Raw genomic sequence first — 55,620 nt, 5'->3', positions numbered from 1 at the left:
CTCTTGGATTAAGTCCAGAGAAAGTTCAAAAAGAGGTAGAAGCGTTAATTGGACGCGGAACAGAAGCTTCTCAAACTGTACATTATACACCGCGTGCTAAAAAGGTTATTGAATTGTCTATGGATGAAGCCCGTAAATTAGGTCATTCTTACGTTGGAACAGAACATATCTTACTTGGTTTAATCCGTGAAGGTGAAGGGGTAGCAGCACGTGTTTTAAATAACTTAGGTGTTAGCCTAAATAAGGCAAGACAACAAGTATTGCAACTTCTTGGAAGTAATGAAGCAAGTTCAGGTCACCAAGGTGGTTCTTCAACAAATGCCAATACACCGACACTGGATAGCTTAGCACGCGATTTAACAGTTGTTGCACGTGAAAATCGTCTAGATCCTGTTATAGGGCGTGGCAAGGAAATTCAACGTGTAATTGAAGTTTTAAGCCGTAGAACAAAAAATAATCCTGTATTAATTGGAGAGCCTGGTGTGGGTAAAACGGCAATTGCAGAAGGATTAGCACAACAAATTGTAAATAATGAAGTACCTGAAACATTAAGAGATAAGCGCGTTATGACACTAGATATGGGTACAGTTGTAGCTGGAACGAAATATCGTGGTGAATTTGAAGATCGCTTAAAGAAAGTTATGGATGAAATTCGTCAAGCTGGCAACATTATTCTATTTATTGATGAACTTCATACATTAATTGGTGCAGGTGGGGCAGAAGGTGCTATTGATGCATCGAACATTTTAAAACCATCTTTAGCACGCGGAGAGTTACAATGTATTGGGGCGACAACTTTAGATGAATATCGTAAATATATTGAAAAAGACGCGGCTTTAGAGAGACGTTTCCAACCAATTCACGTTGATGAGCCAAGTCTAGACGAATCAACTCAAATTTTGAAAGGTTTACGTGATCGTTACGAAGCACATCACCGTGTATCTATTACAGATGATGCAATTGATGCAGCTGTAAAACTTTCAGACCGTTATATTACAGATCGTTTCTTACCAGATAAAGCAATTGACTTAATTGATGAAGCTGCTTCAAAGGTTCGCTTACGTTCTTATACAACACCACCAAATCTAAAAGAGCTTGAAGTGAAGCTTGAGGAAATTAGAAAAGAAAAAGATGCAGCTGTACAAAGTCAAGAATTTGAAAAAGCTGCTTCCTTACGTGATATGGAACAACGCTTACGTGAGAAGTTAGAAGATACGAAGCGTCAATGGAAAGAGCAACAAGGAAAAGAAAACTCAGAAGTGACAGTAGAAGATATTGCAAATGTCGTTTCTACGTGGACTCGTATACCGGTTTCTAAACTTGCACAAACAGAGACTGATAAATTATTAAACTTAGAATCCATTCTTCACGATCGTGTTATTGGTCAAGATGAAGCGGTAGTAGCTGTAGCAAAAGCTGTTCGTCGTGCTAGAGCGGGATTGAAAGATCCGAAACGTCCGATTGGTTCATTTATTTTCTTAGGACCAACAGGTGTAGGTAAAACGGAGCTAGCAAGAGCACTAGCGGAATCTATGTTCGGTGATGAGGATGCAATGATTCGCATTGATATGTCTGAGTACATGGAGAAACATTCTACTTCTCGTTTAGTTGGATCTCCTCCAGGATATGTTGGATATGAAGAAGGTGGACAATTAACAGAAAAGGTTCGCCGTAAGCCATATTCAGTTGTCCTATTAGATGAAGTAGAGAAAGCTCACCCTGATGTGTTTAACATTTTACTACAAGTATTAGAAGATGGTCGCTTAACGGATTCTAAAGGGCGTACAGTTGATTTCCGTAATACAATTGTTATTATGACATCTAACGTTGGTGCAGACGCGTTAAAACGTAATAAACATCTTGGATTTAACGTACAAGATGAGAGCCGCGATTATTCAGATATGAAAGGTAAAGTAATGGATGAACTGAAAAAGGCATTTCGTCCAGAATTCTTAAACCGTATTGATGAAATTATCGTGTTCCATATGCTTGAGAAAAAACATATTCAAGAGATTGTAACACTTATGGTAAATCAGTTAGTGAATCGCTTAAAAGAGCAAGAAATTGAATTGCATTTAACAGAAGGAGCAATTTCAGCCATTGCTGATAAAGGATTTGACCGAGAATACGGTGCTCGTCCGCTTCGTAGAGCAATTCAGAAACATGTAGAAGATAGACTATCGGAAGAACTTTTAAAAGGTGCTATTGAGAAAGGACAAAAAGTTATCTTTGATGTTGAAGGGGAATCATTTGTCATTCATAGTGCTGAAAAGGTAAAATAAGTATAGACAAACTAAGAGGGCTACGAGATAGCCCTCTTTCTTGTACGAGAGGGATAAACTGTTTATAGATGAAAGTGAAGTGAAATATAAAACGATATGGCTAAAAAGAAAACAAAATTCACATGTCAAGAGTGTGGTTATCAGTCACCAAAATATATGGGGAAATGCCCTGGTTGTGGTCAATGGAATACGCTTGTTGAAGAGATGGAACCGGTTGTATCATCAAGACGCCTTAATTATGCCAATGCAATTCAATCGGAAGTAACAAAACCAAGACGCCTAACAGAAGTAGAAACAAAGTCTGAGGCACGTATTGAAACGAAATTCCAAGAGTTTAACCGTGTACTTGGTGGTGGGATTGTAGATGGATCCTTAGTACTTATTGGTGGAGACCCCGGGATTGGAAAATCAACATTGCTGTTACAGATTTCATCGCAATTAGCAGATTCTTCATATGATGTACTATATATATCGGGTGAAGAATCGGCAAAACAGATTAAACTTCGTGCAGATCGTTTACACGTAAATGGTAGTAATCTATTTGTTGTATCGGAGACGGATTTGCAGCGAATTGCAGCACATATTGAAGAGATGAATCCAGCTTTTGTTGTTATTGATTCCATTCAAACGATACATTTACCTGAAGTGACGTCAGCCCCAGGAAGTGTAGCGCAAGTACGTGAATGTACAGCGGAATTAATGAAACTTGCAAAAACGAAAGGAATCCCTATTTTTATCGTCGGACATGTAACAAAAGAGGGGGCAATTGCAGGACCTCGTATGTTAGAACATATGGTCGATGCAGTTCTTTACTTTGAAGGAGATCGTCATCATACATATCGTATTTTGCGAGCTGTGAAGAATCGTTTTGGTTCCACGAATGAAATGGGTATTTTTGAAATGAAAGAGCTTGGTCTTGCGGAAGTCTTAAACCCTTCTGAAATTTTTCTTGAGGAAAGGCCAGTTGGAGTCGCAGGATCAACAGTAGTTGCCTCAATGGAAGGAACAAGACCGGTTTTAGTAGAAATACAAGCATTAATCTCCCCTACTAGTTTTGGAAACCCTCGAAGAATGGCGACGGGAATTGATCATAACCGTGTATCGCTTATTATGGCAGTGTTAGAAAAAAGAACAGGTTTATTATTGCAAAATCAAGACGCATATTTAAAAGTAGCAGGTGGTTTGAAATTAGATGAACCCGCAATTGATTTAGCTGTGGCTTTAAGTATCGCTTCAAGTTTTAGAGATAAATCTACGGCACCAACTGATGCGGTAATAGGAGAAGTAGGACTAACTGGAGAAATAAGAAGAGTATCAAGAATCGAACAACGTGTACAAGAAGCAGCTAAATTAGGATTTCAACGTGCTATTATTCCTAGAAAAAATTTGGGGGGATGGACAGTTCCGGATGGGATTGAGGTAGTAGGTGTATCTAATTTAGGGGAAGCGCTTCGTTTGACATTAGGAGGCTAGGCTATGGAAGAAAACAAGCAACGTGTCAAAAGTATGATTAATATTTTACAGCTTGTGGCCCCAGGAACACCACTGCGCGAAGGGATAGATAATGTGCTTCGCGCACAAACAGGGGGACTAATTGTTCTTGGATATAATGAACAAATTAAAAGTATTGTTGATGGGGGATTTCACATTAATTGTGCATTCTCTCCTGCTAGTTTATACGAATTAGCAAAAATGGATGGGGCACTTATTTTAAATGAAACTGGAAGTAAAATTTTAATTGCAAATGCACAATTAGTTCCAGAGGCATCTATTGATTCTATTGAAACAGGTATGCGCCACCGGACGGCAGAGCGTGTAGCAAAGCAGACGGGTAGTCTCGTTGTGGCTATTTCACAAAGACGTAACGTAATTACGCTATATCAAGGGAATTTACGTTATACACTAAAGGATATAGGTGTTATTTTAACAAAGGCAAACCAAGCTATTCAAACGTTAGAAAAATATAAGGCTGTATGGAATGATGGTATTACGAATTTGGGCATTCTAGAATTTGAAGAAGTCGTTACAATGTCCGAGGTGGTTCATGTGTTACATAGTGTTGAGATGGTGCTGCGTATTAAAAATGAAATATTGAGCTATATTCATGAGCTAGGAACGGAAGGTAGGTTAATTCGTTTACAACTTACAGAACTACTAGCTGATTTAGAGGCAGAGGCAGCGTTATTAATTAAAGATTATTATCAAGAAAAAACACAAGACCATCATCAAATTTTGAAAAAGTTACAAGATCTTGCGAATACACAACTTCTAGAGGATAGCGATTTAGTTAAATTGCTTGGCTACCCAGGACAAATGAGTTTAGAAGAAAGTGTGACGCCGAGAGGATACCGAATTACAAGCAAAATTTCGCGCGTTCCGCCACTTATCATTGAAAATTTAATTAATCGATTTAAGACCTTGCAAGGTGTTTGTCGAGCAACTATTAATGAATTGGATGATGTGGAAGGAATTGGAGAAGTCAGGGCGAAGAAAATACGAGAAGGCCTAAAAAGAATCCAAGAGCATCTCTATATGAGTAGACACAATTAAGAATATTACATTGATTCCATAATATAACGACACTAGAACATTTTTGGTATATGATATGGTATATTGGTAAATAAAACTATTTATAAAAAAACACGTCCGCTTTTGCATTCGGCGTTTTGATTAGCGAAACAATGGTTAATAATGAGTAGGAGGTGGTTGGATGTTAAAACGGATTGTACAGCTCTTCTTTCTAGTAATTGGCGGAGCGTTAGGGATTTACTTAATCCCAAAAGTTATTAATGTATTAGACATGGGTGCTGTTCCTTTATTGGAAGGATCGTATGTTCGTGCAATTATTGGTGCAATTATTTTATTTTTAACAACATTTTGGCTTGTAGATTATATTGTTCAACTTATTAAGCATATTGAAGAGGCTCTTGTAAAGGCGCCAGTAGCGGATGTTTTATTTGGTACATTAGGATTAATCTCGGGTCTTATTGTTGCGTATTTAATTTTAATACCAATTCGTGAATTTACAATTCCAGTTATTAGTACAGTGTTGCAAGTGTTCTTTACTCTTTTACTTGGATATTTAGGGTTCCAAGTAGGGTTTAAAAAGAGGAATGAATTGCTAGGATTATTTACATTACCACAACGTGGGAAGAAGAAAAATAATAATAGTGAGAATGAAGAAACTGAGGTAGAAGAATCTACAACTCATTGGAAAATTCTCGATACGAGTGTAATTATCGATGGGCGTATTGCTGATATTTGCCAAACAAAGTTTTTAGAAGGAACAATTGTGATTCCACAATTCGTGTTAGAAGAACTTCAGCACATTGCCGATTCTTCTGATGCTTTAAAGCGTAATCGTGGTCGCAGAGGATTAGATATTTTAAATCGTATTCAAAAAGAGATGCCGATTCCGGTAGAAATTTATGAAGGCGATTTCGATGATATTCAAGAAGTGGATAGCAAACTTGTAAAGTTGGCGAAAATCACTGGTGGAACGGTAGTAACGAATGATTTCAACTTAAACAAAGTTTCTGAATTACAAGGGGTAACGGTGTTAAATATTAACGATTTAGCTAATGCAATTAAACCTGTCGTACTCCCAGGTGAAGAACTGAGTGTTTATGTTGTCAAAGATGGAAAAGAACAAAATCAAGGTGTTGCATATTTAGATGATGGCACGATGATTGTAGTAGAAGATGGTAGAGAATATGTAGGTTCACAACTCAATGTGCTTGTTACGAGTGTGTTACAAACATCGGCTGGGCGTATGATTTTCGCTAAACGTAAATTATTAGAAAAAGCATTATAAGTAGAGGATTATTAATATGTATACATTAATTATTCCAGCAGCTGGTCAAGGTAAGCGGATGGGTGCTGGTAAAAACAAGTTGTTCTTACTTATTAATGAAGTACCGATTATTGTGCATACGTTACGTGCTTTTGAAAAAGATAAAGCATGCAAAAGTATTATTATGGCAATTAACGAAGAAGAACGTCCGTATTTTGAAGAATTAATGCAGAAGTATCCGATTGAAAAGCCAGTCCGATTTATTCAGGGCGGAGCCGAAAGACAAGATAGTGTATATAACGCCATTCAGTATACGAGTGATGTTGAGTATGTTCTTGTACATGACGGCGCGCGTCCATTTGTAACGAATAAAGTGATTCAAGATGTATTAACTGCAGCGGAAAAATATGGAGCGTCCATTTGTGCGGTACCAGTGAAAGATACAGTTAAGAAAGTAGAGCAGGGTATCGTTGTCGAAACGGTAGAAAGATCTCAGCTTAAAGCTGTACAAACACCACAAGGGTTCGCTGTTTCTCTTTTGTTAGAAGCTCACAGAAGTGCAAAACAGGGTTGTTTCCTTGGTACAGATGATGCAAGCCTCGTAGAACGTATCGGGAAGCAAGTAGGTGTAGTAGAGGGGAGTTACTATAATATTAAAGTGACGACTCCAGAGGATTTGTTAATTGCTGAAAGTTTCCTTCATGTTCAAAAGAAATGACAGTGATGATTATAGCGAAGAAAAGCTCGGCAACAGCCGGGCTTTTCTTTATAAGGATAGCGATATAATATAGAATCATAAAGCTCTGTAGTTTAGCTTGAGGAGGATGTAAAAAATGTTTCGAATTGGACAAGGTTTTGATGTGCATGAATTTGCGGAAGGTAGACCGTTAATTATTGGTGGAATTACAATTCCTCATGAGAAAGGATTAATTGGTCATTCAGATGCAGACGTATTGTTACATACGATTGCGGACGCATGTTTAGGTGCAATTGCAGCTGGGGATATTGGAAAGCATTTCCCTGATACAGATCCTGCCTTTAAAGATGCTGATTCAGCTGTATTGCTGCAAAAGGTTTGGGGATTTGTACGTGAACAAGGTTACGAGTTAGGGAATCTAGATTGTACAATTATTGCTCAAAAGCCAAAGATGGCACCACATATTGAAAGTATGCGTAAACGTATTAGTGAACTATTAGAAACGTCTATTGATAATATCAATGTAAAGGCAACAACAACAGAAAGATTAGGATTTACAGGTAGAGAAGAAGGAATTGCTTCTCAAGCAGTTGTTTTATTACAGAAAAAATAATGGTTTTTAATTCGTAAGATGGATAATCACATTTTTTTGGTGTACAATTATAGAATGTGTTGACATTAAGAATGGAAGGTGTACCAATTATGGAAAAGCAAGTGAGAGTGCGCTATGCGCCAAGTCCAACAGGACACTTACATATCGGAAATGCGCGTACGGCATTATTTAATTATTTATTTGCTCGTCATCAAGATGGTAAGTTTATTATTCGTATTGAAGATACTGATGTGAAACGTAATGTTGCTGGTGGAGAAGAAAGCCAATTAAAATACTTGAAATGGCTCGGTATGGACTGGGATGAAGGTGTTGATGTTGGTGGTGAATTTGGACCATATCGTCAAACAGAGCGTTTAGATATTTATAAAAAATTATATGAAGATTTATTAGAGCGTGGTTTAGCTTACAAATGTTATATGACAGAAGAAGAGCTAGAAGCAGAGCGTGAAGGTCAAATCGCTCGTGGTGAAACACCGCGTTATGCTGGAAATCACCGTGATTTAACTGAGGAGCAAATGAAGGGATTTGAGGCTGAAGGCCGCATTCCGAGTATTCGTTTCCGTGTACCGGTTGATCGCGATTACACGTTTAAAGATATCGTAAAAGATGAGGTTGCATTCCATTCAAATGATTTCGGTGATTTCGTTATCGTGAAAAAAGATGGAATTCCAACTTATAACTTTGCGGTAGCAGTAGATGATCACTTAATGGAGATTACACATGTACTTCGTGGTGATGATCATATTTCAAATACGCCAAAACAAATGATGATTTACGAAGCTTTCGGTTGGGATATTCCGCAATTTGGTCATATGACTTTAATTGTAAACGAAAGCCGTAAAAAGTTAAGTAAGCGTGATGAATCTATTATTCAATTTATTGAGCAATATAAAGAGCTTGGATATCTTCCAGAAGCAATCTTTAACTTTATTGCACTATTGGGTTGGTCGCCAGTAGGAGAAGAGGAAATCTTCTCTCAAGATGAGTTTATCAAAATGTTCGATGCAGCTCGTTTATCAAAATCGCCTGCATTATTTGATTCTCAAAAACTAAAATGGATGAACAACCAATATATGAAAAAGCAAGACTTAGATACGGTGGTAGAGTTAAGTTTACCGCATCTAGTGAAAGCTGGACGTATAGGTGAAACTTTAAGTGAACAAGAACAAGCTTGGATTCGTGATGTAATTGCGTTATATCATGAACAAATGAGTTTTGGAGCTGAAATTGTAGAGCTTTCTGAAATGTTCTTCAAAGATCATGTTGATTATGAAGAAGAAGGACAAGAAGTATTAAAAGGTGAACAAGTACCAGAAGTACTTCGTGCATTTGCTAGCCAAGTAGAAGCGCTAGAAGCGATGGAACCAGCAGCAATTAAAGCGGCTATTAAAGCAGTCCAAAAGGAAACAGGTCATAAAGGTAAAAACTTATTTATGCCAATCCGTGTTGCAACTACTGGTCAAACACATGGCCCAGAGCTTCCTAATGCTATTGTACTTCTTGGAAAAGAAAAAGTTTTAAATCGTCTTCAAAAAGTAATTGGTTAACATTTTCTAGGTTTAGAAATATAATAAGTATACTTAAAACCTAATAAGGAAAAGCGACGAGAAGGAGAAGTAGAAAATCAGGCTTTTTACAGAGAGAACCACCTTTAGGCTGGAAGTGGTTTATAAGCGGATTTTTGAAATGCCCCTTCGAGTCTTCTGCTGAACAGCGAATTGTTTTGTGAAACGTCTTAGGGCGTAAAGTAAGCAGAAGCGGTGTACACCGTTATCAGAGATGAGTTTGAGGCTTTTTTAGCCTAAACAGAGTGGAACCGCGCTTATAAGGCGTCTCTGTCAATATGACAGAGGCGTCTTTTTTATACCGTAAAAATGGGTATGAGTATAAGTTTTATCTCTGTGTATAAAGATTTAGGGGGATAAGTAGGGAGTTAAGGGAGTTAGTTCACTCGAAAAAGCAGCCCATAAAGGGGAGGGAACGTCGATGTTTAGGAGGCTTCGGGAAGATATTGAAGTCGTTTTTGAACAGGATCCAGCGGCAAGAAGTTATTTCGAAGTCATTTTGACTTACTCTGGATTACATGCAGTTTGGGCCCATCGAATTGCACATGCTTTTTATAAAAAGAATTTCTTCTTTATTGCACGTTGGATCTCACAAGTTAGTCGTTTCTTTACTGGTATTGAGATTCATCCAGGAGCAACAATTGGTCGTCGTTTTTTCATAGACCATGGAATGGGAGTTGTAATTGGAGAAACGTGCGAAATTGGTGATAATGTAACGATCTATCAAGGTGTTACATTAGGTGGTACGGGTAAAGAAAAGGGGAAGAGGCACCCTACAATTCAGGATAATGTATTAATTGCAACAGGTGCTAAAGTACTAGGTTCTATTACAGTCGGAGAGAATTCTAAAATTGGAGCAGGGTCTGTCGTATTAAAAGAAGTGCCTGCACATTCTACAGTTGTAGGTATACCTGGCCGAGTCGTTATTCAAAATGGAGTGAAGATCGGTCAAGAATTAAATCATTCTGACCTTCCAGACCCAATTTTTGATAAGTTAAAGATCATGGAAGTAGAACTTGATAAATTAAAAAAACAACTTGAAGTAAAGGTAGAAAGGAAGGATAAAAATGACTATTCACATTTATAATACGTTAACGCGTCAAAAGGAAGAGTTTACTCCATTAGAAGAAAAAAAGGTAAAGATGTATGTGTGTGGACCTACAGTTTATAACTATATTCACATTGGGAATGCAAGACCACCTATGGTATTTGATACGGTACGCCGTTATTTAGAATATAAAGGGTATGATGTGCAGTATGTATCTAACTTTACTGACGTAGATGATAAATTAATTAAAGCAGCAAATGAATTAGGTGAAGATGTGCCGACAATTGCGGACCGTTTCGTCGAAGCGTATTTTGAAGATGTAACGGCACTAGGTTGCAAACATGCAACAGTTCATCCGCGTGTAACGGAAAATATGGATATCATTATTGAATTTATTCAAGAACTTGTGAATAAAGGATATGCATATGAATCAGAAGGTGATGTGTACTTTAGAACGAAGGAGTTTGAAGGATACGGTAAATTATCGCATCAACCAATCGCAGACTTACGTCATGGTGCGCGCATTGAAGTAGGAGAAAAGAAACAAGACCCTCTTGATTTTGCTTTATGGAAAGCTGCGAAAGAAGGGGAAATCTTCTGGGAAAGCCCTTGGGGGAAAGGTCGTCCAGGCTGGCATATTGAATGCTCGGCAATGGCGCGTAAATACTTAGGGGATACAATCGATATTCATGCTGGTGGTCAAGACTTGGCATTTCCTCATCATGAGAATGAAATTGCGCAGTCTGAGGCGTTAACAGGAAAAACATTTGCACGTTATTGGATGCACAATGGATATATTAATATTAATAATGAGAAGATGTCTAAGTCACTGGGGAACTTCATTTTAGTTCACGATATCATTAAGCAATATGATCCACAGTTAATTAGATTCTTTATGCTATCGGTACATTACCGTCACCCAATTAATTTCAGTGAAGATTTATTACAAAGCACAAATAACGGACTGGAAAGAATTAAAACGGCTTACGGTAACTTAAAACACCGTATGGAAAGTAGTACTGAGTTAACAGATCATAATGAGAAATGGTTAGCGGAACTGGAAAAATTCCAGACTGCATTTGAAGAAGCGATGAATGATGACTTCAACACTGCTAATGCAATCACTGAGTTATATAATGTAGCAAATCATGCAAATCAATATTTACTGGAAGAACATACGTCTACAGTTGTAATTGAAGCATACGTAAAACAACTTGAAACATTATTTGATATTTTAGGGTTAGAATTAGCGCAAGAAGAGTTGCTCGATGAAGAAATTGAGGTGCTTATTCAAAAGCGCATTGAAGCTCGTAAAAATCGTGATTTTGCATTATCAGATCAAATTCGCGATGATTTAAAAGACCGTAATATTATTTTAGAAGATACCGCTCAAGGTACAAGATGGAAAAGAGGATAAGAATGATTGATGCAAAGCAATTAAACAGCTTAGCGTTAGCATACATGGGTGATGCGGTATATGAACAATATATCCGCTATCACCTACTTCAAAAAGGGAAAGTTCGTCCTAATCAATTACATCGATTAGGGACAAGCTTTGTTTCGGCAAAAGCACAGGCGAAAGTTGTTTATCATTTATTAGAGACAGCATTTTTAACAGAGGAAGAAGAGGCGGTACTAAGAAGAGGGCGTAATGCAAATTCAGGTACTGTCCCGAAAAATACTGATGTACAAACATATCGATATAGTACAGCCTTTGAAGCGCTAATTGGCTATCATCACTTATTAAATAATCGTGAAAGATTAGACGAAATTGTATATAAGGCAATTGCTGTTTTAGAAGAAAAGGAAGGGGGCACATCATCATGAGTAGTGAATATATTATCGGACGTAACCCTGTAATTGAAGCGTTACGCTCAGGAAGAGATATTAATAAAATTTGGATCGCGGAAGGTGCTGCCAAAGGACAAATACAAATTGTACTAGCGCTAGCGAAAGAAAATAAGATTATTTTACAACATGCACCAAAGAAGAAGTTAGATCAATTAGTTGAGGGGAACCACCAAGGTGTAATTGCTCAAGTGGCTGCATATCAATATGCTGAGCTAGAAGATCTATTTAAAGTAGCAGAGAAGCGTAACGAGGATCCGTTCTTCTTGATTTTAGATGAAATTGAAGACCCGCATAACCTAGGTTCTATTATGCGTACTGCGGATGCAACAGGAGCTCATGGGATTATTATTCCGAAAAGAAGAGCTGTGGGACTTACTGCATCAGTTGCGAAAGCATCGACTGGAGCAATTGAATATATTCCTGTTGCACGTGTAACGAATTTATCTCGTACAATCGATGAATTAAAAGAACGTGGACTTTGGATTGCTGGTACAGATGCAAAAGGGAAAACGGATTACCGTAATTTAGATGGTAAAATGCCAATTGGATTAGTAATTGGAAGTGAAGGAAAAGGTATGAGTCGTATTATTGGTGAAAAATGTGATTTCCTAATTACTTTACCGATGGTCGGTAAAGTTACATCCTTAAATGCTTCAGTAGCCGCAAGTCTGTTAATGTATGAGGTATATCGTAAGCGTCACGAAATTGGTAAATAAAAAATGAACGATATTTTAATCGTTGACGGTTACAACATTATCGGAGCTTGGGGAGACTTGAAGAAACTACGGGATGTAGATTTGCAATCATCAAGAGATGCACTGATTGATAAGATGGCGGATTACCAAGGTTACACAGGTACAAAGGTAATGATAGTCTTTGATGCTTATACGGTCCAAGGTATTGAAAAAAAGATGAAACAATCGCGTGTGGAAGTCATATTCACGAGGAAGAATCAAACTGCAGATGAAAAGATAGAGCAACTAGCGATTGAGCTTAGAAATATAAATACACAAATATATGTTGCGACTTCTGATTATACGGAACAATGGGTTATATTTGCGCAAGGTGCTCTTCGGAAATCTGCACGTGAATTAGAGTTGGAAGTACAATCGATGGAGCAACAAGTAAGAAGGCGTACACAAGACACAAAAGAAAAACAACCTGCCATGCGAAAGATATTTAGTAAAGATATTACAGAAAAATTAGAAAAATTAAGAAGAGGAGAGCGTTGAGGCATTGACGCTCTTTATCTTTTTACTGTATAATATTGCTAAATAAATAGCGGTCGGAGGGATCAAGGTGGAAGCAGGCTTCGTAAGTGTAGGCGACGTTACATTTCGTGATTTAGAGGATGAGGCAATCGTTGAGTTAGTTCGAAAAGGTAATACTGACGCTCTAGAATATTTGATTCACAAATATAAGAACTTTGTTCGCGCGAAATCAAGATCTTATTTCTTAGTGGGTGCCGATCGAGAAGATATTGTTCAAGAAGGTATGATTGGATTGTTTAAAGCGATTCGTGATTATAAAGAGGACAAGCTTTCTTCATTCAAAGCATTTGCTGAACTGTGTATCACTCGGCAAATTATTACCGCTATTAAAACAGCAACAAGGCAAAAACATATTCCGTTAAATTCGTATGTGTCTCTAGATAAACCGATTTATGATGAGGAATCTGATCGGACATTATTAGATGTTATTTCGGAAGCGAAGGTAACGGATCCTGAAGAAATGATTATAAGCCAGGAAGAATATACAGACATAGAATCTAAAATATCTGAATTATTAAGCGATTTAGAAAGAAAAGTACTTTCTTTATATCTAGATGGTCGTTCTTATCAAGAGATTTCGGAACAGTTAAATAGACATGTGAAATCTATTGATAACGCTTTACAGAGGGTGAAGCGGAAATTGGAACGGTATATGGAAATGAGAGAGAGTACCACTTTAAATTCATAACAAATGCTACAGGTGTAAAAAATCACCTGTTTTCTTTTTGTAGAGAGTGCAAAAGGCATGTCATTGACATTGTCTTTTGTTGTATGATACATTTTTAGGGACATAATGTTACAAGGTTGGTGTAACTAATGAGGAAAAAAGTTGTACTCTCATGTGAAGAGTGTAAAAATCGAAACTACTCTACGATGAAAGATACGAGCTCAGTAGAGCGACTTGAAATAAAGAAGTTTTGTAAAACATGCAATCAGCATACAGTTCACAAGGAAACAAAATAAATAATTGAAATAATACACTGGAGGTCCCGTAGATGCGTTTAACGAACTTTTTCGGCGATGTAGGTCGCGAAATGAAAAAAGTAAGTTGGCCTAAAAAAGATGAATTACTCCGTTCAACAGCGACTGTTATCGCTACAGTTGTCTTCTTTGCGATTTTCTTCGCAGTGGTTGATATGGGCATTTCTTCTTTAATTCGGTTAATTCTTGGTTAATTCTTGAATAAGAAGCACTTATCCATGATATAATGTTATTTATAAGAACTGTGTAAAAGCCCGGTGAACGGGTTTTTTCATTTGCGCAAAAAAATGTACGTCAGGGAGGGAAGGACGCTCGTCCTAAATGAATGGAAAAAAGTTGGTATGTTGTCCATACTTATTCTGGATATGAAAATAAAGTAAAAGCAAACCTAGAGAAACGTGTAGAATCAATGGGTATGCAAGATAAAATTTTCCGTGTTGTTGTCCCGGAAGAAGTAGAAGTAGAAATGAAAAACGGTAAAGAAAAATTAATGAAAAGAAAAGTGTTCCCAGGTTATGTATTAGTAGAATTAATCATGACTGATGACTCTTGGTATGTTGTACGTAACACGCCAGGTGTAACTGGGTTCGTTGGTTCTTCTGGTTCTGGATCTAAACCATCACCTCTATTAGAAGAGGAAGTTGTTACCATTATGAAGCATATGGGAATGGATAACGAAGTGGTTGATTTCGACTTTGAACTTCATGAGACAGTGCGTGTAAATGAGGGGCCATTCGCAGATTATACAGGTGCTATTGAAGAAATTGATGTGGAGAAGAAAAAGGTTAGCGTGCTTGTGGACATGTTTGGTCGCGAGACTCCAGTTGAGCTTGACTTCCATCAAATTGAAAAATTATAAAATGAAACTTGAAATGAATTGTAAAAAGTGATAATATCTTTTAAGTCAGTACGTCTTCGTTATCGGAGACGTTTTTTGAAAGATTTTATCCTTACAGATAAAATATGACGTGGGAGGGCAAATCACTGTCCAATTGACCACATCACGGACTTAAGGAGGTGTGTCTCGTGGCTAAAAAGGTAATTAAAATGGTAAAACTTCAAATTCCTGCAGGTAAAGCTAACCCAGCTCCACCAGTTGGTCCAGCATTAGGACAAGCAGGTGTTAACATCATGGGCTTCTGTAAAGAGTTTAACGCTCGTACAGCTGATCAAGCTGGTCTTATCATCCCTGTTGAAATTACGGTATTTGAGGACCGTTCATTCACTTTCATTACTAAAACTCCTCCTGCTGCTGTTCTTCTTAAGAAAGTAGCTGGTATTGAGTCTGGTTCTGGTGAACCAAACCGTAATAAAGTGGCAACTGTTAAGCGTGATAAAGTACGCGAAATCGCTGAAACTAAAATGCCTGACCTAAACGCTGCTAGCGTAGAAGCTGCAATGCGTATGGTTGAAGGTACTGCACGCAGTATGGGCATCGTTATCGAAGACTAATTCGATTTGTTTTTAAAAAAGGTTGCGGGTCTGGAATTCCAATTCGCAACCTTTATTATCGTAAATGATTATCGTTTTTAAATAAATGGGTGGCGCGCATCCTCAGGTTATACCTGGAAATAAGCGTAAACGTGGGAGGTTATTCCGCTAAAACCACATTCGAGGAGGAAATAAAAATGGCTAAAAGAGGTAAAAAGTACGTAGAAGCTGCAAAGCTTGTTGATCGTGCTGCTGCTTACTCTGCAACAGAAGCAGTAGAATTAGTAAAGAAAACAAACACAGCTAAATTTGATGCAACTGTAGAAGCTGCATTCCGTTTAGGTGTTGACCCTAAGAAAGCTGACCAACAAATCCGTGGTGCAGTTGTTCTTCCACACGGTACTGGTAAAGTACAACGTGTTTTAGTATTCGCTAAAGGTGAAAAAGCTAAAGAAGCTGAAGCTGCTGGAGCTGACTTCGTAGGCGATGCTGATTACATCGGTAAAATCCAACAAGGTTGGTTCGATTTCGATGTAGTAGTAGCAACTCCTGACATGATGGGTGAAGTTGGTAAACTTGGTCGCGTATTAGGACCTAAAGGTTTAATGCCAAACCCTAAAACTGGAACAGTTACTTTCGATGTAACTAAAGCTGTTAACGAAATCAAAGCTGGTAAAGTTGAATACCGCGTTGATAAAGCTGGTAACATCCACGTTCCAATCGGTAAAGTATCTTTCGAAGATGCTAAATTAGTAGAAAACTTCAGAACAATTGCTGACACTTTACAAAAAGTTAAGCCAGCTGCTGCAAAAGGTACTTACATGAAGAACGTAACAGTTGCTTCTACAATGGGACCTGGCGTACGTGTAGACGTTTCTACATTAGCGTAAATTTTGGAAGTTGACTTCATAAAGAAGTTTTTATATAATCATTTATGTTGTGAATTTAATTAGTGTACCGTAGACAGTAGGTGTCAATAGACTTAATTTCCTACCTAGGTGTTAATATACGAAACGGAATTTTTTTCTGTGACTATATGCCTCCATGTCTACAAGTTGGGCATGGAGGTTTTTAGTGCACTTTCGGTACATCTTCTATATAATCTACAGGAGGTGTAATAACATGAGCAAAGTAATCGAAACTAAACAACAAGTTGTAACTGAAATCGCGGACAAACTTCGCGAAAGTAAATCTACAATCGTTGTTGACTACCGTGGTTTAACAGTTTCTGAAGTAACAGAATTACGTAAAAACTTACGTGAAGCTGGCGTTGAGTTCAAAGTTTACAAAAACTCTTTAACTCGTCGTGCTGCAGAGTCTGCTGAAATGGCTGAGTTAAACGAATTCTTAACAGGACCAAACGCAATCGCGTTCAGTAACGAGGATGTAGTTGCTCCTGCGAAAGTATTAAACGACTTCGCTACAAAGCATGAAGCTTTAGAAATTAAAGCTGGTGTAATCGAAGGTAAACTTGTAACACTTGATGAGGTTAAAGCTATCGCTACTCTTCCATCACGTGAAGGCTTACTTTCTATGCTTCTTAGCGTTCTTCAAGCTCCAATCCGTAACCTTGCACTTGCTACTAAAGCAGTTGCAGAACAAAAGGAAGAGCAAGGCGCTTAATTTTTTAAAAGATAATTACTTGTTATCTATAAAACAATACAAACCTATTTAAGGGAGGATATTTACAATGACTAAAGAACAAATCATTGAAGCAGTTAAATCTATGACTGTATTAGAACTTAACGACTTAGTAAAAGCTATCGAGGAAGAATTCGGCGTAACTGCTGCTGCTCCTGTAGCTGTAGCTGGTGGCGCTGGTGAAGCTGCTGCTGAGAAAACTGAATTTGACGTAGTACTTGCAAGTGCTGGCGCTCAAAAAATCAAAGTTATCAAAGCTGTACGTGAAATCACTGGTCTTGGCTTAAAAGAAGCTAAAGAATTAGTTGACAACACTCCAAAAGCAATCAAAGAAGGCGTTTCTAAAGAGGAAGCTGAAGAAATGAAAGCTAAACTTGAAGAAGTTGGCGCTGCTGTAGAAGTTAAGTAATTAACTTTTGATGCTTTAAAAAAAGCTCGCTCTCATGCGAGCTTTTTTTTTAACTGTAAAGAAAAGAGGTGGCCATATGGCAGACCATTATTTTTCTAACGACCCTTCTAGTAAAAGTGATCGTAAGCGATGGGAATTTACACTTCGTGGATCTCAATTCACTTTCTTATCTGACCGTGGGGTGTTCTCGAAAAACGAAGTGGACTTTGGTTCTCGTCTTTTAATTGAAGCGTTTCAAGTGCCAGATATTAAAGGTGATATATTAGACGTAGGTTGTGGATATGGACCAATTGGTTTATCGTTGGCGAAAGAGTTTCAAGACCGTAAAGTTCACATGGTGGATGTGAATGAAAGGGCGCTTGAGCTTGCGAAAGAAAATGCCGCTAACAATAGAATTGGAAATGTACACATTTTTCAAAGTAGCGTCTATGAAAATGTAGATGGTATGTATGCTGCTATTCTATCTAATCCTCCAATTCGTGCAGGTAAAGATATCGTGCATGAGATTTTAGAAAAGGCTGTAGAGTATTTAGTTCCAGGTGGAGAGTTGTGGATTGTTATTCAAAAGAAGCAAGGCGCACCATCTGCACTGAAGAAACTAGAGGAAGTATTTTCTGAAGTCGAAGTTGTAGAAAAGAAAAAAGGATATTATATCATAAAATCAAAAAAACGTTGACGGTTATTTTTGGCTATGTTAACATTATACAATGCCAATATATGATTTTCTGCGTTGAGAAAGATGTATATTTTTGTTTCTCTTGGAAAAGATAGTAAAATCAGCAGATTATGAAACAGAATGATGGTTTTCTTATAGAAGCCATTTTTCTTTTTTGAGCAGGTAGAAAGACTCAACGTATTTATCTTTAAGAGAAAAAAACTACGCTAACAGCAGTAGTTGTATTTATTTGTGATTTTGCACAAATTTTTTTGTGCATTTATAATACTCATGATTTGAGGGGTGAAGCAGTTGACAGGTCAACTAGTTCAATACGGACGCCACCGCCAACGAAGAAGTTATGCCCGTATTAGTGAAGTATTAGAGTTACCAAATCTTATCGAAATTCAAACCTCTTCTTATCAGTGGTTTCTTGATGAGGGTTTGCGAGAAATGTTCCAGGACATTTCTCCGATCGAAGACTTTACGGGAAATCTATCGCTTGAATTTATCGACTACAGCTTAGGTGAACCTAAATACTCTGTAGACGAATGCAAAGAGCGTGATGTGACGTATGCAGCACCACTTCGTGTAAAAGTGCGTCTAATCAACAAGGAAACTGGTGAAGTAAAAGAACAAGATGTGTTCATGGGAGATTTCCCACTCATGACAGAGACTGGAACATTCGTAATTAACGGTGCAGAACGTGTTATCGTTTCCCAGTTAGTTCGCTCTCCAAGCGTATACTATAGTGGCAAAGTGGATAAAAACGGAAAACGTGGTTTTACTGCTACTGTAATTCCAAACCGCGGAGCTTGGTTAGAGTATGAAACAGATGCTAAGGATGTTGTATATGTGCGTATTGACCGTACGCGTAAACTTCCTGTAACTGTTTTGTTACGCGCATTAGGGTTTGGCTCTGATCAAGAAATCACCGAGCTTTTAGGTGATAACGAATACTTAAGCAACACATTAGAAAAAGACAACACAGATAGCACAGAAAAAGCATTGCTTGAAATTTATGAGCGTCTACGCCCTGGTGAACCACCAACAGTAGAAAATGCAAAGAGCTTACTTGTGTCTCGTTTCTTTGATCCGAAGCGCTATGATTTAGCAAATGTAGGTCGCTATAAGATCAACAAAAAGCTACACATTAAAAACAGATTGTTTAATCAACGTTTAGCTGAAACATTAGTGGATCCAGAAACTGGTGAAATTTTAGCGGCGGAAGGAACAATCTTAGATCGTCGTACACTTGATCGCATTTTACCTTACTTAGAGAAAAACATTGGATTCAAAACAGCGAAACCAATGGGTGGAGTGGTAGAAGGCGATGTTGAGCTGCAATCTATTAAGATTTATGCTCCTGAGTCAGAAGGCGAACGCGTAATTAATGTAATTGGTAATGCAAATATTACTCGTGATGTAAAACACATCACACCAGGTGATATCCTTGCTTCTATCAGTTACTTCTTCAACCTACTATACAAAGTGGGGGATACAGATGATATCGACCATTTAGGAAACCGTCGTCTGCGTTCTGTTGGAGAACTATTACAAAATCAATTCCGTATCGGTCTTTCTCGTATGGAACGTGTTGTTCGTGAGAGAATGTCGATTCAAGATACAAATGCAATTACACCACAAGCGTTAATTAACATTCGCCCGGTTATTGCATCTATTAAAGAGTTCTTCGGAAGTTCTCAGTTATCTCAGTTCATGGATCAAACAAACCCATTAGCAGAGTTAACTCACAAACGAAGACTATCTGCATTAGGACCCGGTGGTTTAACGCGTGAGCGCGCAGGCTTTGAAGTACGTGACGTTCACTACTCTCACTATGGTCGTATGTGTCCGATTGAAACACCAGAGGGACCAAACATCGGTTTGATTAACTCATTATCATCGTTCGCGAAAGTAAATGAGTTTGGTTTCATTGAAACACCATACCGTCGTGTTGATCCAGAATCTGGTCTTGTAACAGGGCAGGTTGATTACTTAACAGCAGATGAAGAAGATAATTATGTTGTAGCCCAAGCGAATATGAAATTATCTGAAGAAGGAGAATTCCTTAGCGAAGATATCGTAGCTCGTTTCCGTGGTGAAAACATTGTCACAAATAAAGAACGCATCGACTACATGGATGTATCTCCAAAACAAGTAGTGTCGGCAGCGACAGCTTGTATTCCGTTCTTAGAAAACGATGACTCTAACCGCGCACTTATGGGAGCGAACATGCAACGTCAGGCGGTTCCTTTAATGAATCCGGAATCTCCGATTGTAGGTACAGGTATGGAGTACGTATCAGCAAAAGACTCAGGTGCTGCAGTAATCTGTAAACATCCTGGTGTTGTTGAACGCGTAGAAGCACGTGAAGTTTGGGTACGTCGCTATGTAGAAGTTGACGGTCAAACAGTAAAAGGCGACTTAGATCGCTACAAAATGCAAAAATTCATTCGTTCTAACCAAGGAACTTGCTACAACCAACGTCCGATCGTAAGTGTTGGAAATGAAGTTGTAAAAGGTGAGATTCTTGCGGATGGTCCTTCTATGGAATTAGGTGAACTAGCACTTGGACGTAACGTGCTTGTTGGCTTCATGACTTGGGACGGTTATAACTACGAGGATGCGATCATTATGAGTGAGCGCCTTGTAAAAGATGATGTGTACACTTCTATTCATATTGAAGAATATGAGTCAGAAGCTCGTGATACGAAGCTTGGACCAGAAGAAATTACACGTGACATTCCAAACGTTGGGGAAGATGCATTACGCAACCTTGACGAGCGCGGTATCATTCGCGTTGGTGCGGAAGTAAAAGATGGAGATTTACTTGTTGGTAAAGTAACACCTAAAGGTGTAACAGAATTAACAGCTGAAGAACGTCTATTACATGCTATCTTTGGAGAAAAAGCACGTGAAGTACGTGATACATCACTACGTGTACCACACGGTGGTGGCGGTATTATCTTAGACGTAAAAGTATTCAACCGTGAAGATGGCGATGAATTGCCACCAGGCGTGAATCAACTTGTACGTGCATATATCGTTCAAAAACGTAAAATCTCTGAAGGTGACAAGATGGCCGGACGTCACGGTAACAAAGGTGTTATCTCTCGTATTTTACCGGAAGAAGATATGCCTTACTTACCAGACGGTACGCCAATCGATATCATGTTAAACCCATTAGGGGTACCATCTCGTATGAATATCGGTCAGGTATTAGAGCTTCATCTTGGTATGGCAGCAAGATACCTTGGTATTCACATTGCAACACCAGTATTCGATGGTGCTCGTGAGGAAGATGTTTGGGGCACGATTGAAGAAGCTGGTATGGCAAATGACGCGAAAACAATCCTGTATGACGGACGTACTGGTGAACCATTCGATAACCGCGTATCTGTTGGTGTCATGTATATGATCAAACTTGCGCACATGGTTGACGATAAACTTCATGCTCGTTCTACTGGACCATACTCACTTGTAACGCAGCAGCCTCTTGGAGGTAAAGCTCAGTTCGGTGGACAGCGTTTCGGTGAGATGGAGGTTTGGGCACTTGAAGCTTACGGTGCTGCTTATACTCTTCAAGAAATCTTAACAGTGAAGTCTGATGATGTTGTTGGACGTGTTAAGACGTATGAAGCAATTGTTAAAGGTGAAAATGTTCCAGAACCAGGCGTTCCTGAATCATTCAAAGTATTGATTAAAGAGCTGCAAAGTTTAGGTATGGACGTTAAAATGATGTCTAGCGACGATAAAGAAATCGAAATGCGTGATACAGAAGATGACGATGATCATCAATCAGCAGATAAATTGAATGTCGAAGTTGAGACAACTAAAGAATAATTGGGATAACCTGTAGACTAAAAGGGAGGTAGGCCCCTTGATAGATGTAAATAACTTTGAATATATGAAGATTGGACTTGCTTCACCTGACAAGATTCGTTCTTGGTCATACGGTGAAGTTAAGAAACCAGAAACAATTAACTATCGTACGTTAAAGCCTGAAAAAGATGGCTTGTTCTGTGAGCGTATTTTCGGACCACAAAAGGACTGGGAATGTCATTGCGGAAAATACAAACGTGTACGTTATAAAGGTGTAGTTTGTGATCGATGTGGCGTTGAAGTAACGCGTGCAAAAGTTCGTCGTGAACGTATGGGTCATATCGAATTAGCTGCTCCTGTATCTCATATTTGGTATTTCAAAGGTATCCCGAGCCGCATGGGACTTGTCTTAGACATGTCCCCTCGCGCGCTTGAAGAAGTAATTTATTTCGCTTCTTATGTTGTAACAGAAAGTGGAGATACACCACTCGATAAGAAGCAATTACTTTCTGAAAAAGAATACCGTGCATATCGTGATCGATATGGTAGCACATTCCAAGCTGCTATGGGTGCAGAAGCGATTAAAAAGCTACTACAAGACATCGATTTAGATAAAGAAGTAGACTTCTTAAAAGAAGAATTAAAAACAGCACAAGGACAACGCCGTACTCGTGCTATTAAACGTCTAGAAGTATTAGAAGCATTCCGTAACTCTGGAAATCACCCATCTTGGATGATCCTAGATGTTCTTCCAGTTATCCCGCCAGAACTACGCCCAATGGTACAGTTGGATGGTGGACGTTTTGCTACTTCTGACTTAAATGACTTATACCGTCGTGTAATTAACCGTAATAATCGTTTAAAACGTCTATTGGACTTAGGTGCACCAAGCATCATCGTTCAAAACGAAAAACGTATGTTACAAGAAGCTGTAGATGCATTAATCGATAATGGTCGCCGTGGCCGTCCAGTTACTGGACCAGGTAACCGTCCATTAAAATCACTATCTCACATGCTTAAAGGTAAACAAGGACGTTTCCGTCAAAACTTATTAGGTAAACGTGTTGACTACTCTGGCCGTTCAGTAATCGTTGTAGGACCGAACTTAAAGATGTACCAATGTGGATTACCGAAAGAAATGGCGCTTGAATTGTTTAAGCCTTTCGTTATGAAAGAGTTAGTTGGAAAAGGTTTAGCGCACAACATTAAGAGTGCTAAACGTAAAATCGAGCGTGTACAACCTGAAGTTTGGGACGTTTTAGAATCTGTGATCAAAGAGCATCCAGTACTTCTAAACCGCGCACCAACACTTCACCGTCTTGGTATCCAGGCGTTTGAACCTACATTAGTAGAAGGTCGCGCAATTCGTCTTCACCCACTTGTATGTACTGCATACAACGCGGACTTTGACGGTGACCAAATGGCAGTTCACGTACCGTTATCATCAGAGGCACAAGCAGAAGCTCGTATTCTTATGTTAGCGGCACAAAACATCTTGAATCCAAAAGACGGAAAACCAGTTGTTACTCCATCTCAGGATATGGTATTAGGTAACTACTACTTAACACTTGAGCGTGAAGGCGCAATCGGTGAAGGTATGGTCTTCAAAGATGCAAACGAAGCAATACTTGCATACCAAAATGGATATGTACATCTGCACACACGTGTTGCAGTTGCTGCAAGTTCAGTAAATAATGTAACATTTACTGAAGAGCAAAAAGGTAAGCTTCTATTAACAACAGTTGGTAAATTAATATTTAACGAAATCTTACCAGAGTCGTTCCCTTATATTAATGAACCGACAAACTCAAACCTTGAAAAAGAAACACCAGCGGAGTATTTCGTTGAAAAAGGTGCGAACATTAAAGAAATTATTGCTAGTCGCGAAGAAGTGGCGCCATTTAGCAAGAAGATCCTTGGTAACATCATTGCGGAAGTATTCAAGCGTTTCCAAATTACGGAAACATCTCGCATGCTTGACCGCATGAAAAACTTAGGATTTAAGTACTCTACAAAAGCTGGTATTACAGTTGGGGTATCTGACATTCTTGTATTAGGCGAAAAAGATGAAATTCTCCATGAAGCACAAGCAAAAGTAGATAATGTAATTAAACAATTCCGTCGCGGTTTAATCACGGAAGAAGAACGTTACGATCGCGTTATCTCTATTTGGAGTAATGCAAAAGATGTTATCCAAGGAAAACTGATGAAATCCTTGAATAAACGCAACCCAATCTTCATGATGAGTGATTCCGGTGCCCGTGGTAACGCATCGAACTTTACTCAGCTTGCTGGTATGCGTGGTCTGATGGCCAATCCATCTGGTCGTATTATCGAACTTCCAATTAAATCAAGTTTCCGTGAAGGTTTAACAGTACTTGAGTACTTCATCTCTACGCATGGTGCGCGTAAAGGTCTTGCCGATACAGCACTTAAAACTGCCGATTCTGGTTACTTAACACGTCGTCTTGTAGACGTTGCACAAGATGTAATTGTCCGTGAAGATGATTGTGGAACAGATCGTGGTCTATTAATTGGTGCGATTAAAGAGGGTAATGAAGTAATTGAGTCATTATATGATCGTCTTGTTGGACGTTTTGCAAGAAAAACTGTAAAACATCCTGAAACAGGTGAAGTATTAGTTAGTGAAAACCAACTAATTACTGAAGATATCGCTCATATCGTTGAAAATTCGGGTGTTGAAACTGTAAACATTCGTTCAGCGTTCACGTGTAACACTCGCCACGGTGTATGTAAGAAGTGTTACGGTCGTAACTTAGCAACTGGTACAGACGTAGAAGTAGGAGAAGCGGTAGGTATTATCGCAGCTCAATCTATCGGTGAGCCAGGTACACAGTTAACGATGCGTACGTTCCATACAGGTGGGGTTGCCGGAGATGATATCACTCAAGGTTTACCTCGTATCCAAGAGATCTTCGAAGCTCGTAACCCGAAAGGTCAGGCAGTTATCAGTGAAATCGATGGTGTTATCGCAGCGATCAACGATGTTAAAGATCGCCAAGAAGTAGTTGTACAGGGTGAAGTTGAAGCTCGTACGTATGCTATTCCTTACGGTGCGCGTCTGAAAGTAACGCTAGGACAGCCAATTAGCCACGGTAAAGAGTTAACAGAAGGTTCTATTGATCCGAAAGAATTACTAAAAGTAACGGACATTACGGCGGTTCAAGAATACTTACTACGTGAAGTTCAAAAAGTATACCGTATGCAAGGGGTAGAAATTGGTGACAAACACGTAGAAGTAATGGTACGTCAAATGTTACGTAAAGTTCGTGTAAGTGATGCGGGTGAAACAGATGTATTACCAGGAACACTACTAGATATCCATCAGTTTACTGATGCGAATGCGAAGGTGTTACTGAAAGGTAAACAACCAGCAACGGCTAGACCTGTTCTACTTGGTATTACAAAAGCTTCACTTGAAACTGATTCATTCTTATCTGCAGCATCGTTCCAAGAAACGACACGTGTCTTAACTGATGCAGCGATTAAGGGTAAACGCGATGAGCTTCTAGGATTGAAAGAAAATGTTATTATCGGTAAACTTGTTCCTGCTGGAACAGGTATGAATCGTTATCGCAAAGTGGATCTTGTAAAAACAACACAAGGTGACATGAATGTAGAAAACGATGAAGTTTATGTGGAACAGTAAAATTTTCCGTCGTAAATTTTGTATAAAAACAGTTAATCCTAGTTGACATTGTATGAGTCAAAATGTTACTATAATCAAGGTTGCTCCTGAACGATGCTTTGGAGGATATTTATATGTCTTATCAAAAAGTGTCAAATGCTGAAAATGTAGTCGTTGGTCATAAACGCACATTGGAGGCAATCAAAAATGGTATAGTTAAAGAAGTTGTTATTGCGGAAGATGCTGATATGCGGTTAACCCATATGATCACTCTTACTGCCTTACAACATAACATACCCATAACCAAAGTTGAATCATTTCGTAAGCTTGGAAAAGTTTCGGGGATTCAAGTGGGAGCTTCAGCAATAGGAATAATAAGTTAAAACTGTTTTTGTGAGGAGAGAGCATTTGCTCTCCCTTGCAAAAACTTTGTTTTCAACTAATAATGAACCACCTGGATATGTGGTCATACAAACATGCGAAGGGAGGATAATCAAATGCCTACTATTAACCAATTAGTGAGAAATGGTCGTACTGATAAAGTATGGAAATCTAAATCACCTGCGTTAAACAAAGGGTTCAACTCTTTAAAGAAAAAATCAACTGATATCTCTGCACCTCAAAAACGTGGTGTATGTACTCGTGTTGGTACAATGACTCCAAAGAAACCTAACTCAGCGTTACGTAAATACGCTCGTGTACGTTTAACAAACGGTATCGAGGTTACAGCTTACATCCCAGGTATCGGTCATAACCTACAAGAGCATAGCGTAGTATTAATTCGCGGTGGTCGAGTAAAGGATTTACCAGGGGTACGTTACCACATCGTTCGTGGTGCGCTTGATACAGCTGGTGTTGACAAACGTATGCAAGGACGTTCTAAATATGGTACTAAGCGACCAAAACCTGCTAAAAAATAATAAACTTATAATGAAAGGAGGAACTCAATATGCCTCGTAAAGGACCTGTTGCGAAACGTGACGTGTTACCAGATCCAATGTACAAGTCTAAGCTAGTAACACGCCTTATCAACAAAATGATGGTTGACGGTAAAAAAGGTAAATCTCAAACAATTCTTTATAACGCTTTCGATATCGTTCGTGAACGTTCAGATAAAGACCCTATGGAAGTATTCGAGCAAGCTCTTAAGAACATCATGCCTGTTCTTGAAGTACGTGCTCGTCGTGTTGGTGGTGCTAACTACCAAGTTCCAGTTGAGGTTCGTCCAGAACGCCGTACAACTTTAGGTCTTCGCTGGTTAGTAAACTATGCTCGTCTTCGTGGTGAAAAAACTATGGAAGAGCGTCTAGCTTACGAAATCTTAGATGCAGCTAACAACGCTGGTGCATCTGTTAAGAAACGTGAAGACACTCATAAAATGGCAGAAGCTAACAAAGCATTTGCTCATTACCGTTGGTAGGATTCAACGTAAAATAAATGTAAGCATAAACCGCTTTATTTGTCGCTTATGGAAGTGTGGAGAGGGAGAATGCCTCTCCCTTTCGTTGGGCGCTCGTTTTACATAATGAGGGTACTGGACATACTGACATGTGTAACAATATAAAGTGGCTTTTTTGCTACTTAAAATAAAAAAATCCAATCCATATATGGAAGGAGCAAGACACCAAATGACAAGAGAGTTCTCTTTAGAAAACACTCGTAATATTGGTATCATGGCTCACATCGATGCTGGTAAAACAACAGCAACTGAGCGTATTCTGTATTACACAGGACGTATTCATAAAATCGGTGAAACTCATGAAGGTGCATCTCAGATGGACTGGATGGAGCAAGAGCAAGAGCGTGGTATCACAATTACTTCTGCTGCAACTACAGCTCAATGGAAAGGTCACCGTGTAAACATCATTGACACTCCAGGACACGTAGACTTCACAGTAGAAGTAGAACGTTCTTTACGCGTACTTGATGGTGCGGTAGCAGTACTTGATGCACAATCTGGTGTAGAACCACAAACAGAAACTGTTTGGCGTCAGGCTACTACTTACGGTGTACCTCGTATCGTATTCGTTAACAAAATGGATAAGATTGGTGCAGATTTCTTATACTCTGTAGGAACAATCCACGATCGTTTACAAGCAAACGCACACCCAATTCAGTTACCAATCGGTGCTGAAGATGAGTTCAATGGTATCATTGACCTTGTTGAAGAATGTGCTTACATGTACGGTAACGATTTAGGAACAGACATCGAGCGTGTTGAAATTCCTGAAGAGCACAAAGAATTAGCTGCAGAATACCGTGGAAAACTTATTGAAGCGGTAGCTGAGCTTGATGAAGAAATGATGATGAAGTACCTAGAAGGTGAAGAAATCACTGTAGAAGAGCTTAAAGCTGGTATCCGTAAGGCTACAACTTCTGTAGAATTCTTCCCAGTAATCTGTGGTTCTGCATTCAAAAATAAAGGTGTTCAAATTCTGTTAGACGCAGTTATCGACTACCTACCATCTCCATTAGATGTACCTGCTATTAAAGGTACTCTTCCGGATACAGATGAAGAAATCGAACGTAAGTCTAGCGATGAAGAACCATTCGCAGCTTTAGCATTCAAAATCATGACTGACCCTTATGTTGGTAAGTTAACGTTCTTCCGTGTGTATTCTGGTGTGTTAAACTCTGGATCATACGTGAAAAACTCAACTAAAGGTAAGCGTGAGCGTGTAGGTCGTATCCTACAAATGCACGCTAACAGCCGTGAAGAGATTTCAACAGTTTACGCTGGTGATATCGCTGCTGCTGTAGGTTTAAAAGATACTACTACTGGTGATACTCTTTGTGACGAGAAGAGCCTTGTTATCCTTGAGTCTATGGAATTCCCAGAGCCAGTTATCTCTGTAGCTATCGAACCAAAATCTAAAGCTGACCAAGATAAAATGGGTACAGCATTATCTAAGCTTTCTGAAGAAGATCCAACATTCCGTGCTCACACTGACCAAGAAACTGGCCAAACAATCATCGCTGGTATGGGTGAACTTCACCTTGATATCATCGTTGACCGTATGCGTCGTGAATTCAAAGTGGAAGCAAACGTTGGTGCTCCTCAGGTAGCATACCGTGAGACTTTCCGCGCTGCTGCGAAAGTTGAAGGTAAGTTCGCTCGTCAATCTGGTGGTCGTGGACAATTCGGTCACGTTTGGATTGAGTTTGAACCTAATGAAGAAGGTAAAGGTTTTGAATTCCAAAACAAAATCGTCGGTGGTGTAGTTCCACGTGAATACATCCCAGCTGTTGGAGCGGGTCTTGAAGACTCACTTAAAAATGGTGTACTAGCTGGTTATCCACTAGTTGACATCAAAGCTGCGTTAGTTGACGGATCTTACCATGATGTCGATTCATCTGAGATGGCGTTCAAAATCGCTGCATCTATGGCACTTAAAGCTGCGGTTTCTAAATGTAGCCCAGTAATTCTTGAGCCAATGATGAAAGTTGAAGTTGTAATTCCTGAAGAGTACATGGGTGACATTATGGGTGACGTTACATCTCGTCGTGGACGTGTAGAAGGTATGGAAGCTCGCGGTAACGCACAAGTTGTTCGCGCTATGGTTCCACTTTCTGAAATGTTCGGTTATGCAACGGCATTACGTTCTAACACTCAAGGACGCGGAACATTCTCAATGACATTTGATCATTATGAAGAAGTACCGAAGTCTGTTTCTGAAGAAATTATTAAAAAAAATAAAGGTGAATAATTGATTTTTATCGATTGTTCAAGTATAACTACTTATGTAAGCTTAGAAAGTGGGACGCAAGTTTCACTTTCTAGTCTAAATATAAAATAACCTATATAAACTAAGGAGGAATTTAGAATGGCTAAAGCTAAATTCGAACGTTCTAAACCCCATGTTAACATCGGTACAATCGGCCACGTTGACCATGGTAAAACTACATTAACTGCTGCGATCACTACAGTTCTTGCAAAAGCTGGTGGTGCTGAAGCACGCGGATACGATCAAATCGACGCTGCTCCAGAAGAAAGAGAGCGCGGAATCACAATCTCAACTGCACACGTTGAGTACGAAACTGAAACTCGTCACTATGCACACGTTGACTGCCCAGGTCACGCTGACTATGTTAAAAACATGATCACTGGTGCTGCTCAAATGGACGGCGGTATCTTAGTAGTATCTGCTGCTGATGGCCCAATGCCTCAAACACGTGAGCACATCCTTCTTTCTCGTCAAGTAGGTGTTCCTTACATCGTTGTATTCTTAAACAAATGCGACATGGTAGACGACGAAGAATTATTAGAATTAGTAGAAATGGAAGTTCGCGACCTATTATCTGAATACGGATTCCCAGGCGACGACATTCCTGTAATCAAAGGTTCTGCTCTTAAAGCTCTTCAAGGAGAAGCTGATTGGGAAGCAAAAATCATTGAATTAATGACTGAAGTTGATGCTTACATCCCAACTCCAGAACGTGAAACTGACAAACCATTCTTAATGCCTATCGAGGATGTATTCTCTATCACAGGTCGTGGTACAGTTGCAACTGGTCGTGTAGAGCGCGGAATCGTTAAAGTTGGTGACGTAGTAGAAATCATCGGTCTTGCTGAAGAAAATGCTTCTACAACTGTAACTGGTGTAGAGATGTTCCGTAAACTTCTTGACCAAGCTCAAGCTGGAGACAACATCGGTGCTTTACTTCGTGGGGTTGCTCGTGAAGACATCCAACGTGGACAAGTTCTTGCTAAAACTGGCTCTGTAAAAGCTCACGCTAAATTCAAAGCTGAAGTTTTCGTATTATCTAAAGAAGAAGGTGGACGTCACACTCCATTCTTCGCTAACTACCGTCCTCAGTTCTACTTCCGTACAACTGACGTAACTGGTATCATCCAATTACCAGAAGGTACTGAAATGGTAATGCCTGGTGACAACATCGAAATGACTATCGAACTTATCGCTCCAATCGCTATCGAAGAGGGAACTAAATTCTCTATTCGTGAAGGTGGACGTACAGTAGGTTACGGCGTAGTTGCTACTATCGTTGAGTAATCTTAACTGATATAAAAAAACCCAAGGGATTTTCCCTTGGGTTTTTTGTTTGTATTTATATAATGAATGAAATGATTTTTTTTGAATTTTGACGAGTTTCTTCTATAGTAATACAAAATCAATAAAACTAAAATCCAGAAACTGTAAAAAGAATTCTGTGGGATGAAAACTTGAAATTCTTTAAAGTGCCATGTATAATAGCAAAAGTAGAGAAAAGCAGATGCAAACAAAAAGATGCTTGCATCTAGACGAATAACATTGTATAATAGACAATGTTGGTCTTTGACTGCGATGAAGTGGAAGGTTGCTGACACACCCGGCCGCTTTGCCATGGCATGGTGTGGGGAAATTTCCATGGAGAAGGTCTATTTTAGAAATAGGCGAACGAAGGAGGGAAAATAATGGCAAAAGAAAAAATTCGTATCCGTTTAAAAGCTTATGATCACCGTATTCTTGATCAATCAGCTGAGAAAATTGTAGAAACAGCTAAGCGTTCTGGGGCAACAGTTTCTGGTCCGATCCCATTACCGACTGAGAAGACTATTTACACAATTCTTCGTGCTGTTCATAAGTACAAAGATTCTCGTGAGCAATTCGAAATGCGCACACACAAACGTTTAATCGATATCGTGAGTCCTACTCCACAAACAGTAGATTCATTAATGCGTTTAGACTTACCGTCTGGTGTAGATATCGAAATCAAACTATAATTCATATAACTTAAAAATGTAGGAGGTGTAACTCATGACCAAAGGAATCTTAGGAAGAAAGATCGGTATGACTCAAGTATTTGCTGAGAACGGTGAGTTAATCCCAGTAACAGTTATCGCTGCTAATCCAAACGTTGTTCTTCAAAAGAAAACAACTGAAACTGATGGCTACAATGCAATCCAGTTAGGATTTGAAGATAAACGTGAAAAGTTAACTAACAAACCTGAACAAGGCCACACTGCTAAAGCATCTACAACTCCTAAGCGCTTCATTCGCGAAATCCGCGATGCAGACGTGGACGGATTAGAGGTTGGTCAAGAGGTAAAAGTTGAAGTTTTCGCTGCAGGTGAAATCGTTGACGTAACAGGAATTTCTAAAGGTAAAGGTTTCCAAGGTGTTATCAAACGCCACGGACAATCTCGCGGACCTATGTCTCATGGTTCTCGCTATCACCGTCGTCCAGGTTCAATGGGCCCAGTTGCTCCGAACCGTGTATTCAAAGGCAAAAAACTTGCTGGACGTATGGGTGGAGACCAAGTTACTATCCAAAACTTAGAAATCGTTCAAGTTGACACTGAGCGCAACTTATTACTAGTAAAAGGTAACGTTCCAGGTGCTAAGAAATCTCTTGTAGTTGTTCAAGGCGCTGTGAAGGTTAGCAAATAATTCACAATAGGAAGGAGGAATTCCAATGCCAAAAGTTACTGTATATAACCAAACTGGTTCACAGGTTGGTGAAATCGAATTAGCTGAAGCTATTTTCGGTATCGAACCAAATGAAGCTGTACTTTTCGAAGCTGTAATGATGCAACGTGCATCTTTACGTCAAGGTACACACAAAGTAAAAACTCGTTCTGAAGTTCGTGGTGGTGGTCGTAAACCATGGCGTCAAAAAGGAACTGGACGTGCTCGTCAAGGGTCTATCCGCTCTCCTCAATGGCGTGGTGGTGGTACGGTATTCGGACCTACACCAAGAAGCTATGCGTACAAACTTCCTAAGAAAGTTCGTCGTTTAGCAATCAAATCTGCATTAGCTACTAAAGTAGTTGAGAACAACATTGTAGTTCTTGAAGACCTAGTGTTAAATGCACCAAAAACAAAAGACATGCTAGCAGTACTTAAAGGATTAACTGTTGAGAAGAAAGCTCTTATCGTAACTGCTGATGCAAACGAATCTGTAGAGTTATCTGCTCGCAATATCCCTGGAGTAACAGTAATCACTGCTGATGGCGTAAACGTTTTAGACGTGCTTCATCATGATAAGCTAATCATGACAAAAGCGGCAGTGGAAAAAGTAGAGGAGGTGCTTGCATAATGAGAGATCCTCGTGATATCATTAAGCGCCCAGTTATCACTGAACGTTCTATGGAAATGATGGCTGAAAAAAAATACACGTTCGATGTGGACGTTAAATCTAATAAAACAGAAGTTAAAGATGCTCTTGAAGCGATCTTTGGTGTTAAAGTAGAAAAAGTGAACATCATGAACTACAAGCCGAAAGCAAAACGCGTTGGTCGTCACGCTGGTTTTACTAGCCGTCGTCGTAAAGCAATCGTTAAGCTAACTGCTGACAGCAAAGAAATCGAAATCTTCCAAGGCGTTTAATTCTTACTAAAGAAGGAGGGAAATTGAGATGGGAATTAAAAAGTATAATCCAACTACTAACGGTCGTCGTAATATGACTACGAATGATTTCGCTGAAATCACGACTGACAGACCCGAAAAGTCATTACTTGCTCCTTTAAGCAAGAAGGCTGGTCGTAATAACCAAGGTAAAATCACTGTACGTCATCAAGGTGGCGGACATAAGCGTCAATACCGTATCATCGACTTTAAGCGTAACAAAGATGGAATTCCAGGACGCGTTGCTACGATCGAATACGATCCAAACCGCTCTGCGAATATCGCATTAATTAACTACGTTGACGGTGAAAAACGTTACATTCTTGCTCCTAAATCTTTAGAAGTAGGTATGGAAGTTATGTCTGGCCCAGAAGCTGACATCAAAATCGGTAACGCATTACCATTAATCAACATTCCAGTAGGTACTGTTGTTCATAACATCGAGCTTAAGCCTGGTCGTGGCGGACAATTAGTTCGTTCTGCTGGTACATCTGCTCAAGTACTTGGTAAAGAAGGTAAATACGTACTTGTACGTTTAACTTCTGGTGAAGTACGTCTTGTATTATCTGCTTGTCGCGCTTCAATCGGTCAAGTAGGTAACGAACAACACGAACTTATCAAGATCGGTAAAGCAGGTCGCTCTCGCTGGTTAGGTAAACGCCCAACAGTTCGTGGTTCTGTAATGAACCCGGTTGATCACCCACACGGTGGTGGTGAAGGACGTTCTCCAATCGGACGTAAGTCTCCAATGTCTCCATGGGGTAAACCAACTCTTGGATTCAAGACTCGTAAGAAAAACAAAGCGTCTGACAAATTCATCGTTCGTCGTCGTAAAAAATAATGGGATTGTAGTACGGTTCATTTCTAGAACCGTACGCCAATCACGAAGGGAGGCACCAAAATGGCTCGTAGCTTAAAAAAAGGACCATTTGTCGATGATCACTTAATGAGCAAAATGGAAAAATTAGTTGCATCTGAGCAAAAACAAGTTGTTAAAACTTGGTCTCGCCGTTCAACAATCTTCCCTCAGTTCATCGGACACACAATCGCTGTATATGATGGTCGTAAACACGTACCTGTGTACATCACTGAGGATATGGTTGGCCATAAGTTAGGTGAATTCGCACCAACTCGTACGTATAAAGGTCACCTTGCTGACGATAAGAAAACTAGAAGATAATGAGAGGAGGCACTTCAATGCAAGCTAAAGCAGTAGCGAGAACAGTTCGTATTGCTCCTCGTAAAGTTCGTTTAGTAGTAGACTTAATCCGAGGTAAGCAAGTGGGTGAAGCGATTGCTATCCTTAACCACACACCAAAAACTGCTTCTCCAGTTGTAGAGAAAGTTTTAAAATCTGCAATCGCAAATGCAGAGCACAATTATGAGATGGATATTAACAACCTAGTTGTTGAAAAAGTTTTCGTTGACGAAGGTCCAACGTTGAAACGTTTCCGTCCACGTGCAATGGGTCGTGCAAGCCAAATTAACAAACGCACAAGCCACATCACAGTTGTGGTATCAGAAAAGAAGGAGGGATAATCGATGGGTCAAAAGGTTAATCCAATTGGTCTTCGTGTCGGCGTTATCCGTGATTGGGAATCTCGTTGGTTCGCAGAGAAAGATTACGCTACATTATTACATGAAGACATCAAAATCCGTGAGTACATTACTGTACGCTTAAAAGATTCTGCTGTTGCTAAAGTAGAAATCGAACGTGCAGCAAATCGTGTAAATGTTACAATTCACACTGCAAAACCTGGTATGGTAATTGGTAAAGGTGGTACTGAAGTTGAAGCACTTCGTAAAGCACTTAACCAATTAACAGGCAAGCGTGTACACATCAACATTTTAGAAGTTAAGAGAGCTGATCTTAACGCTAAATTAGTAGGCGAAAACATCGCTCGTCAATTAGAAAACCGTGTATCATTCCGTCGTGCACAAAAGCAAGTTATTCAACGTGCTATGCGTGCAGGTGCTAAAGGTATTAAAACACAGGTTTCTGGTCGTCTTGGCGGAGCTGATATCGCTCGTGCAGAATCTTACAGTGAAGGAACTGTTCCACTTCATACACTTCGCGCTGATATTGACTATGCAGCAGTTGAAGCTGATACAACATACGGTAAATTAGGCGTAAAAGTATGGATCTACCGTGGAGAAGTCCTTCCTACAAAAAAGAAAGCTTCTGAGGAAGGAGGAAAATAATATGTTAATGCCAAAACGCGTAAAATATCGTAGAGAGCATCGTGGTAAAATGCGTGGTCGTGCAAAAGGTGGAACTGAAATTGCTTTCGGGGAATTCGGTTTACAAGCACAAGCTGCTTCATGGATTACAAACCGTCAAATCGAAGCTGCTCGTCGTGCAATGACTCGTTACATGAAACGTGGCGGTAAAGTATGGATTAAAATTTTCCCTTCTAAACCTTACACTGCAAAACCTCTAGAAGTACGTATGGGTTCCGGTAAAGGGGCACCAGAAGGCTGGGTAGCAGTAGTAAAACCTGGGAAAATTATGTTCGAAATCGCGGGTGTATCTGAAGAGGTAGCACGCGAAGCATTACGTCTTGCAGCTCACAAGTTACCTGTGAAATGTAAATTCGTAAAACGTGAAGAAAATGGTGGTGAATCTAATGAAAACTAATGATATTCGTGAATTAACCACTGCCGAAATCGAAACAAAAGTTAAAGCTTTAAAGGAAGAATTGTTCAATCTTCGCTTCCAACTTGCTACAGGACAATTAGAGAATCCAACTCGCATTCGTGAAGTGCGTAAAGCAATTGCTCGTATGAAAACTGTAGTTCGTGAAAGAGAGATCGGAATTAATCGATAAATTGAGGGGAGGTTTGCATAGTGAGCGAACGTAACCAACGCAAAGTTTATACTGGTCGTGTTGTGTCTGACAAAATGGACAAAACGATTACAGTTTTAGTTGAAACTTACAAAACTCATTCCTTGTACGGAAAACGTGTTAAGTATTCTAAGAAGTACAAAGCCCATGATGAGCAAAACCAAGCGAAACTTGGCGATATCGTTAAAATCATGGAAACTCGCCCGCTTTCTGCTACTAAGCGTTTCCGTTTAGTTGAAATCGTTGAAGAAGCGGTTATTATCTAAATAGACGAATCGGAATTTTTAGTCCGAAGGGAGGTTTCATAACATGATCCAACAAGAATCTCGTTTGAAAGTTGCTGACAACTCTGGTGCACGTGAACTTTTAACAATTAAAGTATTAGGCGGCTCTGGTCGTAAATATGCTAACATTGGTGACATTATCGTTGCTACGGTAAAACAAGCAACACCAGGTGGCGTTGTTAAAAAAGGTGACGTTGTTAAAGCAGTAGTGGTACGTACGAAGAGCGGAGCTCGTCGTCCGGACGGTTCTTATATCAAATTTGATGAAAACGCAGCGGTTATCATCAAAGACGATAAGAGCCCACGTGGTACTCGTATCTTCGGACCAGTAGCTCGTGAATTACGTGATAGCAACTTCATGAAGATCGTTTCTTTAGCTCCAGAAGTTCTATAATTTAAGGTATTGCCTTGCTAAGGAGGTGCAGAATTAAGATGCATGTAAAAAAAGGTGATAAAGTACAGGTAATCACTGGAAAAGACAAAGGAAAACAAGGCGTTATCCTTGTGGCTTTCCCAAAGCAAAACCGTGTTATCGTTGAGGGTGTTAACATCGTTAAAAAACACTCTAAGCCATCTCAATTAAATCCACAAGGTGGAATTATTACTAAAGAAGCACCTATTCACGTTTCTAACGTTATGGTTTTAGATCCGAAAACAGGTGAACCTACTCGTGTAGGCTTCAAAGTAGAAGATGGTAAAAAAGTTCGTATTGCAAAAAAATCTGGTGAATTATTAGATAAATAATTTTCTTAAGAAAGGAGGTCACTTCATTGAATCGCCTTAAAGAGAAGTTCCAAAAGGAAATTACTCCTGCTCTAGTGAGCAAGTTTAACTATAAATCTGTGATGGAAGTACCGAAAATCGAAAAGATCGTAATCAACACTGGTGTTGGTGACGCGGTATCTAACTCAAAAGCTTTAGACAATGCAGTAGAAGAATTAACACAAATCGCAGGTCAAAAACCTGTTGTAACTCGTGCTAAAAAATCAATCGCTGGTTTCCGTCTTCGTGAAGGTATGCCAATCGGTGCGAAAGTAACTTTACGCGGCGAGCAAATGTATGAGTTCTTCGACAAATTAGTATCAGTTTCTTTACCACGTGTACGTGATTTCCGTGGTGTTTCTAAGAAATCATTCGATGGTCGTGGGAACTACACATTAGGTGTTAAAGAGCAACTTATCTTCCCTGAGATCGATTATGATAAAGTAAGCAAAGTCCGCGGTATGGACATCGTAATCGTTACTACAGCGAAAACTGATGAAGAAGCTCGTGAACTGTTAACACAATTCGGTATGCCATTCCAAAAATAATGGAAGCCAACGCTAAGTAGAGGAGGCGAAAACGTGGCTAAAAAATCTATGATAGCGAAACAAAAGCGTACTCCTAAGTTTAAAGTACAAGAGTATACACGTTGCGAACGCTGCGGTCGTCCGCATTCTGTATACCGCAAATTTAAGCTTTGCCGTATTTGTTTCCGTGAACTTGCATATAAAGGTCAAATTCCTGGTGTTAAAAAAGCTAGTTGGTAAAACCCACAAATGGGAAGGAGGTAAAACACATGGTGATGACAGATCCAATTGCAGACATGCTTACTCGCATCCGTAATGCGAACATGGTACGTCATGAGAAATTAGAGGTTCCTGCTTCTAAAATCAAAAAAGAGATCGCTGAACTTTTAAAACGTGAAGGTTTCATTCGTGATGTAGAATACATCGAGGATAACAAACAAGGTATCCTTCGTATTTTCCTGAAATATGGTGCAAACAATGAACGTGTAATCACTGGATTAAAACGTATCAGTAAACCTGGCTTACGCGTTTACGCTAAAGCTGATGAAGTACCACGTGTACTTAACGGATTAGGTATCGCTCTTGTTTCTACATCTAAGGGAGTAATGACAGACAAAGACGCTCGTCAATTACAAACTGGTGGAGAAGTAGTAGCATACGTTTGGTAATATATATTTAAAACGAACGGAGGTGTGACCACATGTCTCGTATTGGTAAAAAGATTCTTGAAATCCCTGCAGGTGTTACTATTACAATTGCAGAAGACAATACTGTAACAGTAAAAGGCCCTAAAGGTGAATTAACTCGTAAATTCAATGCTGATATGTCTATCAAAATTGAAGAAAATACACTAACAGTTGAGCGTCCATCTGAACAGAAGGAACACCGTGCATTACACGGTACAACTCGTGCTTTAATCGGAAACATGGTTGAAGGTGTAACTACAGGTTTCGCACGCGGACTTGAATTAGTCGGTGTTGGTTACCGTGCTCAAAAACAAGGAGATAAACTTGTTTTAAGCGTAGGTTATTCTCATCCAGTAGAAATGACTCCGGAAGCAGGTCTTGAAGTTGAAGTACCTGTACCAACTAAAATCGTAATCAAAGGTATCGACAAGCAACGTGTTGGCGAATTTGCTGCTAACATCCGTGCTGTACGTGCTCCTGAGCCTTATAAAGGTAAAGGTATTCGTTACGAAGGCGAAGTTGTTCGTCGTAAAGAAGGTAAAACTGCTAAGTAAACCCGTTAGGTGAGAGAAAGGAGTGACAAGAATGATCACTAAAGCTGATAAAAATGCGACTCGTAAGAAAAGACATGCACGTGTACGTGCTAAACTTACTGGTACTGCAGAACGTCCACGTTTAAACGTGTTCCGTTCTAACCAACATATTTACGCTCAAGTTATTGATGATGTAAATGGTGTAACGTTAGTAAGTGCATCTACTCTTGATAAAGACCTTGCTCTTAACGGTACTAGCAATACTGAAGCTGCTACGAAAGTAGGAGAATCAGTTGCTAAGCGTGCTGTAGAGAAAGGCGTTAAAGAAGTAGTATTCGATCGCGGTGGTTACTTATACCATGGCCGTGTTAAAGCTCTAGCTGAGGCTGCTCGTGAGGCTGGATTACAATTTTAATGGTCAAAGGAGGGAAAATTGATGCATCGCATTGACCCAAGTAAATTAGAACTTGAAGAACGTGTAGTTACGATAAATCGTGTCGCGAAAGTTGTTAAGGGTGGTCGTCGTTTCCGCTTTGCTGCACTAGTTGTAGTTGGCGATAAAAACGGTCATGTTGGATTCGGTACTGGTAAAGCACAAGAGGTACCAGACGCAATCCGCAAAGCTATCGAAGACGCTAAGAAAAACTTAATCGCTGTACCATTAGTTGGTACAACAATTCCACACACAATCAACGGTCACTTTGGAGCTGGTGAAGTATTCTTAAAACCTGCTGCTGAAGGTACTGGTGTTATTGCTGGTGGACCTGTTCGTGCGGTACTTGAATTAGCTGGTGTACAAGATATTCTTTCGAAATCTCTTGGTTCTAACACACCAATCAACATGATTCGCGCTACTGTGAACGGATTAAGCGAACTTAAGCGCGCTGAAGATGTTGCAAAATTACGCGGTAAATCTGTAGAAGAGCTACTAGGTTAAGGAGGGAAAACAAATGGCGAAAAAGTTAGAAATTACCCTCACTCGTAGTGTAATTGGTCGTCCACAAGATCAACGTGCGACGGTAGAAGCTTTAGGTCTTAAAAAGTTGAATTCAACTGTAGTTAAGGAAGAAACTCCTGCTATTCTTGGTATGATCAACAAAGTTTCTCACCTTATAACTGTAAAAGAAGCTTAAGGATAACTCATTAATATAAGGAGGTGCCTGGGAATGAAACTTCATGAATTAAAACCTGCAGAAGGTTCTCGTAAAGTACGTAACCGTGTCGGTCGTGGTATCGGTTCTGGTAACGGTAAAACTGCTGGTAAAGGTCATAAAGGACAAAACGCACGTTCTGGTGGCGGTGTTCGTCTTGGCTTCGAAGGTGGTCAAACTCCATTATTCCGTCGTTTACCAAAACGCGGCTTCACAAACATTAACCGTAAAGAGTTTACTATTGTAAACTTATCAACGTTAAATCGTTTTGAAGATGGTACAGAAGTAACACCTGAATTATTGCTGGAAACTGGCGTTATCAGCAAGTTAAATGACGGTGTTAAAATTCTTGCAAGCGGCGCAGTAGAGAAAAAATTAACTGTTAAAGCGCACAAGTTCTCTTCAAGTGCTAAAGAAGCAATTGAAGCAGCTGGCGGATCAGTTGAGGTGATCTAATGTTTCGTACAATCTCCAACTTTATGCGCGTTGCTGAGATAAGACGTAAAATATTATTCACTTTAGCGATGTTAATCGTATTCAGGATTGGCACGTTTATCCCAGTGCCATTTACAAATGGAGACGTACTGAAAGCACAAGATCAATTAAATGCCTTAGGTATCCTAAATACATTTGGCGGTGGCGCCTTGAAAAACTTCTCCATCTTCGCGATGGGAATCATGCCGTATATTACAGCATCCATCATCGTGCAATTATTGCAGATGGATGTTGTTCCTAAATTTTCGGAATGGTCGAAGCAAGGTGAAATGGGCCGTCGTAAACTAACGCAATTCACGCGTTACTTTACAATTGTTCTTGCGTTTATTCAGGGGTTTGGTATGTCAATCGGTTTTAACGGTATGGTAGGTGGGCAATTAATTTTGAATCCTGGTTGGAGCACTTATTTATACATTGCTACGGTACTGACTGCTGGTACTGCATTTTTAATGTGGTTAGGTGAACAGATTACAGCTAAAGGTGTAGGTAATGGTATTTCCATCCTTATCTTTGGCGGTATTGCCGCAGCGATCCCAAGTGTTATATCTCAAGTGTATCAACAACAGTTTCAAAATATCGGAGATCAATTGTTCATGAGTATCGTTAAAGTTGCATTGATCTTACTAGCTGTGCTAGCGGTTATTGTTGGTGTTATTTTCATTCAACAGGCTGTTAGAAAGATCCCAATTCAATATGCGAAGCGTGTAACAGGAGGGAATGGGAATCATGCTGGAGCACAAAACACTCATTTACCGCTTAAGGTAAATAGTGCGGGTGTTATTCCAGTCATTTTTGCTGTTTCATTCTTAATTACGCCTCCAACTATTGCACAGTTCTTCCCGAATCATGATGTATCGCAGTGGATCATTGCAAACTTTAACTATTCTCACCCAGTGGGAATGATCATATATGTTGCGCTCATTGTAGCCTTCACATATTTCTATGCGTTTGTTCAGGTTAATCCAGAGCAAATGTCAGAGAATCTAAACAAACAAGGTGGATATGTTCCAGGTATTCGTCCGGGTAAGAATACGGAACAATATCTAACAAAAATCTTGTATCGTTTGACCTTTGTAGGATCAATTTTCCTAGCAGCGATTGCAATCTTACCAGTTATCTTTACGAAATTGGGAAATCTTCCTCCATCTGCACAGATTGGTGGAACGAGTATGTTAATCGTTGTCGGCGTTGCTTTAGAAACAATGAAGCAGCTAGAAAGCCAACTGGTAAAACGCCATTACAAAGGGTTTATCAAGCAGTGAGTAAGTGGGAAGAATTGTCTTCCCTACATGCTCATGTACTCTGAGGGGGAACAAGGATGAACTTAATTTTAATGGGGCTTCCTGGTGCTGGTAAAGGTACACAAGCCGAACAGATTGTTGCCAAGTATAACATCCCTCACATTTCAACAGGAGATATGTTCCGTGCAGCTATGAAGGCTGAAACTGAAATGGGTCTACAAGCAAAATCTTTTATTGATAAAGGTGCACTTGTTCCAGATGAAGTTACAATCGGAATTGTTCGTGAACGTTTAAGTCAAGAAGACTGCGTAAGAGGTTTCTTACTAGACGGTTTCCCACGAACTGTTGCGCAAGCATCAGCTCTTGAAGAGATTATGAAAGATCTTGGTAAAAAAATCGACTATGTTTTAAACATTAATGTGGATTCAGGGTTGTTATTAAAACGCCTTACAGGCCGTCGCATTTGTAAAGAGTGCGGTGCGACTTACCACTTAGAATTCAATCCACCAGCAAAAGCTGATGTGTGCGATAAATGTGGTGGCGAATTATATCAACGCTCTGATGACAATGAAGAAACTGTGGCAAATCGTTTAGATGTAAATATTAAGCAAACAAAACCTTTGCTTGATTTCTACGAGGAGCTTGGTTACCTACAAAGCATTAATGGTGAGCAAGATATCAATAAAGTATTTGCTGATATCGATGTTCTCATCGGAGGCTTAGCGTAATGATCATCTGCAAAACTCCTCGCGAGATAGAAATCATGCGAGAAGCTGGCAGGATCGTTGCTTTAACTCATCAAGAGTTGAAACAGCATATTACTCCAGGAATTACAACGAAAGAGCTCGATCAAATAGCGGAAAAGACGATTCGAAAATATGGTGCTACGCCATCTTTTAAAGGATACAACGGATTTCCGGGGAGCATATGTGCTTCTGTAAATGAAGAGCTTGTACACGGAATTCCAGGGAAGCGCAAGCTCGAAGAGGGCGATATCATCAGTATCGATATTGGTGCGAAATACAATGGGTACCATGGAGATTCTGCATGGACGTATCCAGTTGGAAACATTTCTGAATCTGTTCAAAAGCTACTTGATGTCACAGAAAAATCGTTGTATCTTGGTCTAGAACAAGTAAAACCAGGCGAAAGATTATCAAATATCTCACATGCGGTTCAAACCCATGCTGAAGAGAATGGGTTCTCGATCGTTAGGGAGTATGTTGGTCACGGAATCGGGCAAGACTTACATGAGGACCCTCAAATCCCGCACTATGGTCCACCAAATAGAGGCCCTAGATTAAAGCCGGGAATGGTCATCTGTGTTGAGCCGATGGTGAATCAAGGAAGACGATATGTAAAAACACTATCTGATGACTGGACAGTGGTAACGGTAGATGGTAAATGGTGTGCCCACTTTGAGCACACGATTGCTCTTACAGAAGCAGGATACGAAATCCTTACCACTTTATAAGTAGCTGGCTCTCCGGGATTTCAGAGCAGTGTAAAATGTTACTGATTTGAAGAAGGGAGAACTATTGAATGGCTAAAGATGATGTAATTGAAGTCGAAGGTACCGTTCTTGAAACGTTGCCAAATGCTATGTTCAAAGTAGAATTAGAGAATGGGCATGTCGTATTGGCTCACGTTTCTGGTAAAATCCGTATGAACTTCATTCGTATTTTACCAGGAGACAAAGTTACGGTAGAATTATCTCCGTACGATTTAAATCGTGGTCGTATTACGTACCGTTTTAAATAATATAGCACTCCGTAATCTTTAAGGAGGTTCGAGACATGAAAGTAAGACCGTCAGTTAAACCAATCTGCGAAAAATGTAAAGTTATTCGTAGACGTGGAAAAGTAATGGTTATTTGTGAAAACCCTAAACATAAACAAAAACAAGGTTAATCAGAAGGAGGTGCATTCAGAATGGCACGTATCGCAGGTGTAGATATTCCTCGAGACAAACGCGTTGTTATTTCTTTAACTTACGTATTCGGCATTGGTCGCACAACTGCTGAAAAAATTCTAACTGAAGCTGGTATTTCTTCAGAAACACGAGTTCGTGATTTAACGGAAGACGAACTAGGACGTATCCGTGATATCATCGATCGTATTAAAGTTGAGGGAGACCTTCGTCGTGAAGTATCTCTTAACATTAAACGTCTAATGGAGATCGGTTCTTACCGTGGTCTTCGTCACCGTCGTGGTTTACCAGTTCGTGGTCAAAACTCTAAAAACAATGCTCGTACACGTAAAGGTCCACGTCGTACAGTAGCAAATAAAAAGAAATAATAAGTAAAGGAGGTTGAACTAACAATGGCACGTAAAACAAACACTCGTAAAAAACGTGTGAAAAAGAATATTGAAGCTGGTATAGCTCATATTCGTTCTACTTTCAACAACACAATCGTAACACTTACAGATACTCATGGTAACGCACTTTCTTGGTCTAGTGCTGGTGCACTTGGTTTCCGTGGATCTCGTAAGTCTACTCCATTCGCTGCGCAAATGGCTGCTGAAGCTGCTGCTAAAGTTGCAATGGAGCACGGTTTAAAAACTTTAGAGGTTACTGTTAAAGGTCCTGGTGCTGGTCGTGAAGCTGCAATTCGTGCTCTTCAAGCTGCAGGTCTAGAAGTAACAGCAATTAGAGATGTTACTCCAGTTCCTCATAATGGATGTCGTCCACCAAAACGTCGTCGTGTGTAATTTTTCTGTATAGAATTTTCCCTTTTGTCTATAATGGATATGATGCATTATCGAGAAATTTCGTACAGAAACATCGCTTGTTGTGCACAATCGGGAACTGCCTAAGGGGGACTTTCGGTTAGACAGGGGGTATCCCTTTGTTTAACCGGGGTTTCGACGTTTTGAAGGAGGGTTTAGTTAATGATTGAAATCGAAAAGCCGAAAATCGAAACGGTTGAACTTAACGAAGATGCTAAATATGGTAAATTCGTAATTGAACCGCTTGAGCGTGGATATGGTACTACTTTGGGTAACTCCTTACGTCGTATTCTTTTATCCTCACTCCCTGGTGCCGCTGTTACTGCTATCCAAATCGATGGCGTATTACATGAATTTTCAACAGTTGAGGGCGTAGTAGAAGACGTTACGACGATCATCTTAAACTTGAAAAAGTTAGCTCTTAAAATCTACTCTGAAGAAGAGAAGACGTTGGAAATTGATGTGCAGGGCGAAGGTATTGTCACAGCTGCTGATATTACTCATGATAGTGATGTAGAAATCTTAAATCCAGATTTACACATTGCAACGTTAGCAAAAAATGCGCATTTCCGCATGCGTTTAACTGCAAAGCGTGGCCGTGGGTATACGCCAGCTGATGCAAATAAAAGCGAAGATCAACCAATAGGAGTAATTCCTATTGATTCTATTTATACTCCAGTATCACGTGTGACTTACCAAGTGGAAAAGACACGTGTCGGACAAGTGGCTAATTATGATAAGCTTACGCTTGATGTATGGACGGATGGAAGCATCGGGCCAAAAGAAGCTATCTCTTTAGGTGCCAAAATCTTAACTGAGCATTTAAATATCTTTGTTGGTTTAACTGATGAAGCACAAAATGCTGAGATTATGGTCGAGAAGGAAGAAGATCAAAAAGAGAAAGTTCTTGAGATGACTATCGAGGAACTAGATCTTTCTGTTCGTTCTTATAATTGCCTAAAACGTGCAGGAATTAATACTGTACAAGAGCTTGCGAACAAAACAGAAGAAGATATGATGAAAGTTCGTAACTTAGGACGTAAATCCTTAGAAGAAGTTAAACATAAACTTGAGGAATTAGGTTTAGGTTTACGTAAAGACGACTGAGGATTTAAACCCATCAACAAAGGAGGGAACTACGAATGGCATACAGAAAATTAGGCCGTACAAGTGCGCAACGTAAAGCTATGTTACGTGATTTAGCTACTGATTTAATTATCAACGAGCGCATCCAAACGACAGAAACTCGTGCAAAAGAACTTCGTTCTGTAGTGGAAAAAATGATCACTTTAGGTAAACGCGGAGATCTTCACGCTCGTCGTCAAGCAGCAGCTTTCATTCGCAATGAAGTAGCTAACGCTGAGACTGGTCAAGATGCACTTCAAAAATTATTCGCTGATGTAGCTCCACGCTATGCTGAGCGCCAAGGCGGATACACTCGTATTGCAAAAATTGGTCCACGTCGCGGAGACGCAGCACCAATGGTAATTATCGAGTTAGTATAATGATAATTAAAAGGGCAGGACAGTTCTTTTCAAGAAACTGGTCATGGCCCTTTTTTTTAAATATAAAAATAGGCTAACTTGGCGAAGGAAAGGGTGCCTTGTATTGAAAAAAGAGAAACTTCGGACAGAAAATATATCATTTCAATATCCTGGGGCAGCCACTTATGCATTAAAAGATGTTTCATTTTCCTTGTATGAGGGAGAATGGGTATCTGTTATTGGACAAAACGGTTCAGGGAAGTCTACACTTGCAAAATTATTGAATGGTTTGTTTTTGCCGGAAACAGGGACTATTACAGTAAATGATACAATGGTTTTATCTGAGGAAACGGTATGGGATGTTCGAAAACAAATTGGGATGGTATTTCAAAATCCAGATAATCAATTTGTTGGAACGACAGTGCAAGACGACGTTGTCTTTGGCTTAGAGAATATCGGAATGCCAAGAGAGAAAATGGTAGAAAGATTAGATCAGGCCCTCAAACTTGTCCGTATGGAAGATTTTCTTAATGATGAACCTCATTCGTTATCTGGTGGGCAAAAGCAGCGAGTGGCAATAGCAGGCGTTTTAGCACTTCAGCCATCTATTTTGATATTAGATGAAGCAACGTCAATGCTGGATCCTCAAGGGAGACGTGAAGTAGTAGAAACGGTTAGACAACTTGTTAATCAAAAAGGTATTACCGTATTATCAATTACGCACGATTTAGAAGAAGCGGCACAATCAGACCGTGTAATTATTTTAAATAAGGGAGAAATATTAGAGGAAGGGACTCCAAAGCAAATCTTCAAGTCCTCTCATATGCTCCAAGAAATTGGATTAGATGTACCCTTTTCAGTGAAAATAGCAGAATTATTAAAAAGAAATGAAATTCTCTTGCAAAATACGCATCTTACAATGGAAAGCTTGGTGAACGAACTTTGGAGATTACATTCCAAAAAGTAGAACATCGTTATCAATATAAAACTCCATTTGAAAGACGCGCACTTTATGATGTAGACGTGTCGTTTCCAAGTGGGGGCTATTATGCCATTATCGGTCATACTGGTTCAGGTAAGTCGACGATGATTCAACATTTAAATGGTTTATTGCAGCCGACGAATGGCACAGTTCAAATTGGTGAACATTTCATTTCGGCAGGAAAGAAAGAAAAAAAGCTAAAGCCACTACGTAAGAAGGTAGGGGTTGTCTTTCAATTCCCAGAACATCAGTTGTTTGAAGAGACTGTGGAGAAGGATATTTGTTTCGGCCCTACTAATTTTGGGGTATCTGTAGAAGAATCGAAGCAAAAGGCAAGAGAGGCAATTGAACTTGTAGGGTTAGAGCCAGAACTGTTAACACGTTCACCGTTTGAGTTAAGTGGTGGGCAAATGAGGCGTGTTGCGATAGCGGGTGTATTGGCGATGGAACCCGAAGTGCTTGTATTAGATGAACCTACAGCAGGACTAGATCCAAAAGGGCAGAATGAACTTATGGAGATGTTTTATAAGCTGCATAAGGAAAAAGGTCTTACAGTTATCCTAGTAACACATAATATGGAGGATGCTGCTAAGTATGCGGAGCAGATTGTAGTCATGCATAAAGGAACGGTCTTTTTGCAAGGAAGTGCAGAGGAAGTATTTTCACATGCTGATGAACTAGAGAAAATTGGCGTGGATCTTCCTATGTCTTTAAAGTATAAACGTGCAATTGAAGAGAAGTTTGGCATTTCAATCCCAAAGGCTACCTTATCTTTAGAGGATCTTACTCATGAAGTTGTGCAGGTGTTACGAAAAGGTGGTCATGAATCATGCAGCAGTTGATTATTGGAAGATATATTCCAGGGAAGTCTCTTATTCATCGACTTGACCCACGTACGAAGCTGCTGATTGTCTTTTTATATGTATTTGTTGTTTTCTTAGCAAATAATGCGATTTCATATGGATTTTTATTTTTATATGCACTCATTGCTTTATTTTTTGCAAAAGTGCCGATTCGTTATGTACTTTCGGGCTTAAAACCAATTCTATGGATTTTTCTTTTTACATTTTTCCTGCATATTTTTACAAATAAAGAAGGGGAAGTACTATTCCAGCTTGGTTGGTTTTCGATACATGAAAAAGGATTAGAGCAAGGGATATACATTTCTATACGATTCTTCGTTATTATTTTAATGACGACATTATTAACGTTAACGACGACACCTATTGAGATTACAGATGGTTTGGAGACGTTATTAAAGCCGTTGAAGCGTATAAAAGTTCCTGTTCATGAAATCGCATTAATGATGTCAATCTCTCTTCGTTTTATTCCAACATTAATGGATGAAACGAGTAAAATAATGAAGGCACAATCGTCACGTGGTATTGATTTCGCAGGAGGACCGATAAAAGATAGGATGAAAGCTATTATCTCACTACTCGTTCCTCTATTTATCAGTGCTTTTAAGCGTGCTGAGGACTTAGCGATTGCTATGGAAGCACGTGGGTATCAAAATGGCGAAGGACGTACTAAATTTAGGCAACTACGCTGGAAGACAAGCGATACAGTAACGATTATAAGCTTACTTTGTTTAGCTTGTATTTTGGCATGGGTGCGATTGTAATGGAGAATAGAGAAATGGATAGAATAAAATGTACGGTTGCATATGATGGCATGCATTTTTGTGGTTATCAAATTCAGCCGCAGCATCGTACTGTTCAACAAGAGATTGAGAAAGCTTTGCAGAAATTGCATAAAGGAGAACTTGTTCGTGTTCAGGCATCGGGCAGAACGGATTCTACCGTTCACGCCAAAGGACAAGTCATACACTTTGATACACCGTTGTCTCTTGAAGAGTGGCAATGGAGTAACGCATTAAACACAATGTTGCCAGATGATATTGTTATCAGACAGGTAGAGAAAAAAACAGAAGAATTTCATGCGCGTTACGGTGTCGAGAGAAAAGAATATCGTTATCGTGTATTATTATCAAAGACTGCGGATGTATTCCGTAGAAATTACGTATATCAATATCCATATCCACTCGAAATAAACTCTATAAGCAAAGCGATCCCTTATTTTATCGGAACGCATGATTTCACTTCTTTTTGTTCGGCAAAAACTGACAAAAAAGATAAAGTGAGAACAATTTATGAAATTGAGCTAATTGAGCAAGATGATGAATTAATTTTTCGTTTTGTAGGTAATGGATTTTTATATAATATGGTCAGAATTATTGTTGGTACGTTACTTAGCGTAGGGCAAGGAAAGCTTGATCCGGATAGCATTCCAGAGATTCTAGCGAAGCAAAATCGTCAGTTTGCTGGAAAGATGGCTCCAGGTCATGGTCTTTACTTATGGCAGGTAAACTATAACAACTAATCCTGGTGTAACATTTGCTTGACATTAGAAACTCAAAAGTATATCATAACATATGGTATTGTTTCTAAAACCACGATTAGCCCCGGAAGGAAATCGTGTTTAAGATAAACAATAGATTTTTTCTATGGAAAAGATAACGAGGAGGGAAACACATGCGTACGACTTTTATGGCAAAAGCTAACGAAGTTGAGCGTAAATGGTATGTGGTTGATGCTGAAGGTCAAACTTTAGGTCGCCTATCTACTGAAGTAGCATCTATTTTACGCGGTAAAAACAAACCTACATTTACACCACACGTTGACACGGGTGATCATGTAATTATTATTAACGCTGAGAAAATTCATTTAACAGGTAATAAATTAAACGATAAAATTTACTACCGTCACACTAACCACCCAGGTGGACTTAAACAAAGAACAGCTCTAGAAATGCGTACAAACTACCCTGTACAAATGTTAGAGCTTGCAATTAAAGGCATGCTTCCAAAAGGACGCTTAGGCCGTCAAGTTTCTAAGAAACTAAACGTGTATGCTGGAGCAGAGCATCCACACCAAGCACAAAAACCAGAAGTTTACGAACTTCGCGGATAATTAATTAAAGGAGGGCTTACTTTGGCACAGGTTCAATACTATGGCACTGGACGTCGTAAGAGTTCAGTAGCGCGCGTACGCCTAGTTCCAGGCGAAGGACGCGTTATCATTAACGGTCGTGATTTTGAAAACTATATCCCATTTGCTGCATTACGTGAAGTAGTGAAACAACCTCTAGTTGCAACAGAAACTTTAGGTAACTACGATGTACTTGTAAACGTAAATGGTGGTGGATACACTGGTCAAGCTGGTGCTATTCGTCACGGTATTTCTCGCGCTTTATTAAAAGCTGATCCAGAATACCGTCTAACACTAAAACGTGCAGGTCTATTAACTCGTGACGCACGTATGAAAGAGCGTAAAAAATACGGTCTTAAAGGCGCACGTCGTGCACCTCAGTTCTCAAAACGTTAATTTTTGCGAACTACAAACCCCAACCATTTTGGTTGGGGTTTTTTTATGTTTCATTCCTCTTTTGGAATTTTTGTAGTTTGGAATATTTTAGTGCTATCCTCTCGCGTATGCTTCTTCTTTAGAAGTTTAGACTAATACGTATTAGGGAGGTTTATAAGTACTATGAATGTCATTGTCAGCTTACAAGAAAAACAAAAAGAAAAGCAGCTGAAATATGAACGGAAGATGCTGCGAGAATTATCATTAAAAACATTACGTTCAAATATTAGAGATGCCTTTCAGATGCAGGAACTTCATCGTCAGTATGAAGATTACTGTATTGAATTAGGGATAGAATCGTATTTATTAGGAGCGAGATACAGTAAGTTTGGTTATTATGGTGAATCATTCTTTGATGTGAAATATAGAGCCTTAGAAGAAGAGCAACAATTAACGGAAACACTATTTCAATTTTTAACGAGCATGACTATGAGGGAAATTAAGTTACAAGATGAGGAATTACTTTTTGAATCTTGTCAGCAGTTTATTGGCTTATGGTGGCAGGAAGGATATGAAAAAGGTGAAAGAAGATATCGATTAAAGCTTCATTAAGACAAGCATAAACTTTCCTCTTGTCCCATATAAGTAATTAGAGGGACTAGCTGGAGGAGGAAAGGTATGAAGAGAATTCGAATTATCTCTTTTGCACTCGCTGCGGTTGTTTTGTTTTTTTTAGTCAAACAAGAATTTCAAATTACAAAATCGTGGCGAGCTTGGAATTTACCCTTATCAGGGAAGGTGATTGTATTAGATGCTGGGCATGGTGGACCAGACGGAGGGGCTGTTGGTGGAAAAGATATTATAGAAAAAGATATTACGCTTGAGATTACAAAGAAGGTACAAGATTATTTACAAGAACAAGGTGCACTAGTTATTTTAACACGTGAGGGAGATTATGATTTAGCGAAGAAAGATACAAAATCATATAGTAGACGTAAAGCAGAGGATTTAAAAAAGCGTGTAGAGATTATTAATAAACCTGATGTAGACTTTTTTGCGAGTATTCATTTAAATGCTTTAACTAGTAGTGGATCAAAAGGCGCACAAACGTTCTATTACCGTTCTTCAATTGAAAATGAACGTGCTGCGAAATTTATACAAGCTGAATTGAGAACGAGTTTAGAGAATACGAATCGTTCTGCTAAAACAATTTCTCATGTGTATTTATTAAAGTATGCGAAAACTCCAGGTGCTTTAATTGAAGCTGGCTTTTTATCGAATGTAAACGAAAGGTATATGTTAAATTCGGAGAAATATCAGCAAAAGGTAGCGGCTGCAGTATATCGTGGTATATTACGTTATTTCACGGAAAAAGGAAATCCTCCAGAATAAGGAGGATTTTTTGAGTTCCTCTCGTTAACGAAGTTTTCCGAAAATATGTTATACTGGAAATGTAAACGCATTTATTTAAAAATAAAGAGAGATACATTTAATTAACATTACGTTATTTTTCATACAGGGGGCTGGGCTAATTATGGTAACGAAAGAGCGAGTAGTGGAAGCGTTAGAAGGGATTGTAGATCCATTTTTACATAAAACGTTAAAAGAAACAGGGGCAATTAAAGAGGTAACAGTCAAGCCTGAGAAGGAACATGTAAGTGTTAAAATTGCAATCGTAAAAACTGGTACAGCGGAACAAATGCAATTGCAATCTGGAATTGTAAAGCTAGTAAAAGAACTAGGAGCAGCAACAGTAGGGCTTCGCTTTGCAGAATTTACAGAAGAGGAATTAGCTCAGTTTGTACCGGAACAAGAAGAAGAGCAAACTGAATCTTTATTGTCACCAAATTCAAAAACGACATTTTTAGCAGTGGCGAGTGGAAAAGGTGGAGTAGGAAAATCAACAGTTTCTGTTAACCTTGCTATTGCTTTAGCTCGTCTAGGGAAAAAGGTTGGTATCATTGATGCCGATATTTATGGTTTTAGTGTACCGGATATGATGGGAATAGAAAAACGTCCTGTTGTAAGAGGAGATAGAATTATCCCAGTGGAACGTCTAGGTGTAAAGGTAATCTCAATGGGATTCTTTGTAGAGGATAACGCACCGGTTATTTGGAGAGGACCTATGCTTGGAAAAATGTTAAATCATTTCTTTACAGAAGTAGAGTGGGGAGATTTAGACTATTTAGTTTTAGATTTACCACCTGGTACAGGGGATGTTGCGCTAGACTTACATTCGATGTTGCCGGCTTGTAAAGAGATTATTGTAACAACGCCGCATCCAACAGCGGCATTTGTAGCAGCGCGTGCTGGAGCTATGGCTTTACGTACAGAACATAGTATTCTTGGTGTTGTTGAAAATATGGCGTATTTTGAAAGTAAAACAACTGGTGAAAAAGAATATGTGTTTGGAAGAGGTGGAGGAGATAAATTAGCTACAGAACTTCAAACAGAAGTACTTGGCCGAATCCCGCTTCAACAACCTGATTGGAATAAGGAAGACTTTGCACCGTCAGTATATGAAGATACACATACGACGGGTCTTATTTATCGTACGATAGCTGAGACAGTAATTGATAAAATAGCTGTCGCGCAAAAATAAAATAATAATGAGTGGACGATACATATATTGTCCGCTCATTATTATAATTATTATTTTTACTGCTGCTCCTTTTTACTGTCTTGGGAACCACTTTCACCGCCTGCTTCTTTTTTATCAGATCCACCTTTTTCGGCCTTTTGTACACCTTTACTAATAATATCAATCATCTTAGCTTGGAAGAGTGGGCTTTCAGCAGTTTCTGTTAGTACTTGTTGTAAATATTGGCGGTATTCTTTGCTCTTCATTGTTTGTAACATCATTTTTTCTACTTCAGGGTTTTTCATAATTTCTATAACGCCTGCTTGATATTCAGGGTCTTTTAGTAATGTTTTCATTAAGGTTGTTTGTTCTTTCCCCATACTTTTAGCGAATTTCGATGAGAACTCAGGGTCTTTAAAGAGCTTCTCCCAGAATTGTTGCCCTTTGTCGGATACCAATGCATCTTCAATCGTTTTCTTTACTACTGTTTCATCTAGTATGAGTGCTTGTTTCATCTTTTCATCAGTTAACACATCTTGGATGGCTTTCTTACCTTGATCGGTTTTTAAAATATCAACAATCATTTTCTTCGTTTGATCATAATCAAGTTCAGACTTTGCTTCTTTTTCTTGTGCACATGCTACAAGTACAAAAAATAGAAAAGAAGAAGTCAAAACGAGCAGAATCCGTTTCATAAGTTGGAACTCCTTTCAGCACAGTTCTCTCTTTTTAATATAAATATCTTTAAGGAATTTATACATGAACATGGCTAGCTTTTTGAAATTGTCATTGATACAATTTGATTAGAAATATAAGGATAATGGGGGATGTGTTGTGAATAGCCGCAAGTGGGTACGACTATTTTTTACGACGTTGTTTCTTGGTGGGATTAGTACGGTCATTATTGGGTTTGTTTTAGAGTGGGACAAGTACGTTAAATTTTTTCAAAATTTCGACGTAAAGGAGATTTTAGCAGTTTCCTTCTGGTTGATGGGTGTAGGATTTATTTTTAGTGTTATAAGTCAAATGGGGTTCTTTGCCTATTTAACAATCCATCGTTTTGGACTAGGGATGTTCCGGTCACCTTCTTTATGGAATACAGTTCAGCTCTTTTTTATTGCATTCGTTTTATTTGATTTCGTGTATTTAAGATCTGTATTGATTGCAAACGGGGAAGTTTCACTAGGGAATAACATACTTGTTGCTGGTGTATTATTTGTATTTGGGGCCATTGTTGCTTATATAAAAAGTAAAGAAACGAACAAAAAGGCATTCGTGCCTGCTTTGTTCTTTATGGTTGTTGTAACAATTCTTGAGTGGGTACCAGCTCTTCGGATTAACGATACAGATTGGTTATATTTAATGGTGATACCACTTTTATTATGTAATGCATATCAGTTACTTATATTACATCGTTTAATTGGAAAGACGAGTAAGTCGGCCTAATTAAGAGAGGTTTTACGCAGGGTAGTTGTATGAATGGAAAAGCTCTATTACCTGAATGAAAGGTAGTAGAGCTTTTTATGTGTGAAGAATTATTGTACGTCTTCACTTTTCGTACTTGTGTTGGAAATAAGTTGTGATACGTATATTTGCTCATAGCCGTCACTCTTTAATTTTTGCAGAAGCAGTGGTAAAGCTTTATTTGTTTGAAGGGCAGAATCGGATGCATGTAATAAGACGATATCTCCACCTTTTAAATTATTAGAGACGGTGGAAACGATATTGTTTACGCCAGGGTTTTTCCAGTCGTTTGAGTTATTACTCCAATGAACGACAGTGTATCCGAGTGATTCTGCTATTTTAAGTGTTGCTTTGTTAAAGTCTCCACTAGGTGGACGTAATAGTTTGATTTGTTTCACACCGAGTTTTGTAAACACATCTTGTGCTCGCAAAAGATCTCTTCGTATTTCATTTGTCTCTAGAGAAGTGTAGGACGTGTAATTGTACCCCATACTACCGATTTCATGTCCATCTTTTATGATGCGTTCAACAACATCAGGGTGTCTTTCTGCCCATGCAGCAGAAAGGAAGAAAGTAGCATTCTTAATATCTCTTTCTTTAAGTGTATCAAGGATTGGAATTGCTTTTTTGTCTCCCCAACTAATATCAAACGTGAATGCAACTTGTTTTTTAGAGGTGTCGCCTTTGTAAATGACTTTAGGTCCTGTAGCAGTTGAAAAAGCAGACTCGTGTGAATATGTTTTCAAAAAGAGTAGCCATGCTGTAAATAAGGAAAGTATCACTATTAAGCTAATGTGTTTAAAGTTTCTTTTACTCGTAATAAAAAAGAAAAACATAATATTACGCCCCTTTGTCCAATCCTTTTCAGTTACATATATGCTGTAAATATAAAAAAGAGAACAAGGGATTAATATCGTAAGTAGTGGATATAATGGATGATAGAATAAAATGAGTGGAACGTTAATTGCTCTGTAAGAAATGATTGAGGTGATGAGTTGCTTGGATTTATGTTAACGAAAGAAGAGAAAAAAGAAATGGAATACATATTGAAGAGAGAGTTAGAAGAACTTTTATTTGATTTTGAAGATGAACGTATTCATAACGTTGTAAAAAAAGCGATGGAAGAGAGATATAAAATCATTTTTTGTTTGTTTCGAAGAGTCGCTAATGCAGAGGAATGTATTCGTTATGTAAGAAAAAGAACTTTTTATTAAAAAGTGTTGACGTTAATAGTTATTATATGATAAATTAATAACCGTCGCTGATGCAGAAACGCAGAAAACGACAAAAAAGAAATTGAAAAACTTAGTTGACATCGAAACACGAAGATGTTAACATAAGGAAGTCGCAAATGAGCGACCAAGTAGTTCTTTGAAAACTGAACGAAACAAACAACGTGAAACGTCAATTTTTATTTTTAGATGCTAGACAAA

Annotated in this window: 71 protein-coding genes and 2 other annotated features (1 of these 73 only partly in view); of the genes, 69 read left to right on the top strand and 2 right to left on the bottom strand. The window is 39.1% G+C overall.

Going from position 1 to position 55,620, the window contains the following annotated elements:
* The 67 genes from clpC to ACTFOB_RS24260 form a co-directional block, all read left to right on the top strand.
* Positions 1-2,282 carry the 3' portion of an ATP-dependent protease ATP-binding subunit ClpC gene (gene clpC, locus ACTFOB_RS24590; protein WP_016089678.1) on the top strand. Its footprint begins 154 nt before the window's first position, so 2,282 of the gene's 2,436 nt are visible here — the last part of the coding sequence; its start codon lies off the left edge, out of view; its stop codon occupies positions 2,280-2,282.
* 96 nt (positions 2,283-2,378) lie between these two features.
* Positions 2,379-3,755 (top strand): DNA repair protein RadA, encoded by a 1,377-nt coding sequence (gene radA, locus ACTFOB_RS24585; RefSeq protein WP_440029569.1) that lies wholly within the window; start codon positions 2,379-2,381, stop codon positions 3,753-3,755.
* Between the two features lie 3 nt (positions 3,756-3,758).
* Positions 3,759-4,832, top strand: a complete 1,074-nt coding sequence (disA, locus tag ACTFOB_RS24580; RefSeq protein ID WP_000392165.1) for a DNA integrity scanning diadenylate cyclase DisA — start codon at positions 3,759-3,761, stop codon at positions 4,830-4,832.
* A gap of 160 nt (positions 4,833-4,992) precedes the next feature.
* Entirely contained in the window at positions 4,993-6,096 is a 1,104-nt protein-coding gene (locus ACTFOB_RS24575; RefSeq protein ID WP_000919687.1) for a PIN/TRAM domain-containing protein, read from the top strand.
* A gap of 16 nt (positions 6,097-6,112) precedes the next feature.
* Positions 6,113-6,793, top strand: a complete 681-nt coding sequence (gene ispD / locus ACTFOB_RS24570; protein ID WP_440029572.1) for a 2-C-methyl-D-erythritol 4-phosphate cytidylyltransferase — start codon at positions 6,113-6,115, stop codon at positions 6,791-6,793.
* A gap of 115 nt (positions 6,794-6,908) precedes the next feature.
* Positions 6,909-7,385 (top strand): 2-C-methyl-D-erythritol 2,4-cyclodiphosphate synthase, encoded by a 477-nt coding sequence (ispF, locus tag ACTFOB_RS24565; protein WP_440029574.1) that lies wholly within the window; start codon positions 6,909-6,911, stop codon positions 7,383-7,385.
* Positions 7,386-7,474: 89 nt separating this feature from the next.
* Positions 7,475-8,932, top strand: a complete 1,458-nt coding sequence (gene gltX, locus ACTFOB_RS24560; RefSeq protein WP_440029575.1) for a glutamate--tRNA ligase — start codon at positions 7,475-7,477, stop codon at positions 8,930-8,932.
* 47 nt (positions 8,933-8,979) lie between these two features.
* Positions 8,980-9,225 (top strand) — a binding site (T-box leader).
* A 146-nt stretch (positions 9,226-9,371) separates the two neighbouring features.
* Positions 9,372-10,037, top strand: coding sequence for a serine O-acetyltransferase (gene cysE / locus ACTFOB_RS24555; protein ID WP_151630224.1), 666 nt, complete (start codon positions 9,372-9,374; stop codon positions 10,035-10,037).
* Positions 10,018-11,415, top strand: coding sequence for a cysteine--tRNA ligase (gene cysS, locus ACTFOB_RS24550; protein WP_440029577.1), 1,398 nt, complete (start codon positions 10,018-10,020; stop codon positions 11,413-11,415). Before cysE ends, cysS begins: the two co-directional genes overlap by 20 nt.
* A 2-nt stretch (positions 11,416-11,417) precedes the next feature.
* Positions 11,418-11,825, top strand: a complete 408-nt coding sequence (locus ACTFOB_RS24545; protein WP_000564263.1) for a Mini-ribonuclease 3 — start codon at positions 11,418-11,420, stop codon at positions 11,823-11,825.
* Positions 11,822-12,565 carry a 23S rRNA (guanosine(2251)-2'-O)-methyltransferase RlmB gene (rlmB, locus tag ACTFOB_RS24540; protein WP_000093757.1) on the top strand — a complete coding sequence of 248 codons (744 nt, stop codon included), beginning with the start codon at positions 11,822-11,824 and terminating at the stop codon, positions 12,563-12,565. The genes ACTFOB_RS24545 and rlmB overlap by 4 nt, the downstream gene beginning before the upstream one ends.
* A 3-nt stretch (positions 12,566-12,568) precedes the next feature.
* Entirely contained in the window at positions 12,569-13,081 is a 513-nt protein-coding gene (locus ACTFOB_RS24535; protein WP_151630226.1) for an NYN domain-containing protein, read from the top strand.
* A gap of 67 nt (positions 13,082-13,148) precedes the next feature.
* Entirely contained in the window at positions 13,149-13,808 is a 660-nt protein-coding gene (locus ACTFOB_RS24530; RefSeq protein ID WP_000387198.1) for an RNA polymerase sporulation sigma factor SigH, read from the top strand.
* Positions 13,809-13,936: 128 nt separating this feature from the next.
* Positions 13,937-14,083 carry a 50S ribosomal protein L33 gene (rpmG, locus tag ACTFOB_RS24525; RefSeq protein WP_002070160.1) on the top strand — a complete coding sequence of 49 codons (147 nt, stop codon included), beginning with the start codon at positions 13,937-13,939 and terminating at the stop codon, positions 14,081-14,083.
* Between the two features lie 32 nt (positions 14,084-14,115).
* The gene (gene secE, locus ACTFOB_RS24520) at positions 14,116-14,295 is read left to right on the top strand and encodes a preprotein translocase subunit SecE (RefSeq protein WP_001241321.1); all 180 of its coding nucleotides are present in this window, start codon (positions 14,116-14,118) and stop codon (positions 14,293-14,295) included.
* A 131-nt stretch (positions 14,296-14,426) separates the two neighbouring features.
* Positions 14,427-14,960, top strand: coding sequence for a transcription termination/antitermination protein NusG (gene nusG, locus ACTFOB_RS24515; RefSeq protein ID WP_000415794.1), 534 nt, complete (start codon positions 14,427-14,429; stop codon positions 14,958-14,960).
* A gap of 167 nt (positions 14,961-15,127) precedes the next feature.
* Positions 15,128-15,553, top strand: a complete 426-nt coding sequence (rplK, locus tag ACTFOB_RS24510; RefSeq protein WP_001085872.1) for a 50S ribosomal protein L11 — start codon at positions 15,128-15,130, stop codon at positions 15,551-15,553.
* 176 nt (positions 15,554-15,729) lie between these two features.
* On the top strand, positions 15,730-16,422 hold the full coding sequence (gene rplA / locus ACTFOB_RS24505) for a 50S ribosomal protein L1 (RefSeq protein WP_002020168.1): 693 nt from the start codon (positions 15,730-15,732) through the stop codon (positions 16,420-16,422).
* A 49-nt stretch (positions 16,423-16,471) separates the two neighbouring features.
* Positions 16,472-16,615 (top strand) — a sequence feature (ribosomal protein L10 leader region).
* Between the two features lie 39 nt (positions 16,616-16,654).
* Complete coding sequence (gene rplJ / locus ACTFOB_RS24500) at positions 16,655-17,155, top strand: 50S ribosomal protein L10 (protein ID WP_000048721.1); 501 nt, start codon at positions 16,655-16,657, stop codon at positions 17,153-17,155.
* A 67-nt stretch (positions 17,156-17,222) separates the two neighbouring features.
* Complete coding sequence (gene rplL, locus ACTFOB_RS24495) at positions 17,223-17,582, top strand: 50S ribosomal protein L7/L12 (RefSeq protein ID WP_000159737.1); 360 nt, start codon at positions 17,223-17,225, stop codon at positions 17,580-17,582.
* A 76-nt stretch (positions 17,583-17,658) separates the two neighbouring features.
* Positions 17,659-18,258: a class I SAM-dependent methyltransferase gene (locus ACTFOB_RS24490; RefSeq protein ID WP_000763283.1), complete on the top strand. Its 600-nt coding sequence runs from the start codon at positions 17,659-17,661 to the stop codon at positions 18,256-18,258.
* A gap of 291 nt (positions 18,259-18,549) precedes the next feature.
* The gene (gene rpoB, locus ACTFOB_RS24485; RefSeq protein ID WP_000147550.1) at positions 18,550-22,083 is read left to right on the top strand and encodes a DNA-directed RNA polymerase subunit beta; all 3,534 of its coding nucleotides are present in this window, start codon (positions 18,550-18,552) and stop codon (positions 22,081-22,083) included.
* Positions 22,084-22,120: 37 nt separating this feature from the next.
* Positions 22,121-25,732, top strand: a complete 3,612-nt coding sequence (gene rpoC, locus ACTFOB_RS24480; RefSeq protein ID WP_000567948.1) for a DNA-directed RNA polymerase subunit beta' — start codon at positions 22,121-22,123, stop codon at positions 25,730-25,732.
* A gap of 113 nt (positions 25,733-25,845) precedes the next feature.
* Positions 25,846-26,094 (top strand): ribosomal L7Ae/L30e/S12e/Gadd45 family protein, encoded by a 249-nt coding sequence (locus ACTFOB_RS24475; protein WP_440029582.1) that lies wholly within the window; start codon positions 25,846-25,848, stop codon positions 26,092-26,094.
* Between the two features lie 114 nt (positions 26,095-26,208).
* Positions 26,209-26,631, top strand: a complete 423-nt coding sequence (gene rpsL / locus ACTFOB_RS24470) for a 30S ribosomal protein S12 (RefSeq protein ID WP_001142341.1) — start codon at positions 26,209-26,211, stop codon at positions 26,629-26,631.
* 29 nt (positions 26,632-26,660) lie between these two features.
* Complete coding sequence (rpsG, locus tag ACTFOB_RS24465) at positions 26,661-27,131, top strand: 30S ribosomal protein S7 (protein WP_001137489.1); 471 nt, start codon at positions 26,661-26,663, stop codon at positions 27,129-27,131.
* 208 nt (positions 27,132-27,339) lie between these two features.
* Positions 27,340-29,418, top strand: coding sequence for an elongation factor G (gene fusA, locus ACTFOB_RS24460; protein WP_000196381.1), 2,079 nt, complete (start codon positions 27,340-27,342; stop codon positions 29,416-29,418).
* A 117-nt stretch (positions 29,419-29,535) separates the two neighbouring features.
* Entirely contained in the window at positions 29,536-30,723 is a 1,188-nt protein-coding gene (gene tuf / locus ACTFOB_RS24455; RefSeq protein WP_001029617.1) for an elongation factor Tu, read from the top strand.
* Between the two features lie 401 nt (positions 30,724-31,124).
* Positions 31,125-31,433 (top strand): 30S ribosomal protein S10, encoded by a 309-nt coding sequence (gene rpsJ, locus ACTFOB_RS24450; protein ID WP_001040595.1) that lies wholly within the window; start codon positions 31,125-31,127, stop codon positions 31,431-31,433.
* Positions 31,434-31,467: 34 nt separating this feature from the next.
* Complete coding sequence (rplC, locus tag ACTFOB_RS24445; RefSeq protein WP_000160209.1) at positions 31,468-32,100, top strand: 50S ribosomal protein L3; 633 nt, start codon at positions 31,468-31,470, stop codon at positions 32,098-32,100.
* Between the two features lie 25 nt (positions 32,101-32,125).
* A complete protein-coding gene (rplD, locus tag ACTFOB_RS24440; protein ID WP_001127258.1) occupies positions 32,126-32,749 on the top strand; it encodes a 50S ribosomal protein L4 in 624 nt (207 codons plus the stop codon).
* Complete coding sequence (gene rplW, locus ACTFOB_RS24435) at positions 32,749-33,039, top strand: 50S ribosomal protein L23 (RefSeq protein ID WP_001205558.1); 291 nt, start codon at positions 32,749-32,751, stop codon at positions 33,037-33,039. Before rplD ends, rplW begins: the two co-directional genes overlap by 1 nt.
* Positions 33,040-33,067: 28 nt before the next feature.
* A complete protein-coding gene (gene rplB / locus ACTFOB_RS24430) occupies positions 33,068-33,898 on the top strand; it encodes a 50S ribosomal protein L2 (protein WP_000511583.1) in 831 nt (276 codons plus the stop codon).
* A gap of 60 nt (positions 33,899-33,958) precedes the next feature.
* Entirely contained in the window at positions 33,959-34,237 is a 279-nt protein-coding gene (gene rpsS, locus ACTFOB_RS24425; protein WP_000124454.1) for a 30S ribosomal protein S19, read from the top strand.
* A 17-nt stretch (positions 34,238-34,254) separates the two neighbouring features.
* Entirely contained in the window at positions 34,255-34,596 is a 342-nt protein-coding gene (rplV, locus tag ACTFOB_RS24420; RefSeq protein WP_001148024.1) for a 50S ribosomal protein L22, read from the top strand.
* Between the two features lie 3 nt (positions 34,597-34,599).
* Entirely contained in the window at positions 34,600-35,259 is a 660-nt protein-coding gene (rpsC, locus tag ACTFOB_RS24415) for a 30S ribosomal protein S3 (RefSeq protein WP_000529958.1), read from the top strand.
* A gap of 1 nt (position 35,260) precedes the next feature.
* Positions 35,261-35,695 (top strand): 50S ribosomal protein L16, encoded by a 435-nt coding sequence (gene rplP, locus ACTFOB_RS24410; protein WP_000928969.1) that lies wholly within the window; start codon positions 35,261-35,263, stop codon positions 35,693-35,695.
* A complete protein-coding gene (rpmC, locus tag ACTFOB_RS24405; RefSeq protein ID WP_000855718.1) occupies positions 35,685-35,885 on the top strand; it encodes a 50S ribosomal protein L29 in 201 nt (66 codons plus the stop codon). The genes rplP and rpmC overlap by 11 nt, the downstream gene beginning before the upstream one ends.
* Positions 35,886-35,905: 20 nt before the next feature.
* Positions 35,906-36,169, top strand: a complete 264-nt coding sequence (rpsQ, locus tag ACTFOB_RS24400; protein WP_000004106.1) for a 30S ribosomal protein S17 — start codon at positions 35,906-35,908, stop codon at positions 36,167-36,169.
* 43 nt (positions 36,170-36,212) lie between these two features.
* On the top strand, positions 36,213-36,581 hold the full coding sequence (gene rplN, locus ACTFOB_RS24395) for a 50S ribosomal protein L14 (RefSeq protein WP_000615912.1): 369 nt from the start codon (positions 36,213-36,215) through the stop codon (positions 36,579-36,581).
* Between the two features lie 38 nt (positions 36,582-36,619).
* Positions 36,620-36,931 carry a 50S ribosomal protein L24 gene (rplX, locus tag ACTFOB_RS24390; protein WP_000558201.1) on the top strand — a complete coding sequence of 104 codons (312 nt, stop codon included), beginning with the start codon at positions 36,620-36,622 and terminating at the stop codon, positions 36,929-36,931.
* Between the two features lie 26 nt (positions 36,932-36,957).
* The gene (gene rplE / locus ACTFOB_RS24385; protein ID WP_001080829.1) at positions 36,958-37,497 is read left to right on the top strand and encodes a 50S ribosomal protein L5; all 540 of its coding nucleotides are present in this window, start codon (positions 36,958-36,960) and stop codon (positions 37,495-37,497) included.
* 33 nt (positions 37,498-37,530) lie between these two features.
* A complete protein-coding gene (rpsN, locus tag ACTFOB_RS24380; protein WP_001085700.1) occupies positions 37,531-37,716 on the top strand; it encodes a 30S ribosomal protein S14 in 186 nt (61 codons plus the stop codon).
* 29 nt (positions 37,717-37,745) lie between these two features.
* A complete protein-coding gene (gene rpsH, locus ACTFOB_RS24375; protein WP_000245511.1) occupies positions 37,746-38,144 on the top strand; it encodes a 30S ribosomal protein S8 in 399 nt (132 codons plus the stop codon).
* Between the two features lie 32 nt (positions 38,145-38,176).
* Positions 38,177-38,716, top strand: coding sequence for a 50S ribosomal protein L6 (gene rplF / locus ACTFOB_RS24370; RefSeq protein ID WP_000086553.1), 540 nt, complete (start codon positions 38,177-38,179; stop codon positions 38,714-38,716).
* Between the two features lie 31 nt (positions 38,717-38,747).
* A complete protein-coding gene (gene rplR / locus ACTFOB_RS24365) occupies positions 38,748-39,110 on the top strand; it encodes a 50S ribosomal protein L18 (protein ID WP_000628818.1) in 363 nt (120 codons plus the stop codon).
* A gap of 21 nt (positions 39,111-39,131) precedes the next feature.
* On the top strand, positions 39,132-39,632 hold the full coding sequence (gene rpsE, locus ACTFOB_RS24360; protein ID WP_000554646.1) for a 30S ribosomal protein S5: 501 nt from the start codon (positions 39,132-39,134) through the stop codon (positions 39,630-39,632).
* Between the two features lie 13 nt (positions 39,633-39,645).
* Positions 39,646-39,828, top strand: a complete 183-nt coding sequence (gene rpmD, locus ACTFOB_RS24355; RefSeq protein ID WP_001085231.1) for a 50S ribosomal protein L30 — start codon at positions 39,646-39,648, stop codon at positions 39,826-39,828.
* Positions 39,829-39,861: 33 nt separating this feature from the next.
* On the top strand, positions 39,862-40,302 hold the full coding sequence (rplO, locus tag ACTFOB_RS24350; protein ID WP_000766083.1) for a 50S ribosomal protein L15: 441 nt from the start codon (positions 39,862-39,864) through the stop codon (positions 40,300-40,302).
* Positions 40,302-41,603 (top strand): preprotein translocase subunit SecY, encoded by a 1,302-nt coding sequence (secY, locus tag ACTFOB_RS24345; RefSeq protein WP_000490119.1) that lies wholly within the window; start codon positions 40,302-40,304, stop codon positions 41,601-41,603. The genes rplO and secY overlap by 1 nt, the downstream gene beginning before the upstream one ends.
* Before the next feature lie 56 nt (positions 41,604-41,659).
* On the top strand, positions 41,660-42,310 hold the full coding sequence (locus ACTFOB_RS24340) for an adenylate kinase (RefSeq protein ID WP_001048996.1): 651 nt from the start codon (positions 41,660-41,662) through the stop codon (positions 42,308-42,310).
* On the top strand, positions 42,310-43,056 hold the full coding sequence (gene map, locus ACTFOB_RS24335; protein ID WP_000582542.1) for a type I methionyl aminopeptidase: 747 nt from the start codon (positions 42,310-42,312) through the stop codon (positions 43,054-43,056). The genes ACTFOB_RS24340 and map overlap by 1 nt, the downstream gene beginning before the upstream one ends.
* Positions 43,057-43,124: 68 nt before the next feature.
* The gene (infA, locus tag ACTFOB_RS24330) at positions 43,125-43,343 is read left to right on the top strand and encodes a translation initiation factor IF-1 (protein ID WP_001029884.1); all 219 of its coding nucleotides are present in this window, start codon (positions 43,125-43,127) and stop codon (positions 43,341-43,343) included.
* Positions 43,344-43,378: 35 nt separating this feature from the next.
* The gene (rpmJ, locus tag ACTFOB_RS24325; protein WP_000868344.1) at positions 43,379-43,492 is read left to right on the top strand and encodes a 50S ribosomal protein L36; all 114 of its coding nucleotides are present in this window, start codon (positions 43,379-43,381) and stop codon (positions 43,490-43,492) included.
* Positions 43,493-43,513: 21 nt separating this feature from the next.
* Complete coding sequence (gene rpsM, locus ACTFOB_RS24320) at positions 43,514-43,879, top strand: 30S ribosomal protein S13 (protein WP_000090790.1); 366 nt, start codon at positions 43,514-43,516, stop codon at positions 43,877-43,879.
* Positions 43,880-43,903: 24 nt separating this feature from the next.
* The gene (gene rpsK / locus ACTFOB_RS24315; RefSeq protein ID WP_000101797.1) at positions 43,904-44,293 is read left to right on the top strand and encodes a 30S ribosomal protein S11; all 390 of its coding nucleotides are present in this window, start codon (positions 43,904-43,906) and stop codon (positions 44,291-44,293) included.
* 180 nt (positions 44,294-44,473) lie between these two features.
* Positions 44,474-45,418, top strand: a complete 945-nt coding sequence (locus ACTFOB_RS24310) for a DNA-directed RNA polymerase subunit alpha (RefSeq protein ID WP_000569644.1) — start codon at positions 44,474-44,476, stop codon at positions 45,416-45,418.
* 35 nt (positions 45,419-45,453) lie between these two features.
* Positions 45,454-45,816 (top strand): 50S ribosomal protein L17, encoded by a 363-nt coding sequence (gene rplQ, locus ACTFOB_RS24305; protein ID WP_000331490.1) that lies wholly within the window; start codon positions 45,454-45,456, stop codon positions 45,814-45,816.
* A gap of 103 nt (positions 45,817-45,919) precedes the next feature.
* On the top strand, positions 45,920-46,762 hold the full coding sequence (locus tag ACTFOB_RS24300) for an energy-coupling factor ABC transporter ATP-binding protein (RefSeq protein ID WP_064475103.1): 843 nt from the start codon (positions 45,920-45,922) through the stop codon (positions 46,760-46,762).
* On the top strand, positions 46,738-47,619 hold the full coding sequence (locus ACTFOB_RS24295) for an energy-coupling factor ABC transporter ATP-binding protein (protein ID WP_440029594.1): 882 nt from the start codon (positions 46,738-46,740) through the stop codon (positions 47,617-47,619). Before ACTFOB_RS24300 ends, ACTFOB_RS24295 begins: the two co-directional genes overlap by 25 nt.
* Complete coding sequence (locus tag ACTFOB_RS24290) at positions 47,607-48,401, top strand: energy-coupling factor transporter transmembrane component T family protein (RefSeq protein WP_440029596.1); 795 nt, start codon at positions 47,607-47,609, stop codon at positions 48,399-48,401. Before ACTFOB_RS24295 ends, ACTFOB_RS24290 begins: the two co-directional genes overlap by 13 nt.
* 14 nt (positions 48,402-48,415) lie before the next feature.
* Positions 48,416-49,159, top strand: a complete 744-nt coding sequence (truA, locus tag ACTFOB_RS24285; protein ID WP_440029598.1) for a tRNA pseudouridine(38-40) synthase TruA — start codon at positions 48,416-48,418, stop codon at positions 49,157-49,159.
* 152 nt (positions 49,160-49,311) lie between these two features.
* Positions 49,312-49,749 (top strand): 50S ribosomal protein L13, encoded by a 438-nt coding sequence (rplM, locus tag ACTFOB_RS24280; RefSeq protein ID WP_001260795.1) that lies wholly within the window; start codon positions 49,312-49,314, stop codon positions 49,747-49,749.
* Between the two features lie 21 nt (positions 49,750-49,770).
* The gene (rpsI, locus tag ACTFOB_RS24275) at positions 49,771-50,163 is read left to right on the top strand and encodes a 30S ribosomal protein S9 (RefSeq protein WP_000079986.1); all 393 of its coding nucleotides are present in this window, start codon (positions 49,771-49,773) and stop codon (positions 50,161-50,163) included.
* Between the two features lie 162 nt (positions 50,164-50,325).
* The gene (locus tag ACTFOB_RS24270; RefSeq protein WP_001101006.1) at positions 50,326-50,754 is read left to right on the top strand and encodes a YbaK family protein; all 429 of its coding nucleotides are present in this window, start codon (positions 50,326-50,328) and stop codon (positions 50,752-50,754) included.
* A 66-nt stretch (positions 50,755-50,820) separates the two neighbouring features.
* Positions 50,821-51,534, top strand: coding sequence for an N-acetylmuramoyl-L-alanine amidase CwlD (gene cwlD, locus ACTFOB_RS24265; protein ID WP_151630229.1), 714 nt, complete (start codon positions 50,821-50,823; stop codon positions 51,532-51,534).
* 142 nt (positions 51,535-51,676) lie between these two features.
* On the top strand, positions 51,677-52,744 hold the full coding sequence (locus ACTFOB_RS24260) for a P-loop NTPase (RefSeq protein WP_440029601.1): 1,068 nt from the start codon (positions 51,677-51,679) through the stop codon (positions 52,742-52,744).
* 56 nt (positions 52,745-52,800) lie between these two features.
* Here the strand turns inward: ACTFOB_RS24260 and gerD are convergent, their stop codons facing one another.
* Positions 52,801-53,418: a spore germination protein GerD gene (gene gerD / locus ACTFOB_RS24255; RefSeq protein ID WP_440029603.1), complete on the bottom strand. Its 618-nt coding sequence runs from the start codon at positions 53,416-53,418 to the stop codon at positions 52,801-52,803.
* Between the two features lie 139 nt (positions 53,419-53,557).
* Between gerD and kbaA the strand changes: the two genes are divergently transcribed.
* Positions 53,558-54,169, top strand: a complete 612-nt coding sequence (gene kbaA / locus ACTFOB_RS24250; RefSeq protein ID WP_440029605.1) for a KinB signaling pathway activation protein KbaA — start codon at positions 53,558-53,560, stop codon at positions 54,167-54,169.
* A gap of 89 nt (positions 54,170-54,258) precedes the next feature.
* Here kbaA and pdaB read toward each other — a convergent pair whose 3' ends face one another.
* Positions 54,259-55,023 carry a polysaccharide deacetylase family sporulation protein PdaB gene (gene pdaB / locus ACTFOB_RS24245; RefSeq protein ID WP_440029607.1) on the bottom strand — a complete coding sequence of 255 codons (765 nt, stop codon included), beginning with the start codon at positions 55,021-55,023 and terminating at the stop codon, positions 54,259-54,261.
* 159 nt (positions 55,024-55,182) lie between these two features.
* Between pdaB and ACTFOB_RS24240 the strand changes: the two genes are divergently transcribed.
* Positions 55,183-55,401: a hypothetical protein gene (locus ACTFOB_RS24240; RefSeq protein WP_151630233.1), complete on the top strand. Its 219-nt coding sequence runs from the start codon at positions 55,183-55,185 to the stop codon at positions 55,399-55,401.
* Positions 55,402-55,620 lie beyond the last annotated feature (219 nt).

The organism is Bacillus cereus group sp. MYBK79-1 (assembly GCF_051915365.1).
Lineage (GTDB): Bacteria > Bacillota > Bacilli > Bacillales > Bacillaceae_G > Bacillus_A.
This window is presented reverse-complemented; position numbering and strand designations above follow the sequence as displayed.

Excerpts from the sequence above, each read along its gene's own strand:
- radA (WP_440029569.1), top strand. The coding sequence starts at position 2,379 with ATGGCTAAAAAGAAAACAAAATTCACATGTCAAGAGTGTGGTTATCAG.
- disA (WP_000392165.1), top strand. The coding sequence starts at position 3,759 with ATGGAAGAAAACAAGCAACGTGTCAAAAGTATGATTAATATTTTACAG.
- ACTFOB_RS24575 (WP_000919687.1), top strand. The coding sequence starts at position 4,993 with ATGTTAAAACGGATTGTACAGCTCTTCTTTCTAGTAATTGGCGGAGCG.
- ispD (WP_440029572.1), top strand. The coding sequence starts at position 6,113 with ATGTATACATTAATTATTCCAGCAGCTGGTCAAGGTAAGCGGATGGGT.
- ispF (WP_440029574.1), top strand. The coding sequence starts at position 6,909 with ATGTTTCGAATTGGACAAGGTTTTGATGTGCATGAATTTGCGGAAGGT.
- gltX (WP_440029575.1), top strand. The coding sequence starts at position 7,475 with ATGGAAAAGCAAGTGAGAGTGCGCTATGCGCCAAGTCCAACAGGACAC.
- cysE (WP_151630224.1), top strand. The coding sequence starts at position 9,372 with ATGTTTAGGAGGCTTCGGGAAGATATTGAAGTCGTTTTTGAACAGGAT.
- cysS (WP_440029577.1), top strand. The coding sequence starts at position 10,018 with ATGACTATTCACATTTATAATACGTTAACGCGTCAAAAGGAAGAGTTT.
- ACTFOB_RS24545 (WP_000564263.1), top strand. The coding sequence starts at position 11,418 with ATGATTGATGCAAAGCAATTAAACAGCTTAGCGTTAGCATACATGGGT.
- rlmB (WP_000093757.1), top strand. The coding sequence starts at position 11,822 with ATGAGTAGTGAATATATTATCGGACGTAACCCTGTAATTGAAGCGTTA.
- ACTFOB_RS24535 (WP_151630226.1), top strand. The coding sequence starts at position 12,569 with ATGAACGATATTTTAATCGTTGACGGTTACAACATTATCGGAGCTTGG.
- rpmG (WP_002070160.1), top strand. The coding sequence starts at position 13,937 with ATGAGGAAAAAAGTTGTACTCTCATGTGAAGAGTGTAAAAATCGAAAC.
- secE (WP_001241321.1), top strand. The coding sequence starts at position 14,116 with ATGCGTTTAACGAACTTTTTCGGCGATGTAGGTCGCGAAATGAAAAAA.
- nusG (WP_000415794.1), top strand. The coding sequence starts at position 14,427 with ATGGAAAAAAGTTGGTATGTTGTCCATACTTATTCTGGATATGAAAAT.
- rplA (WP_002020168.1), top strand. The coding sequence starts at position 15,730 with ATGGCTAAAAGAGGTAAAAAGTACGTAGAAGCTGCAAAGCTTGTTGAT.
- rplJ (WP_000048721.1), top strand. The coding sequence starts at position 16,655 with ATGAGCAAAGTAATCGAAACTAAACAACAAGTTGTAACTGAAATCGCG.
- rplL (WP_000159737.1), top strand. The coding sequence starts at position 17,223 with ATGACTAAAGAACAAATCATTGAAGCAGTTAAATCTATGACTGTATTA.
- ACTFOB_RS24490 (WP_000763283.1), top strand. The coding sequence starts at position 17,659 with ATGGCAGACCATTATTTTTCTAACGACCCTTCTAGTAAAAGTGATCGT.
- ACTFOB_RS24475 (WP_440029582.1), top strand. The coding sequence starts at position 25,846 with ATGTCTTATCAAAAAGTGTCAAATGCTGAAAATGTAGTCGTTGGTCAT.
- rpsL (WP_001142341.1), top strand. The coding sequence starts at position 26,209 with ATGCCTACTATTAACCAATTAGTGAGAAATGGTCGTACTGATAAAGTA.
- rpsG (WP_001137489.1), top strand. The coding sequence starts at position 26,661 with ATGCCTCGTAAAGGACCTGTTGCGAAACGTGACGTGTTACCAGATCCA.
- fusA (WP_000196381.1), top strand. The coding sequence starts at position 27,340 with ATGACAAGAGAGTTCTCTTTAGAAAACACTCGTAATATTGGTATCATG.
- tuf (WP_001029617.1), top strand. The coding sequence starts at position 29,536 with ATGGCTAAAGCTAAATTCGAACGTTCTAAACCCCATGTTAACATCGGT.
- rpsJ (WP_001040595.1), top strand. The coding sequence starts at position 31,125 with ATGGCAAAAGAAAAAATTCGTATCCGTTTAAAAGCTTATGATCACCGT.
- rplC (WP_000160209.1), top strand. The coding sequence starts at position 31,468 with ATGACCAAAGGAATCTTAGGAAGAAAGATCGGTATGACTCAAGTATTT.
- rplD (WP_001127258.1), top strand. The coding sequence starts at position 32,126 with ATGCCAAAAGTTACTGTATATAACCAAACTGGTTCACAGGTTGGTGAA.
- rplW (WP_001205558.1), top strand. The coding sequence starts at position 32,749 with ATGAGAGATCCTCGTGATATCATTAAGCGCCCAGTTATCACTGAACGT.
- rplB (WP_000511583.1), top strand. The coding sequence starts at position 33,068 with ATGGGAATTAAAAAGTATAATCCAACTACTAACGGTCGTCGTAATATG.
- rpsS (WP_000124454.1), top strand. The coding sequence starts at position 33,959 with ATGGCTCGTAGCTTAAAAAAAGGACCATTTGTCGATGATCACTTAATG.
- rplV (WP_001148024.1), top strand. The coding sequence starts at position 34,255 with ATGCAAGCTAAAGCAGTAGCGAGAACAGTTCGTATTGCTCCTCGTAAA.
- rpsC (WP_000529958.1), top strand. The coding sequence starts at position 34,600 with ATGGGTCAAAAGGTTAATCCAATTGGTCTTCGTGTCGGCGTTATCCGT.
- rplP (WP_000928969.1), top strand. The coding sequence starts at position 35,261 with ATGTTAATGCCAAAACGCGTAAAATATCGTAGAGAGCATCGTGGTAAA.
- rpmC (WP_000855718.1), top strand. The coding sequence starts at position 35,685 with ATGAAAACTAATGATATTCGTGAATTAACCACTGCCGAAATCGAAACA.
- rplN (WP_000615912.1), top strand. The coding sequence starts at position 36,213 with ATGATCCAACAAGAATCTCGTTTGAAAGTTGCTGACAACTCTGGTGCA.
- rplX (WP_000558201.1), top strand. The coding sequence starts at position 36,620 with ATGCATGTAAAAAAAGGTGATAAAGTACAGGTAATCACTGGAAAAGAC.
- rpsH (WP_000245511.1), top strand. The coding sequence starts at position 37,746 with ATGGTGATGACAGATCCAATTGCAGACATGCTTACTCGCATCCGTAAT.
- rplF (WP_000086553.1), top strand. The coding sequence starts at position 38,177 with ATGTCTCGTATTGGTAAAAAGATTCTTGAAATCCCTGCAGGTGTTACT.
- rplR (WP_000628818.1), top strand. The coding sequence starts at position 38,748 with ATGATCACTAAAGCTGATAAAAATGCGACTCGTAAGAAAAGACATGCA.
- rpsE (WP_000554646.1), top strand. The coding sequence starts at position 39,132 with ATGCATCGCATTGACCCAAGTAAATTAGAACTTGAAGAACGTGTAGTT.
- rpmD (WP_001085231.1), top strand. The coding sequence starts at position 39,646 with ATGGCGAAAAAGTTAGAAATTACCCTCACTCGTAGTGTAATTGGTCGT.
- rplO (WP_000766083.1), top strand. The coding sequence starts at position 39,862 with ATGAAACTTCATGAATTAAAACCTGCAGAAGGTTCTCGTAAAGTACGT.
- secY (WP_000490119.1), top strand. The coding sequence starts at position 40,302 with ATGTTTCGTACAATCTCCAACTTTATGCGCGTTGCTGAGATAAGACGT.
- ACTFOB_RS24340 (WP_001048996.1), top strand. The coding sequence starts at position 41,660 with ATGAACTTAATTTTAATGGGGCTTCCTGGTGCTGGTAAAGGTACACAA.
- map (WP_000582542.1), top strand. The coding sequence starts at position 42,310 with ATGATCATCTGCAAAACTCCTCGCGAGATAGAAATCATGCGAGAAGCT.
- infA (WP_001029884.1), top strand. The coding sequence starts at position 43,125 with ATGGCTAAAGATGATGTAATTGAAGTCGAAGGTACCGTTCTTGAAACG.
- rpmJ (WP_000868344.1), top strand. The coding sequence starts at position 43,379 with ATGAAAGTAAGACCGTCAGTTAAACCAATCTGCGAAAAATGTAAAGTT.
- rpsM (WP_000090790.1), top strand. The coding sequence starts at position 43,514 with ATGGCACGTATCGCAGGTGTAGATATTCCTCGAGACAAACGCGTTGTT.
- rpsK (WP_000101797.1), top strand. The coding sequence starts at position 43,904 with ATGGCACGTAAAACAAACACTCGTAAAAAACGTGTGAAAAAGAATATT.
- ACTFOB_RS24310 (WP_000569644.1), top strand. The coding sequence starts at position 44,474 with ATGATTGAAATCGAAAAGCCGAAAATCGAAACGGTTGAACTTAACGAA.
- rplQ (WP_000331490.1), top strand. The coding sequence starts at position 45,454 with ATGGCATACAGAAAATTAGGCCGTACAAGTGCGCAACGTAAAGCTATG.
- ACTFOB_RS24290 (WP_440029596.1), top strand. The coding sequence starts at position 47,607 with ATGCAGCAGTTGATTATTGGAAGATATATTCCAGGGAAGTCTCTTATT.
- truA (WP_440029598.1), top strand. The coding sequence starts at position 48,416 with ATGGATAGAATAAAATGTACGGTTGCATATGATGGCATGCATTTTTGT.
- rplM (WP_001260795.1), top strand. The coding sequence starts at position 49,312 with ATGCGTACGACTTTTATGGCAAAAGCTAACGAAGTTGAGCGTAAATGG.
- ACTFOB_RS24270 (WP_001101006.1), top strand. The coding sequence starts at position 50,326 with ATGAATGTCATTGTCAGCTTACAAGAAAAACAAAAAGAAAAGCAGCTG.
- cwlD (WP_151630229.1), top strand. The coding sequence starts at position 50,821 with ATGAAGAGAATTCGAATTATCTCTTTTGCACTCGCTGCGGTTGTTTTG.
- ACTFOB_RS24260 (WP_440029601.1), top strand. The coding sequence starts at position 51,677 with ATGGTAACGAAAGAGCGAGTAGTGGAAGCGTTAGAAGGGATTGTAGAT.
- gerD (WP_440029603.1), bottom strand. The coding sequence starts at position 53,418 with ATGAAACGGATTCTGCTCGTTTTGACTTCTTCTTTTCTATTTTTTGTA.
- pdaB (WP_440029607.1), bottom strand. The coding sequence starts at position 55,023 with ATGTTTTTCTTTTTTATTACGAGTAAAAGAAACTTTAAACACATTAGC.